We start from the raw sequence: 55,900 nt of genomic DNA on the forward strand, positions 1-55,900 counted from the left end.
ACAAGAAGCTCGCTCTGCGCCAAGCCGCATGACCAGCCTCGTGGCCGCCCCTTTTGCAGAACTTGACGCACACAACCAGGCGCCGATTGCTACGATAGCTCAGTGGTAGAGCACTCCCTTGAGTATTCATGACCTAAAACCGGCATTTTTCGTCACGATTCGAACCGCTTGGCTGACTTCCTCCAGATGAATGGTGTAAGCTCTCGACACCATTTCGGCGCGGAATGGTTACAAGCCAGCCGGCCTTCTTTCGAGGGGACTTCTTCCCGAACACTTGTCGATCATCTTCGACCCGGAATCGCCGTGCGCGTGGTGGGTCATGAGGACCTGGGTTGAGTTCCACCGGCCCTTCTTGGTCGCCAAGTCTATCCTGTGTGGACGGCCATCTCGGTAGCGAAGCTATGCCGGCCCGGCTGATGGGTCGCAAGGTGGTATGCCGGCGGCGTCGGTGATCGCGGGACCGGAAGGGGCAGGTCACCCCAACGCACGCGCCAAGCGATTGTCTCCTCGGCCGTGGTCCAGACCGCTAAGACTAAATTCAAGCTCCGGCGTTGCCCGAGAGCGCTCGCGATGCTAGCAGACTATCAAACTCTAGAAGACCAAGCTCTCTGAGAGTGAACATGCCCTCCAGCACGGTAGTTCCCATGCCCGCGTCGCGGAACAAACATGAGAACTCGCTAAACGAGATGGAGCTTTGTAGACTTGCGAGAATGGTCGCCCAAGTGGGATTGACGGCAAAAACGTCAACTTGGACACCGTCCCGCTCCTTTGTTCGAACAAGCCAGTCGGAAAGTTCTCCATAGCTCTCTTTTGGAACACAAGCACTAGCCAGAGCTTCCGCGACCTTGACCGGGTTGTGACAGGCTCTCAACAACGCAACGCCCTCGGGTAAAGCAACTGGGCTCTGCAGGGGCACTTCACTAAGAAACACTTGTTCTCGGCGCTTTCGCAACATGGTTATCCCCACGGAGTTTAGACGGAAAGCACTCAACAGAACATCACGCTCTCCGAACCTGCATCTGATAAATTCGATCAAATCAGTCTCAGATACTGAGTTCCAATCCAATCGATCGCTCCCCCATAGGACAAACTCCTCCACTAACTTGCTCAGACGGCCGTCAAACCGACCTAGCGCCATCCTAGCGACGCCGCTGCCCAGTTGGCCCAGAAGGAAAACAACCTGAACCGCCGCCTTTGCGCGTTCGCGAGAGCCAACCGATGGATAGTAATAGTAAGTGCAAAAAATATCAGGATTATGCGACACGATAGACTCGTCATCGTCCTCAAGAAGTACTGCGTTAAAGTCCGTTTGGAACCAATCCCTCCTAACATCCCCGCCCATCAACCTATATAGTTCCGTTCCCGGCTCCGGCGTCAGCATGTGTAACTGAACTGTTACGTCGTCACCAAAGCACAAAATACACTCGCCTATAAGGTCGATCGTGGCGTTCTGACCTTCATCCTCCTCCTCAGGAAAGCCTATAATAAACGAGGCAGTTGGGGATATGCCGAGGCGTATCGATTCCGCAAGCGTGGGCATGAGAAGATGGAGGTCGAGCCTTTTCTTGGATGTACGCTGCACTACGTCCGCGCCAGTCTCAATACCATAGTAGATCATGTCGCATCCGGCAGTAGCCATCTCTTTGAGAAGATCAGCATCGACGCAATCGATACGTGCCGAGCATCCCCACTTTACATCGAGATCGCTTACAGCCTCACAGAACGACATGACCTTTTTCCTATTCACCGTAAAAAGATCATGCGTCAATGAAAAACATGAGATATCGTAGGTATCCTTTAGCCGCCTTAGCTCACTAACTAACACCGCGGGTGACTTCAAACGGTACTGCCTACCAAAAAACTCTGCGGTCGAACAGAACGTGCAATTGAACGGGCACCCGCGCCCCGCCTCTACTCTCAAGCGGCGCACACCAGCGTTCACAACCGGGCACAGATCGTATGCAGGACTCGGGAGACTGTCCAATTCGACTACGGACGGCGCACCTTTGTTCGAGACCACGTCTTCGTTCTTCCGCCAAACAACACCGGGCAGGCCGTCGAAGCTTCCCGCTCCTAGGCCATCTATGACTTGGCTTATCACCGCTTCACCCTCGTGGCGAACCACGAGGTCAAATTGTGGGAAGCGCGAGAGAATTTGCTCGCCGAGAATTGTGGCGTGAGGTCCACCGAGAATGATAGGTAGCTTCGGCAATTGGGCCTTGAGGTAATGAGCAACCTTCAATGTAAATATGAAACTGCACCCCAACGACGTAAACCCAACCACATCGGGTTGAAGATCACGAATATATTGTGCCATGTTTTTATAAAGACTGCCATCAAGACGCATTGCCTTAGATTTAACTAAGTACTTAGGATCGACGATAAGTGGCTCGTGCCCATTCTGTCGAACAATTGCAGACAAGGAGATTAGGCCCAGATGAGGCTGTGCGTCAAAAGAGGAAAGGTCTCCGCTGGGTATCAGCAGGTTGTCAACGAACACGACTCGCATGGGATCTCCAATTTCAGTCCCCCGAGGGCTTCCGAGATCGCTTCGTAGCACCTGATCACATCGCGCGCGGCAACAGGCTGCCCGATCTCGCGCGAAAGCGCCGCGGATATACCTTCGACTGACGTCTTCGAGTTCACAAAACTTAACAAGAAGTTGGTAAGTTCGTCCACTTGATAGAGGCTAACGTGGCAAGCGTTTTTCTGCCTTACATAAATATAGCACGTTGACGCGTGGTCAGCGGGTGGAGGTGGTCGACCTTGGTCGACCATCTGCTCAAGTTGCTGCGGGTGCCATCGTAGTAATGTAGAGCAAATTCGTCCGCGAAACACCGGAGAGACAAAGGCATTTAGCTCGTCAAAGTTAATAGTGCTTCGAACCGAAATTAAACACTCCTCGTGAGAGATTACGTCCAACAAAAAAAGGTGTAAGCTGGTTCTTGGCCGTCCATTCAAGTATCGGATGAGGCTGCTGACAAATGCCCTTCTTCTATCTGGCAGTGGAAGGGGGCGCTGCGTTTCCCACAGATTATTAAATTCTGTGGAATAGTAAGTAAAAAAGTCTATTTCAAGGCCTGCGACATGCAGGGCCTGCATGGTGAGTGGAATTATGTCATACAGTTGATTGTGACGCACCTTTGCAATATGCCCAGAAAATTGCTGAATTCGTTTCAAGTTTTCTTCGCCGAATGGGTAGCAGGACAGTTGCAACACTATTGCGTGCCGTCTGTCATTCCAGGAGTCGTTAAGGTAATTCGGATCTCGTAGGAGCGCCGCGAGAAGCGCGTGCGCGTCTCGTTGGCGCATGCCCGTCACGAAACTAACTCACGGACTCGGCGTATCTTCTCCAGAAGAGCGGATTCGCTGAAGTGGGAGTGCCAGTTGAACTCTAAAGTCACTGCCTCGGGAGCCGCCCGTTCAAACAGAGCAGCCAGGAGTGAGTAAACGGGCTCGGGAGCCTCTATACCGTGATTGTCCCAGAACGTCCCATCCTCAACGCTGACCCCTGACACATGAACTTCGACAACCCGGCTCGTGGGGTACTCGTCTAAGAGCGCCATCGGGGACTGCTTGAAGTTACGAGCGGTTATGTAGAGATGAGCTAGATCGAGAAGCAGGCCAACGTCTGTCTGACTGACTAAGCGAGATAAAAATTCGGTTTGGGACATAGTACTTCCCGGAACCACAAAGTACTGCGGCGGATTCTCCAATATAATCCGTCTCTCAAAGTTCTCCTGCAAACCTTTGAACGTTGAAATGCATCTCTCAAGAGACTCCTCACTAAATTGGGGACAAATCGTGTAGTCGGTATTAACTATTTCGTTTCCATCATCATCAAACCGATGCGCTGAGGTGAACGCCAAATGTTCTCCAATCCAAGGCGTGTCAACCTGCTCTGCTAACTCGCGAATGCGATCCAGCGTGCCCCTCGTTGGCGCTACATCTCCGCCCACAGACATGCTGGAGCAGTGTAGAATGATCGGAATCGGTAGAGATTCCGCCAACTGCTCGCTAGCTCGAAGCCGCTCGAATGGCACCTCCACGTAGTCCACCCTATCGGGATCGCGTGAGATAAGGGCACCGATCTGGGGACTCCAGGCTAAGCCCACGCGGGCTCTCATTGGACAGCCGCTACCGTGCTTAGGGCGCATAACTAATCTTGAGTGTCGACAACCATACTGATTGCCTTACCGCCGTTTCCGATCTCGGACTCTCCGACCTTCATAACCTTGATCTTGAGGTCGCCGCCCCTCTGGAGGCATTCTATAAGGGCAGATCGCTCGTCGTGGCCAAGCGACTTGGACGTCGTGAGAATAGTTTTGCCGCGCTCTTTCGAGACCATTTCTTCGCTCCCTAAGTATCCCATCGCAAAGCGACTATAGCACACGCCGATGCTTGGTTAAAGGCGATGTCAGTCAGCTGATGAGTGAGGCATGCCATACCTTCGAGGCCGACCGGCCCGGGCATGTCCGACAACCTCGCCGAAGAAATCATTGCGACAATCTCGGGATCATAGCGACGCTTGAAGCGATCATAGCGCGTGCGGAAGCTGGCGACTAAGAATTGCCGACACGCCACTGGTAGGCGTCAAACGAACATTTTCCTTGAATGCGGAACATTCCGGTGATAAAACTCTTCCCCATTCAGGGAATGGTTTCCTTGAAGGAGCTAAGTGATGAACCATGTCTGCATGAACGAGGAGAGGAATCCTAGTGCAAGTGCTGCGCGCGCTTTGCTGTCGCTGAAGGAGGTCGTGACTCTTGCCGACGTGTCCGAAAAGCGCGTGCGAAAAGATATCGAAAGGGGGGTGATTGTAGAGCCAAGAATTACGCGTCTGACCGACGCTCGCATAGCATTCCCTTGGAGCTATGTTGTTTCCTTTGCGGCGGTATATGGGAATGCCCATCTGGATGTGGAAATGCGAAGGGTGGCGCTGTCTAAGCTTGACCGTCTGATTGATGGGTCTTGGTTTAAGGCCAACCCGGACGTATGCGTGAAGTTCACTCGGAGGGCGGCTGCATCCTGCGATTATATGCACGTCGATATAGACAAATACGTCACGCTGGACATGGGTCGTGTCCTGCATCAAGTCGCGCCACGTCTTAACCTCTATTATTGCGGATTCGACCGCATAGAAGAGCGAGATGATGTTCTCGGGGGGGAAGCCGTATTCAAAGACTCTCGATTGTCCGTGAACCACATCGGAAAGATGGTGGAAAGCGGTGAGCCGGTGAAGAATATCCTGGAGGACTACCCATATTTGAATGAAGATGATGTGAGGTTCGCACATCTTTATTATCGCGCCCATCCGATGACAGGTCGGCCCCGCGCGAGCGATAGCGACGACGAGGCTGACAAGCATGCTGAAATTGATGTTGGATGAAAACATCTCGCCCGCTTTGAGTAAGCCCCTGTGGGAGATGCAGGTCGATACGACCAGCACTCGCGATAGGGGCATGCTCAAAGCTCCCGATCATGAAGTGTGGAAAGTCGCTCAAGACGAGGACCGGTCCGTTGTGACCATCAATCGTGGCGATTTCGAAAGGCTGGCCCGTTTGACGCCACGCCATGCCGGATTGGTCCTTATACCGAGCGGGCGAGGTCGAGACGGCCAACTTGAATTTATCCAGAGCGTGGTTGAAACGGCACGCTCAGAAAACGCAATATTGCCTTCGTTGCGGGGACGTATTTTCAAAATCGCCGAGGATGGCCAGATTTTCATTGAGCAGACGCAAGAGCCGCAACCGGCAAAGGTCGTGCTGCGGGTTGTGAGCTAGGCCGCGCCTCTATAGCGTCCAGCGCCGTGGCCGGCCATCGTGCAGGGTCATGTCCTTGTTGTTCAACAGCGATGCGCTTACAGCGGTGCAGGTCGTCCCGCTCGCTTTAATGCCCTTGGAGCGGAACAAGGCCAGCGCGATCTCTTCCGCGCTCATAGGCGCTGTTGCCGTCCTGAGAACGTCCAGCGCGCCCGGATGACAGCCCGCGAGAAGGCGGTGGCGCCTAGCGGGCTCAGCCTATAGCCTATCGTTCCCTTTTGTCCATTGGCAACGCCCTGCTCGGCCAGTCCAATTGCGAGAAGATGGCCAATCATCGGCTGCGCGAGACCCACCATCGATCCGATCGGATCATAGTCTCCAGCCCTGCGAGCCAATATCCTTTCACCTCGCACGGGGGAAGGCCTTCGGCAATCATCATTGCTTGTCGATCGACCATTGTTCTGGCCGGAGTGGATAGGACTGTTGGATGGACATCAAAGCTTGCCGCGCCGGCCCGGGCTCGGGATGGAGCCCTCCTCGAGAGGCAGCGATCATTCCGGAAATAGCTGATTTGAGCCTTTCGACGGCTTCTCCGTCACCTTTCGTCCGTCGCGGATCAAACTCCAGCGACGATTCTATCCTCTGGACGGAATCCACCGCGACATCGCCTCGTCGAGCGGCGCCGTCATGTGTGAGCCGTTTGCGCAGGCCTTCTGACCTTGCCCCTGTAATCTAATCCGGTTTGAAGTTCGTTCTGGCCCATCGAGAGGACCAGGACATGAAGCGCAGCCGCTTTTCTGAAGAGCAGATCATCGGAATTCTGAAGGAGCATGAGGCCGGACGGTCGCCGGTCTGTGTCGAAAACACGGCGTCAGCGATGCTTCGATCTACAACTGGATGGCCCGCTTCGGCGGGATGGATGTTTCCGAGGCTCGGCGACTGAAGGCGCTGGAGGACGAGAACACGCGGTTGAAGCGGCTTCTGGCCGACGCCATGCTCGACAATGCCGCGTTGAAGGATCTCGTGGGAAAGAAATGGTGACGCCCGCGGCCAAGCGGAAAGCTGTCGCTCACCTGAGGGAAGGCTTCGGGATGAGCGAACGGCGGGCGTGTAAAGCCATCGGCTGTTGCCGCATGACGGTTCGCTACGAGACCAGCAGGCCGGACGACCGCGAGGTTCGCGAGCGGATGAAGGCGATCGCGCAGGAGCGTCGCCGGTTCGGCTACCGGCGTCTTCTTGTGATGCTGAGGCGGGAGGGCCTGGTCGTGAACCACAAGAAGCTGTTCCGGCTCTATCGGGAGGAGAAGCTCGCCGTTCGTCGCCGTGGCGGCCGCAAGCGGGCGATCGGGACCAGGGCGCCGATGCTGGTGCCGCTGCGGCCCGACGAGCGCTGGTCGCTCGACTTCGTATCGGACCAGCTCACCGACGGGCGCCGCTTCCGCATCCTGGCCGTCGTCGACGACTGCACGAGAGAGTGCCTGGCACTCATCGTTGATACGTCTCTCTCGGGCATGCGGGTTACCCGCGAACTGGACCGGCTCATCACCCAGCGCGGCCGGCCGAGGATGATCGTCAGCGACAATGGCAGCGAATTCACCTCCAACGCCATCCTCGCCTGGGCGGATCAGAACCGCGTCGAATGGCATTACATTGCGCCCGGCAAGCCGATGCAGAATGGCTTCATCGAGAGCTTCAACGGCCGACTGCGCGATGAACTGCTCAACGAGACGCTGTTTACCTCGCTGGCTCAGACGCGCGTAGCCATCGCCCTGTGGCGCGCCGACTACAACACCGCGCGGCCGCACTCCCAAATCGCCTGGCAGACACCGGCCGAGTTCGCCACCACCTTCAATCCGCGACGGTCGATCGCGCTGCGCTATGCCAAAGGCTCCGCGCCAGTGACCGTCGCTTCACCCGCCCAGCAGGGCACAACCCACGCCGGAAACGAACTCAAAACTGGATAGAAACTGGGGGCAACGTCAGCGGACTTAAGCCAGGTAAACGACTGCGGAAAATTCGGGTCGGTGCCGAGGCCAGTGAGATAAGCTCGCCCAACCGCGTATTGGGATGCCGCGTTGTTCTTGCGGGCTGCCTCGAGATAATTGACAAACGCACTGGTGGGATCTTTGTCGGTTCCGAGGCCCAATTCGTATGCTGCTCCCAGCCGAAGCTGGGCATCTGCGTTTCCGGAGGCCGCCGCCGCTCTAAGTAGTGCGATACCGTTTGCTTCACATCGGGCGGGGTAGCTCCAAAGACCAGGTGGTCGATGCTCTGAGGACTACGTCCATTCGCATCGGGCATTGGAGAGGGATTCGTGTTAGTGGAGTCGGGCTCATGGAACCCTGACAGCTTGTCGAAAACCGATGATGGAAGTGCCGTCGGCTGCTCACTCCAACCTTCCAAGGACCGTGACGGCACGGCTGTCGTCTGAACCTGTGCCTGCACTCCAAGGGAGATTGAGGTTGAGATCAATATGATTGCAAGGCCCAGCAGGCGCATCGACCCCTCCCCGGAGTTTTCAACGGCCGAGTTTATTTGACTGGAGCAAGATGTCGAGGGATTTCAAGATGTGCGTGATTTGATCGTTAGTGAAGGAAGAAGCACGTAATGGAGTTTGCGCGTTCGAGGCCGCCAGTTGGTAGCACTAGCTGTATTCAGGCGCAGGCCGCGGCTAGTTCCATGGGAGCTTTTGGATTTCAATTCGCACTAGCCCGCCGCGGTTCAATCGCGGCGTAACTGAGCACGATGACGACTAGGCCCTTGAGCGGCTGCAGTGGGTACCCCAGTGTAAAATACTCATTTCACACTGAAGCAGGTTGGTGGCTGGTTCTGACCAATTCAAATGGATGGCTTGCATCGCCGCCGCTTGCCGGCGACCGCTATGTTCGCTGGCTCTTTTGGTCGTCATGACATTCCGATGCGAACGCCAGCTTCCCCATCATCTTCCAAAGGTCGCGCGCATGCTCGCGTTCATGGCTCTGCAGCTTGACGGCGATCCAGAGCAGGGCGCCGTAGATGATGGCGCGATCGTCATTGGTCAGCTCAACGATACCTGCCTTGACGACGAGACCGCCGAGTTCGATCAGATGTCGGGTGCGCTTGCGGCGCTCGAGCTGCCAGGTGCGCATGTCATTGCGAGCCATTGCCGCTTGCTGGCGATTGTGTGTTGCCCGGATGCGCTGGAGCGCCGCGAAGGTTGCGCTGAGATGCCAGAGCAGTTCGCCGGGACCTTCTGTCGAAAAACGTCACCCCACGCTTGGCCCATGCCTCGAGCTTTGCGGCGTCTTTCGTTTCGGCGATCGCGACCAAGGCGCCGGCCAGTTCGTCGGTGCTGAGCTGATCGGCCCCGGTGGCGATCACCAGTTCGCCGAGCTGCTGTACCTTTCGCGTTTTGAGTTCGCGCGCCTTGTCTTCCAGTGCTTTCAGTTCCGCGTCGAAGTCGCGTGGTTTCCGCATGTGCTGTCTCCTATCGATTGTCGATGCGGCGGATGATAGGGGAGCATCTGCCTGAAGGCTTCAGGGTTGCCGAGACAGCCCGGGACGGGCTGGTCCATCCCGAGATTTTTTCGAGGGAGGGCGCGCTTATACGTCGTGCCGACGTGCGCTTTGCCGTGCAAATGATCTGGTCGCGATGGCGATCTATCATCTTCACGTCAAGGTCATTGGCCGCAAGGCTGGCTCGAGCGCTGTGGCGTCTGCCGCCTATCGCTCGGCGTCGCGGCTGCGCGACGAGCGGATCGAACGCACGCATGACTTCTCGGCCAAGCGCGACGTCGTCCATTCCGAGGTGATGCTGCCGGAGAATGCGCCGCAAGTATGGAGCGACCGCGAACGGCTATGGAATGATGCTGAAGCTGTCGAGATGCGCAAGGACGCGCAGTTGGCCCGCGAGGTGGAGTTCGCCCTGCCGCGTGAACTCAGCCGGGCGCAGGGCATCGAACTGGCGCGGGACTTCGTTCAGGCGGAGTTTGTCAGCCAAGGCATGGTCGCCGATCTCAACGTGCATTGGGACAGGGCGAAGGATGGCAGTCCAAAACCGCATGCCCATGTCATGCTCACCATGCGGTCGGTCGATGAGAACGGTTTCGGGGCGAAGGTTCGGGACTGGAACGCTACCCAAATGGTCGAGCGCTGGCGCGAGCGGTGGGCGGAGCTTGCCAATGAGCGCCTTGCCGAACTCGACATCGACGCCCGCATCGATCATCGCAGTTTGGAAGCGCAGGGCATCGCGTTGGAGCCGCAGACCCAGATTGGTGCACCGGCGCAACGCATCGAGGGCAGCGGCCTTGACGCTGCCGGCATTGAAGCCGATCGCGCCGAGCTGCATCGCGAGATCGCGCGCAACAACGGCGCGCGGGTCGTAGCCGATCCATCCGTGGCGCTGGATGCCATCACGCACCAGCAATCAACCTTTACCCGAAAGGACATCGCGAAGTTCGCGCATCGTCACAGCGACGGGCTCGAGCAGTTCAACCGCGTGATAGGCGCGATCAGCAAAGCGCCGGATCTGGTTGAACTGGGCAAGGACGGACGCGGCGAAGACCGGTTCACCACCCGGCAGATGATCGAGACCGAACAGCGCCTGCATCGCGCTGCAGAATTGATGGCCGGGGAAGAGCGTCATGCGGTGAGTGGCGCACATCGCGAGGCTGCTCTAGCGAATGCCAAGCAGCTCGGTCTTGTCCTTTCTGGCGAGCAGACTGATGCACTGGATCATATCACCGACGGCCGCGGTCTTGGTGTCGTCGTCGGTTTTGCCGGAACGGGCAAGAGCGCGATGCTGGGTGTTGCGCGGCAGGCATGGGCTGCAGCGGGCTATGAGGTTCGAGGCGCGGCACTTTCCGGCATTGCCGCCGAGAATCTGGAAGGCGGATCAGGCATCCCGTCACGCACCATCGCCAGCTTGGAACATGGCTGGGGACAGGGCAGGGATCTGCTTACCGCGCGTGATGTCCTGGTGATCGATGAAGCCGGCATGGTCGGCACGCGCCAGTTGGAGCGCGTGCTCTCCCATGCCGCCAACGTTGGCGCGAAGGTCGTGCTGATCGGCGATCCGCAGCAGTTGCAGGCGATCGAGGCCGGCGCTGCATTCCGTTCGATCCACGAGCGTCATGGCGGCGTCGAAATCGAGAACGTGCGCCGGCAGCGACAGGACTGGCAGCGTGAGGCCACGCGCGATCTTGCAACCGGCAGGATCGGTGCTGCGATCGGCGCCTATGACGCGCAAGGCATGGTGCACCCTGCCACGACGCGCGACGAGGCGCGCAGCGATCTGGTCGAGCGCTGGGATCGCGACCGGCGGACAGAACCAGAGGCGAGCCGGATCATTCTCACCCACACAAACGACGAGGTGCGCGCGCTCAACAAGGCAGCGCGCGAGCACATGCGCGCTGCCGGAGATCTCGGCGACGAAGTTCACGTGGATGTGGAACGCGGTGCAAGGAATTTTGCACGCGGCGACCGGATCATGTTCCTTCGTAACGAGCGTGGGCTGGGCGTCAAGAACGGAACGCTCGGCATCGTGGAGGAAGTCGGCAGACAGAGCATGGCCGTGCGGATCGACGACGGCAGATCGGTGCGCTTCGATCTGAAAGACTATGCCCAAATCGACCACGGCTATGCCGCGACCATTCACAAGGCCCAGGGCATGACAGTCGACCGCACGCATGTGCTCGCGACGTCAGGCATGGACGCGCATGGCACCTACGTTGCCCTGTCGCGGCATCGCGACAGGATGGAACTGCATTACGGCAGCGATGACTTCGCAAGCCGCGAACGGCTTGTCCGAACGCTGTCACGCGACCGCGCAAAGGACATGGCGTCAGACTACGAGCAGATCGACCCGGCGCAGACCTATGCCGAGCGGCGCGGTATCACCTTCCGCGAGCGTGTGGTCGAGATCGTGCGCCGGATCGTCCCGGAGAAACTGCGCGACAGGGTCGGCGGGCTGCTGGACGGGTGGCGCTCGCCCGGAGACGTCGAGTCCGGGCTGGAAGGTGCTCGCAGGCCGGGAAGGGAGAATGTTGGAGCGCAGATCGGAGATGCCGGTCCCACGTCTGGAAGAGAAGCTCTCGATAGGGGAGCGCGGCGCGATGCGGATGCGCCGGGGGACGCGGAAGCGGCGTTGCGCAGGGAACGTACCAACGCGCTCTTGCGTCACGCGCGCGCGATCGACGCGATCTTCACCAGCGGAAGTGAGGACGGGCAGGGCAGTCCCGAGCAGATGCGAGAATTGAGGGATGCCCGAACCTCTTTCGAGAAGGTTCGGCCGCATGGCTGGCGCGATGCCGAAACGGCCTACGTCAAGAACCCTGAGCTGGTTCGTGAAGCGGCCGCCGGCAGGGTCAACCGCATCGTGCTTGCCCTCCAGCTCGAAACCGAAATCCGCACCGATCCAGGCCGCCGGGCCGAACGTTTCGTGGAAGACTGGCAAAAGCTGAAAAGGACAAGCGAGCGCCAATACGAGGCCGGCGATATGTCCGCCTACAAGTCAACGCGCTCGGCCATGTCCGACATGGCCAAGCGCCTCGAACGCGATCCGCAACTGGAATCCCTACTCGCCAATCACAAGAAGGCGCTCGGCATTCAGGTCGAATCCGGCCGGCGCCTCGGTGTGGAACTGATGTTCAATCATGGCATCAGCATCGGACGGGGCATCGGGCTGTGACACTCGGCCAATCCGCCGCCGTTTATACGCCACCGGCAGATGATACGACGAACCTGATTGCGCCCTGCATCGGTTCGTCCTGTCTGTCTCAGCGGATACCAGCAACAACCAGTGAGGAGCAGGGGAGCAATGTCCGAGCCGGATCGCATTGTACGCATCAGAACTGTCCTTGATCGGACCGGCCTGTCCCGCTCGACCCTCTATCGCAAGATTACCGAAGGCACGTTCCCGGCTCAAATCAGGATAAGCATCAACGGGGCGGGCTGGCGGGAGTCCGATGTCAATCGATGGATCGCCGATCCTGTTGCATGGCGAAAAGAGCGTCACTTCTGATTGCCAGACAGACGAACGCCAGGGCCGCCGCCATTCTCCGGGATAAATTCAATGCCGGCGCTTTCGAACGCGCTTCTTATCAGATCCACAGTCGATTGCTTCAACGCCTCGCCTCTTTCGAAGCGAACAATCGTCTGGGTCGATATTTTGGCTTCTTTTGAGAGGTCTAAAACACCCCATCCTAATGCAGCCCGAGCCATACGGCACTGCACCGGATTCATAAAATCACCATTTTATGGTGATTTTTGTTGCTTAGATAATGCACTATGTGTAGTCTCGGTTTCACTTGGCGGCCGGATGGGTGATGCAACACCAATCCGGCCTGGCCACGCCAAAGCTGTTGAGGAGCTCGGATCATGGCTGATTCCGACAATAGCACGACTTTGCCTTGCGTCACGCATGGGCAAGGGCAACGGCAGAGGGCGCACGCGGAAGACCGTTTCGACGATTCGGACCCGGCACTGGCGCTGCTCCAAGGCTGGTTGCGAGCACAGCATGTCTCGCAGGTCCTTTGCCGACTTCAACAACGCCTAGAGAGGCGCGTTCTCGATGCTACGGCCTCTGACGCGATGGATAGGATGGTCAGCTATTCGATCGCCTGCCAGGCAGAAGTCGAGGCCACGACCGCTGCCTTGAAGCTTCAAGACAAACTTCCCCACACACAGGCGCAGTCGCTTCTTGGCGTCGTCGCCAAGCTTGAAATCATCGCTGGCGCAGATCGTGACATCGACGATCCTACAGAGTTTCCTTGGCCGCATATCGCTTCGGTACTTGATGACTTGAAGAAAATCGCCGGGAGCCTCCCGCTGGAAAGAACTGAGCGATCCGTCGTTCAGGCGGATTGTAGGCGATATCAAGCGATGGCAGCTGATCTGGTCGGTCTCAACCTGGACTTGGGGCGGGAACCTTTACGTGGCATCAATTCCGCTTAGAAAAAGAGGGCTAGGCTTACGATTCGGTTATTTGGCGCTGAAGCGAATTGGGCGGCGCTTACCCCAATGTAGACGTGGTGTAGGTGTCGATCCGTTTCTGCCGCTTGGACAGAATACCGTTCATGAAGTCGCTTAGTGGATCCTTTTCTTCGGTAATAACTGCGTCTGCCTAACCTCTGGTTGCGGGGTTTCTTAGACCGCTCACCGGGCACTACCCCTGCCGTCAAGAGTGCAACCTCCGCGCGCAACTACCGGCGACCGCTCCTCTTCTTTTTTGCCGTCCTGCTACCGACCGACGCGGCGACTGGTACCGGTGTGAGCGTCGCCGTGGCCGGCCAAACTGCGCCTGCCTTATTGGACGCACATCGGAACGTCTCGATCGGCCATCTTCGGAGGTCCGGCGCGCACATTTCATGCATGGACTGCTTCTTCGCGTCGCCCCATAGCCACGGGTTGGCTCGGAAGCTGTATCGGCCCTCACCATGCTTTTCCTCAAAGATAGGGCGTATTGCGCACTGATTTGGTGGCACCCAGCGGGTATCCCACGATAGAATGACGTCAGAGCGGGTGTAGCGGTCCGGCAGATAGTGGTAGTGCCAACCTACGCTATGATTGTCTCTATCGAGATAGTCCTCGCCGCCGGGGAGCCCTATTAGAAATAGTGCTACCAGCTCCGGCAAGTCATCGACGAATGCGAAACGTCGGAACGGCTCCAGATAACCGCGATGAATTTTACGAATGGCCGCACGCTGCCGAATAACGCCAAACTTCCACGGCCCGCAGTCTGGCTGGAACGCCGGCCGCAGATCTGGCCGCCAATTCGAATCCTTGAGTTTTTGCGCAATATCCTCGACGAGCTGGATAGCCCGATCTTTAGTCGGTCCAATGACAGGCGTCTCTTCCGGAAGGGGACTCCATTCGCCTTCATAAAGTACGATTGGCGGCTCCGTATACCCTTCTGGATGCGGCGCGGTTTCGAAGAGGAAACGGGCAAGAACTTCAGGATTCATTGTTCTGTCTTTGGATTCGGTTTCTCAGTCTTGAGTTACGCTTGCTCGAATTAATGCGGAATATCTTAAAAACTTTGTGCTTCCATCACAGTTTTTCGAACGGCGATGGAGCGTCGACGCGGAGCAACGAGGTCATAGAGCCCTTATCGAGCAGGACGTTCGGTCGATCAATGCTAGTTCATCTCATCAATCTCGATAGAAGCGCCAAGCGGCTGGCTGACTTCCGTACACTGAACGGCCACTTATCCGAGGTTTTGCGGTTTTCGGCGATCGATGGACAACGGCTAAATGTTCCGAAACTGGTTCGTGCTGGCGTGGCCGAGGGGGATATTCTAACCTCATACACTCTCGGCGCCGTTGGGGCAGCGATGTCACATATTGCGCTCTGGGAGATAGCCGTCTCAACAGGCGCACTTGTAACCATTTGGAGGACGATGCGATATTCAATTTTTCTTTCGATGTCCAGGCCCGCACCCTACTCGATAGCCTTCCGCCGAATTGGGATTTTGTATTATGGGGTTGGAACTTTGATGCTTCACTTTGTTTTGAATTCTTGCCCGGAGTGTCCTCCACATTGGGACGGTTCGAGCAAAATAAATTGCGAGAAAATAGCCGAAAATTCCAACAACTGTCCTTGACCACTCGGCCATATCGCCTCAAGTCATTTTTCGGTCTAACTTGCTATAGCGTCAGCCCAAAGGGAGCCGCAGCGATCAAGGCAGCTTGTCTTCCATTGAAACCGCGCGTCCCATGCCCTTCGGTGTTCGAGCTTGAGCCGCCCAATGGTAAATATGCCGACAGTATCGGTATTGATACGGCGGTGAACAGTGTCGTGAGCCAAATTAATTCTTACGTGTGCTTCCCGCCTTTAGTGGTTACGAAGAACGAGCTCGAGTGTTCGACAATCCAGCGAGGTACTTAACCGCAGTTCAGAGCTCCCCAGCTTCCGGTAAGCGCAAGTGGGTACCTGAGAGTTGTCTTTAGGCCGGCGTTATCATTGGTTTGTGTGATGATGCCTATTGCAGCGCGTTCGACGCATTATCCCGATCGGGCCTGCGAAGCTCGCCTGGCCGGCCTTGTCCGACATCAGACACCACCCGGTTCGAGGCCTATAGTGAACAACAATTCCTATGCTGGAATCCGTCAGTTCTTCACGCGACTGTTCTGTGTTTATAGAATTTATTTGACCGCGCCACCTTTAGGTGCCTATCTTGGCAGGTCCATTCTTGATGCACGGGGTCCTAAAATGGAAGACGGTCGCGTAACATCACATAACGCTAACTCCCCAGCTGCCGCAGAGTCGAAACCTGCCGCCGAGGATGTAAAGTCGAAGATCCTCGATCGCATCTCTAAAGAGGTCGAAAAAACTAAGGGTGACAGAAGCGGCCAATTTCAGATCGTAACCGGGGACCCGAAGGCCGGCGAAACCCCGGTATTGGCGACGTACTACAAGGGCGGAAGTTACGTCAAAACCAGCTGACAAATCCGCATCGTCCGAAGCCCATCCTGCTTGAATCCGGCCGCAGGGGCCGCCCTTCAGTAGATGGGCTGCAGTTGCTTGGAATGAGGGCGCCCGCCGTGGATGACAAGTCAGCCAGCTGCTACAACGGCTTTGCCGGGCCGTTTTGGGGTTTGGACAACAGTTATCTTAGCGCGATTGTTTCTACATACTATCAAGAATACTTCCGGCTTTTTGTAAGTCGGTATGATGCTAAACTTACGGGTTCTGCGCAGGGCCTCGTCGAGTTGATCAACCATGCGGCCACCCGTTTGACGACATTTGAGACGGCTTGGCACTTCGCTTGCGCGGGGATTAGGGAGGCGGTAGCAAACAACGTTTCTGACGATGACGCCTTGGACGCTGCGGTGTCTTTGGCATTCCATGCACTTGCGTCAGGTGTGTCGAGCGAATTTCATGCGTCCTCCGAGCGCAATTTCCGCCCTATGTGGCGCGGTTGCCTTATCCAACCGACCAAGTCCATCCACGTTTGGCGACGTGGCAGCAAAGCCGCAATCGCGAAAGATGGTTCAGTCACGTCACTTCCGCCGGATAGCTGCGTTGAGGGGCATAACTGTCTTCCCACAATAGGGTCTGAAAATATTCACTTAACACTGCTCTCGCAGGAGGCCGCCAATAGAATTGGTTGTCCGACTCCACCATCTTTGGCTCCGAACGATATCTTGCTCGCGACGCAAAACGTCTCTGCCGCTTTAGACATATTGGAGCGGCACGCGCCAATCTTTGCGCGCTGGGTAGGAAGAGTGATGGCGTTCATCGTGCCAGCCGATGGGCCGCACGGACTGATGCAAAGTAGTAGCAGTAGGCAATGGCCAGGTGTGGCTGTAATCTCATTTCGCTGCGATGCTGTCGCCATAGCTGAAATGCTTGTGCATGAAGCAACTCATCAATACTTCAATATCCTTTTGATGATTGATCCTGTGACAGATGGGACCGATGGACGTCTTTACTATTCTCCGATGCGTAAATGCGAAAGGCCGATCGAGATGATACTGCTCGCGTATCATGCCTTCGCAAACGTGTTAATGTTCTACCGTGAGTGCCGGCGCAGCGGTCTCATGGACGCTGGCTATTGCGAGCGTAACGAGCAGGAACTCGTACCCGACCTACGAAAGTTGGAGGACGCGTTGATGAAAACAAATTCATTGACTGAAGTGGGTGAAGCCCTTTGGCGCCCGTTTCGCCCGCACGTCGCTCAGCCGGTGTGACAAATGATCCATCAGGTTATTCTGAAGATCGCAAGCCGGTGTAACCTTAACTGTTCGTATTGCTATCTGTACAATCATCAAGATTCCTCCTGGAAGGAACAACCCAAGTTCATCACTGATCACGTTTTCGACCGTACCCTAGAAGTGATTCGCGACTATTGTCGGCGCCGGACCGCACACCAGGTTGCTCTGGTCTTCCACGGCGGGGAACCGACCCTCGTGGGACCAGGGCGGTTAGCTTCCCTTAGCGCCCGAGCTAAGCTTGTGCTAGGCAGGTCGCTCGCTTCAATTACCTTGCAGACTAATGGAACGCGGCTCAATGAAGAAATGGTCGATGTAATCGCGCGGGCGGGCATCAGCGTTGGCTTTAGTCTTGACGGACCTGCCCATATTCATGACGCGACCCGCGTCACACACGCCAATCTCGGCTCTTATAGCAATGCTATTCTCGGCCTAGAGCGGCTTCGACACGCTGGTATTGAACCTGCCGTGCTCTGCGTTGTGAATCCGTATGTGTCAGGCGAAGAAATTTACCGGCATTTTCGTGATATCGGGCTGAGAAATATCACCTTTCTTCTGCCCGATGTGTCGCACGATCACAAACTATCCTGGTATTCTAGTGCGTCAAGCACTCCAGTTGCTGACTATCTTACCCCAGTGTTCGATAGTTGGTTCCGCGACGACGATCCGGATGTGGTCGTGCGGCCATTCACGGATCTGATCGCTTCCATGATGGGTGGAAACGGCGAAGGGGACATTTTCGGAAACCCGCTCCAGACCTACGTGATGGTTGAGACGGACGGATCGATCGAGGCGCTGGATACGTTGCGTGTCTGTTATTCGGGAATTACAAAGACAAAGTTAAATGTAGTTGAGCACACCTTCGATAATATTCAGGAATTAAATCCTATGTTGCATCGCATGATCAATGTCGGGTTTCCGCTCTGTGTTAAATGCGAGCAGTGCCACGAGCGAGCTATATGCGGAGGCGGATACTTGCCCCATCGCTACTCACGGGCACGGGAGTTCGACAATCCGTCGGTATGGTGCGAGGACATTAAATCGTTGCTTCAGCACATGCGATCAGCAATCGGCTTGATGGCGACATGAGAGCAAATCGTCCTTCACTCGTATTCTTAAATGGGATCGGCGATCACTTCATCAACCTGCCCGCGATCCGTGCTGTGGCCAATCTGTTTCCAAGACAATTGTCAATCATCTGTAGAGCTGGCGCAGCGGAACTATTCTGCAATCTGCCCACGCGATCGGTGCATGAAATTAACTGGGGGCTTGATCAGCGTGATCAAGTCCTAGCATCCGATTATGTTGTCGATCTCCTAACTTCATGCGACCTTCTGATATCTCTCAATCCGTGGCACACCGATGCCGTCGATAGAATGCTCGCTCGAGTCAATCCACCCATGTCCGTTGGGTTCTTTGCCGCTTTTTCAGAGCATGTTCAACTTGATTTCGAGAAGCACTCGGCTGAACTCGCCTATGACATACCCCGTGCACTTGGATCGCTAGATCTAATCGCGCAACACTCCGGTCCGCCGGCATTGCCAAATTGGGCAGAATCTGCGGCGAATAATTTGTTTAGATCATTGCCATCGGGTTCACGTGTCTTGGCAATCCATCCAGAGACGCTTGCAGAAAAAATGTGGTGCCTGGACAAGTTAGGCGTTTTGATCGACGCATTCTTTGATTGTCATCCGAATTACTATGCTTTTGTAATAGGAGTTTCCAATCTTTCGCTCGACAGGGGCCGACATGCTGCGAGGGTGATTCCGTGCAATGGGCTGCCGTTTTATGCCTCTGCAGCGCTTGTAGCTAACGCAGACCTGTTTCTCGGTGTCGATTCCTGCATGCTTCATGTGGCGGACATCTTTCGAGTGCCAAGTGTCGGCCTCTTCGGACCAACTAATCCGTTCGAATTCGGATTTCGTCTTACGGAAGTGCATTGCCACGTTACGGGCGATGGCACGATGAGCTCTATTGAAGTGCCGCAAGTTCTCATGGCTATGGAGTGTGTGGAGCGGCGGGCGAGCCAAGTCAGTTCGTCGAGGCGTGTTTTGTTGCAAGAAGCACCTTATTGATGGCAGCACTCTCCAACATTCGGTTGAAGTCAGTTTCGCGGCCAGCGATTTTGTATAGTGACGGAATTGGTGACACGCTGTTGTCTCTACCGACGCTCCGGGCACTCTCACAACTGCTTAGTGGCAGGGCAGTTTTCATTGGTTCACAGTGCTCGTTGAACATCATTGACGCTGAGGGAATTGCATCGGAACTCATTGTTCGCTTACAAGATCCGCGCGAAACGGCCGGGCTTTTGAAAGAGTGTGACCTTCTTATTTCTGTGGACCCTGGCGAACCGGCGGACTACGCGGGCGAGATGATGAATGTCCTTCAGCCCGCTTGGACCGTTGGCTGGCCGTCGAATCATAAGGTTGCGTTGGCCAACAACGATCGGCTGCACTTCGTCGATGAGGTGTTTCTAGCCGCGGCATTTTTCGATCGCTCGCTCAGAGTTGAGACATTCGCAGGGCCGCCTAGGTTTGGGGTGTGTGAGCTAGATTTCGCTATCGCACTCGCGCGAGGGTGGAAAGGCTACCGCTCTTTCGTGGTTCATTGCGAAACTAGTGTTGTGAAGATGTGGCCAATTGAGTCGTTTCGCGGCCTAATTGAGACCGTATTGTCCTATTTCAGTGACGTGATCGTGCTGATTGTAGGCGAAGGCTCGCACCGTTTTGATGATATTCCACACGGAGACCGAGTGATATCATGCGAAGGATTGCCTCTTGCGAAGTCTATGGCACTCGTCGCTTGTGCCGATGCATTCATTGGCGTCGACTCTAGCATGCTCCACGTCGCCGACTTGTTCCTGGTGCCAGCAATAGGACTATTTGGGCCAACCGATCCTGAGCGATGGGGTTGCAGGTTTACTGTACACGAGCACATTTGTGCTCGCGGAGGATCTCTCGATGCGCTTAGCGGGGAAGAGGTTGTCGCACGGGTGATAGCTTTTCTTAGCGAAATTGGCTTTCGCCAATGACCTCTGGGCCTCGGTCGGTTTGACGAACGATAACGACGACCGCCTGTAGACGCGTCGTTGCAGGCGGCCACCACCTGCACTTATTCCGCCCAAAATGGACCCTGTGGCACAGGGAGGGCCAAATATCTTTGGTCGATACTAAGCAATAGCTTGTGCTCGACCAATACAGTCAAAACGCGCTCAACACCTGACTGACCACCCATTCGCACATGAAGCGCAGGAAGGTGGGTTCGAATGCGCCGAAGGATTTCGTCATGACCAATCGGTTTTTCGGCACATGACAACACCGCCGCTTCTTCCGCTGTCAATCGATCGATTGTTCCTCGGTTCAAGCGCGTATCGAAAACTATTGCAGAGCCATCCGGCTTTGGTAGTACCCGTAGTTGGACTGACTTATTCCGCCACTCATGTGTGGCGTCGTCCAACCTTGCTCCGATCTCATCCACGTATTCTTGACCTTGGAATGTGAAGTCTAGTTCATAACCAATGTCCGTGAGCTCGACGTCTGGTAAATTCCAGACGTAGCGAGCCGCCGGCATCGGACCCGTAACCGTTATCCCATACCTATCGGGGTGATCGAAGTACGGACTAAATCTCTGAAGACTAAAACGGGTTGGTTCAGGCACCGCCAAATGGTGAATCGATGGAAACAAACCAATCATATCACGATACCAATCTTTGTCCTCGCCAGGTAATCCGTAGAGCAAATTCCAGTAGGCGTTGATGCGAAACTCCAGGGCGCGTCTAAGGAAACATATGTTCAAACTGGCTGAAGTGCCTTTGTTCATAAGCTTGAGCGCAGCAGTCGAGAGGCTTTCAATTCCGACTTGTACACTTCTAATCCCGGCTTCCGCCAGTGCCTGCATTCTCCGGCGGGACATGGCAGCGCCCACCTCGAAGAACACAGGCGTGTTGACATCGACCAGAGCTGACGGAAGCTCTCGCAGGTGACGTTGCGAGATGATGTTGTCGGTGCATATGAAGAGCGCGGGCTCATGTCGTTGGGCCAGCGTTCTCACTTCGTGGATCACAGCCTCCGTTGGCCTGTCACGCTGCAGCATAGTTGTCCCATTCAGGCCGCAAAACGCGCAGTGATGACGCTCGCCCCACCAACACCCTCGGGACGCTTCGAACGGAAGGCGCACATCGTGCAAATTGGGGTTTCCAACGGCCTTAGATTGTTCAAAGTAGTCAGTGTAGTCTGGAACTGGATAAGAACTCAGGTCGACCACTGCGCTCGGCGCGGTAAAGCTTACAGATCCAACTTGATCCCTCCAATGCAAACCTGGAATCGATAGCGGGCTGTTTCCTTCAAGAAGGGCGCGAACGACTGGCGCTACGATATTATCAGCGTCCCCATCTACGACGCCGTCGACAAACCAGAAGTTCCGGTGCATCGCACTTCCCATCGCGCCCTGACATCCGGCGCCGCCCATCAAAATCTTGAGGTGGGGATGAGCAGTTTTCAACAACTTCGCAAGCGCAAGCGCTGGCAGTGGCTGGAGCATCGTCGTTGTGAAACCAACGACCTGCACATCCTTCCAAGCTACCGCAGACAAGCACTCATGGAGGCATGTCTCGACTATCGACTTCATATCACAGAGCTTTTGGAACCCTGCAGCATCATTTCCGTACAGAGCGGCAAACCCGGCAAAGTCCGCAGGGCCATGGGGCACACTAGGCGTGAATGGGCCAAACACAGCTTCCGAGAACAGCCAGTCAGCCGCGTGGTTGTGGAACCCACAGAACTCCTCGTAGCGCGACCATTCTAGCGCAGATGCAAAGCTGAGATTTGCATAAAGCGTGCGCGCCGAAATGCCAGCTTGATTAAGCAACGCGCAAATAAGGCCAGCTTGAACAGACGGTTGATTAGTCAATGCCCAAGGCATTACGACCATAACAAAATCCGCAGATGAGACGGTGGCGGCGCGTTTCATATCGGTGCCTATTAACCTAAAACCACAAATGCTGACGCTATCGAGTTGATACTCGATGTGGTCATCATTTGCAGTGTTGCAGTCACTTTGACAGTTCGTCAACGGCGCTGGTCAAAGGCAACCGGTTGGGTTCGTATTCGAAGCCTCTAGCTCGTAGCTGCTGTTCGTGTACCATTGCAAAAGAACTGTCTCCAGAGTTTCTGCGAGAGGACGCCGTGAGACACAGCGATGAATCTGAGATCGTCGGCTTTTACAAAGGCAGGGATTCCAACAGAAAACCCAAGTTAAAAATTGATATATCTGACTATACTTTAACAAATTTACCAACCGGTCTAGGCGACACGATGATTTTGACGGACTTGCCTAGAGCGGGAGCACAGGCCGGTCGGTCCGTAAGCGTCTTTCACAATAGCGCGTCATTTCCTATCGTTATGCGCTACAACCCATTCTATCGCGGTGACGTGCACCCGTTTTGGGTGTCCGCGTGTTCGATCTGCCAGGAATACGATCTTGGTAACGGCCACTTTATTCAACGACTCCGCCGTGCTTACGGATTCACGCCCGAGTTGAGGCCACGTCCTTGCCTGGAAGTCCCCGTCAAGGAGCGACAACCGGGCGGGGTGATTTTACACCTTGAGCCTGGTTCATGGGTTGAGTGGCAACGGAAAAACATCCATCCCCGAGCGCGGGAAATCTATCCGACCACCTTCCGGGCGTTGCAAAGATTCATTTTCTATCGCCGCGACCTTGTATTCGCAGAGATCGGTGCCCGTCGCTCAGGCCTTTTAGGCGTGCTGGACTTGACCGGCCTCGCTCTAGAAACGACCATTCACCGGATGGCAGGCTACGAATACTTCCTAGGAATAACCTCTGGACCACTGCATATCGCTGCAGCTCTCGGATTGAAAATTGTAAATATTGTCAACTTTCCCTCCGCGACCGAAATCTGCCTTCCGGTGCTGAAGGATGTTGGTATGATTGAGGCGGAATGGCTGTACCCTGATAGCGTTGTCCTCCATCAAGACGACAGCGGGAATTTCGTCAAAAAGTTAGACTTTCGAACTCTGCAACAAGCATTCGATGGGGAACTTTATCCATATTTTTCAGATCGGTATCTGCACCTAATAAACGAGACCACAGTCAGTTAGATCCGTAAGGTGCTGGCATTTTGCTCTCCGCTCGCGAAGGTTTCTGGTTGCCAGAATAGCGCAGTGCGTCGAGTTACAACGTGCTTCGCGATCCACGGCTTGAGGTCCGCCGACTAGGAGTGAAGCGGTTCTCCAGGTCGATGCCAATGGTTCGCGCGGATGCGCTCCTATTCACCGCGGGCTGTTTCTTGGCTTCCTATCCGCCACGTGGCGTGCGCGTCCGCGCGGACGGATCCGGCCGCGCCCGTCACGCGACTTTTCTCCAGGCGTCGGCTAGCGAGAAGCGCGCGAACGAACGTGTCCCATATCTTCATGCCAGCCCGTTTCTCGGGCATGTAGTTCCATCGATCGTAGTTCTTGGAGCTGACGTCTTGAAGCGCATGGTTCTGGATGCGGTCACGGATCTCCTTCGAGACGCCGGCCTTGCCGGCGAGGGTCTTGAACGTGCGGCGTAGATCGCGGTTCGTTGCATAGGGGATGACCCCGCGATCGCGCTGCCGCCAAACGAAGCTGTAAAGCGTACCGTGGCTGACCGGCTTGGACGGATATTTAGCGGACGGGAAATACCAACCGAACTCATTCGGCTTGATGGACTCGATCAGCTCGGCAGCGATCGATGGCACCGGGACGGCGTGCGGCTGTAGATTCTTGGTCTTCGACCAGTCGATGATCTTCTCCGCTGCGTCCCACTGATCGACGTGGAGGCGCGCGATCTCTTCCACCCGCTGACCGGTCAACATGATCAGTTGGACTGCGCGCGGATAGGAAGGATGAACCGGTGTGTCCGGACATTCAAGCCAACGGTAAAGCTGAAAGAATTCGTCTTCGTCCAACCAGCGAGTGCCTTGCACCTTCGGCTCGGTTGGGATGCCCGTCGCGGGATTGAACGGAATTCGAAAGCGGCGCGGAGACGAGTGTCGGTAGTCATGTTCCGATTTCATGCCCCAGCCGTAGGCGGCACGAAGGTAGCTGCGAATGTGATCGGCCATGGAACGCGCGCCGCGCTCGTATATTGGGCGTATCAGTTCGACGATCTCATCGGGTTCAATCTCGCGGGCAGGGCGGTTTCGACCCAACGTCTCCGCGATCTTGTTGAGGCCCTTTTCTGTTTCCCGCCAGGAGGGCTTTCCCGCGGCCTTCAGCGCAGCGACGTAGCCTTCGAACAGGTCGGCCACGGTGCCAGGCCGCGTGTCGCCCGCGATCTTGATGCTTCGACCCCTTTGAATGACATCCGCAAAATCGCGCTTGAAGAGCTCTCGCGCTTTGGCCAGCGATGTCGAGGGATAGGAACCGATCTTTTTTTTGGTTCGCTTCCCGTCGCGCCACTGCTGAGCCATCCAGTCTGCGGTCACGCGCGTTGGCATGAGTTTGAGAACGAGGACGAGGCGGCCGGTCCCGCGCCCTTCGCCATCGGCAAGGTTTTCCTGCTTCCCGTTCAATTCCACCCGCTTCAGAGCTTGACGGATTGCGGTGTCGGTAAGGCTTGCCATAACGGGTCCCTCCTGCTCCGGAACTGGGATCGAAGGGAGAAACCGGGAGCGGCACCCGGGAGCTGGAAGCCGTTCGCTACCCCTTAAACCGCCCCCACTTTGCCAGAGCCGCCCCCAGTGCGCAAGGCAGGAAAAGCGTTGTGTATCAATGTAGTTGTGCGTGATCAAGCGTGATCAAAGAGGTCGTAGTGGGGTGGTTGTGCACCAGGATGACGGCGCTGGCGGAGAGTTCGAGCGCGCGCTTCACCACCTCGCGCGGATAGACCGGCGTGTGGTCGACGGTGCCGGTCTGCTGCACCTCGTCGGCGATCAGCCCGTTCTTCTTGTCGAGGAACAGGATGCGGAACTGCTCGCGGGCCTCGAAGGCCATGGCCGAGCGGCAGTAGTCGAGCAGTTGCGTCCAGTTGGAGAGGACTTCGCGGCCGCGCACCTCGCCGCGCGCCATGCGCTGGGCCGTCGCGGCAACGACCTTGAGATCGGTCGCGACGTTCGGTCCGATGCCTTTGACTTCTTCAAGCAGGGATGCCGGCGCGCCGAGCACCTCGGCCAGCGAGCCGAAGCGGGCGATAAGCGCCTTGGCAATGGGCTTGGTGTCGACGCGCGGAATCAGCCGGAACAGAAGCAGCTCGAGCAATTCATAGTCGGGCAGGGCGTCCGGTCCGCCGGCGGCAAAGCGTTCGCGCAGCCGGTCGCGATGGCCGTGATAATGGGGCTTTTCTGCTGCCGCGGCCTTTTTCAGCGCCGCCTTGGGCGGGCTCGACCCAGCCTTCGGAAAAGAACGCCCGCTCGTCCTCGACTTTGCCCATGCCCGCCGCTCCCCCTCAGGCTTTGGCTGAACCTAAAGCAATTCCAGGAAAAGTGTGAAGCGGTTCTCCGTTCGGAATTGCGTGAAACAAGAGCACAGAGCGACCATCGTTTCCATGAAACGATGGACCGCTCTACCCCGGCAGGCCAGGGCGGTCGAGCTTTTTCGGCGACAGCGTGAAGATCTCGCAGCCGGTGTCGGTGACGCCGATCGTGTGCTCGTACTGTGCCGACAGCGAGCGGTCGCGCGTGACCGCTGTCCAGCCGTCCGACAGCACTTTCACATGCGGCCTGCCGAGATTGATCATCGGCTCGACGGTAAAGATCATTCCAGGCCGCATCTCGACGCCTTCGTTGACGGTGCCGTAATGCAGGATGTTGGGCGCGTCGTGGAAAAGCTGGCCGACGCCGTGGCCGCAGAAGTCGCGCACCACAGAGCAGCGCTCGGCCTCGGCATAGGTCTGGATCGCGGCGCCGATGGCGCCGGTGCGGGCGCCGGGCTTGATCGCGGCAATGCCGCGCATCAGGCACTCGTAAGTCACCTCAAGCAGGCGCTCGGCGGCGCGCTTGATCGTGCCCACCGGATACATGCGCGAGGAATCGCCATGCCAGCCGTCGAGGATGTAGGTGACGTCAATGTTGACAATGTCGCCTTCCTTCAGCGGCTTGTTGTCGGGAATGCCATGGCAGACGACATGGTTGATCGAGGTGCAGGACGATTTGGTGTAGCCGCGATAGTTGAGCGTAGCCGGCAGCGCGCCGTGGTCCATGCCGAATTCGAAGACGAAGCGGTCGATCGCTTCCGTCGTCACGCCGGGCTTCACCATCGGTACAAGCTCGTCGAGGCAGCGCGCGGTGAGATCGCAGGCTTTACGCATGCCGGCAAAGCCGTCCTCGCCATAAAGGCGGATCTGGCCGGTGTTTCGAAGGGGCGCGGTGGAGGCGTCGAGATAGGTAACCATTCTTGTCCGTTTGCCGGCGTGGGCTCCCAGGAGCCGAATGCGAAAATTTGCCCCAGATTTGGCACCGGAAGCCGCAAGGTTCAAGGACGAAGTGCGATTGCGGCCTCCATCGCGGCTTTCCTTCGGCCATTCCATGGGCTAGGTCGGGTCTTGGTACCCGGAGACCGACTTGACGGCGCCTGAACGCGAAAGATCGATGCTGCTGCCGGTCAGGACCGCTTTTGCGGGCCTGATGGCGCTGCTGATGTTCGCGCTGCTGAGCTTTGCTCAGGCCGGAATCTCTGCATCGACGTTCTCGCTCTCAGGCGGCTCCAGCATCAGTGCTGCCCGTCAGGGCGACGCGATCGCGCTACTCAGAACCACCGGCAAGACGCAGGCGCTTGAAGTCCGGGCCAGCCGGCCGCTTCCGACAAAGCTCGTCAACGGCAATCCCGGCGCGCTTGCGCCCGCAGCCGATTTGCAGGTTATCGGCCAGGCGTTGCCGGCCGAGATGGGCGTCACGCCCGCGGCGGGAACGGCGACGCCGGCGCGCACCAACCAGCCACGCGCGCCGCCTGCCGCGTAAAGCCTTAGCCGCAAAGCACGGCGTTCAAATCAAAACATTCTTTCGCGTCGCGACCCGGCGACGGCCGCTGGCCGTCCGCCGGCCGCGTGCGCGTCAATTCGGATTTCTTCAATGCAACGCATCAAGACGTTCAAGACACTCACCCGCGTCGCTGCCGCTGCCTCGTTTCTGGCGGTTCAGGCGGTAATCTGCATCGGCACCGTCTATTGGGCCGTTGCCGCCACGCTGCGCATGGACGGGACGGCGGCGATCGTGCTCGCCGCCATCTTCGCGCTGCCGTCCATCTATCTGCTGATGGTGGTTACCCGCATGGCCTATGACGCGGAGACGGACCCCGCCAACCAGTAGCGGCAAGGGCATGCGGCGATGGGATATCGGAAGCGATCGACTATCGCTGCGCGCAGATGCATGTCGAGATTGGCGAGCGGCTCGTCGAACAGGATTGTCCCGGCGTCGGCAACCAGGCAGCATGCGAGCGCGCATGCTGCCTCCGGCCCGATGCCGATCCGCCGCACCGGCGAACCGATTCTTCATCGCACTGAGGTCACATTTGCGAGTCAGAAGGCCACCAAAAGCAACTTTTCAGAACGAACGGCGTTGCCCCGGCTACGCCAGCTCGGGAGACAGGGAATGGACAGACTGCAATTCGAGGTGCCGGTGCGCATCACGCCCGCGCCAGGCCTGCCGGTCGAGGAAATCTACAGCGTCGAGCAGGCGCTCGATTTCCTGCAGGATTGGCCGAAGCGCCGGCAGGGCAAGGTCTACGAAGCCGCGTTCAACGCCTGCTTCGGCGCGACGGTCGACGTGGCCAGCGCCGAGGAAGCCTGCCGCGCATTCGCGGCCTTCTGCCGCGTCAGCGGATTGCTGGCGAAGGACGCGATGTTCCCCGGCAAGCTTGGCAGCAGGGCAGGGACGTATCGCGAGGCGCGCGCTTAAAGCGTGATCGCAGCTTTCAGCCGCCGAACGAAACGCCCCGATAGCGCATTCCCACCTGCACGCCGCGCACGATCACGCGCGACAGGATTTCCATATCCAGCGGCATTTGCGGACGCCATACGTCGAGCAGGAGAGCGACGCGGGGCTGATCCGAGTTGTTCATCACTTCGTGCTCGAACGTGTCGTCCCAGAGCATGCATTCGCCGTCGGCGATGCGCCTTTCCTCGTGATTGATCATCATGATCGTTGCCGGACGGCCGTCCGGCTGTTTCGGGATGACCAGGCCGAGATGGAACCGCATGATGCCGCGAAAGGGTCCGCGATGCGGCGGGATATGCTTGCGCGGGGCGAGGAACGAGACGGCGGCCGATTTGACCTCGGGGCACTCCGAAAGCAGCCGGCTCAGGACCGGCATCCTTGCGAGGTTCGCCGGGATCGTCATGTCATAGGCCTTGAGCACGAACATGCGCCAGTCGAGACCGTCATTGGCCGAGATATCGGCCTGCTCCGGCATGATGTCGTGGAAGCGCGGCGCCTTGTTCAGCTTCGCCGCCAGCGCCTCGTCACGGATATCTTGCCAGGCGGCGGTGAACTTCGCGGCATTGGGAAAATGCGTGCCGGCATCAAGAATGGCGGGTGCATCTATGCGTTTTTCATAGATACGGCGGACCAGATTGGTTCCGAGATCGTAGGCGCCTGACATCTCATTACCTCAACGACGCTGTTATATAGTGGGATATTGCTTGCGGCCATCGCTCACGGAGATTTGCTCGGGCTGTCAACAAGCGGATAGACATCGTTCGCCCAGTCCGATGGGTGTTCGTCTTACTGGCCCCACGATATCAGGCGCGGCACTGGGCCGCGATTGCCCTCGACTCGTCATGGACATCTTTGTGTACCAATGACGGCCTCGCTCGCTGCATCGTGATAGCGCGAGCGTTGCGGAACGGCGTCGCCGGATGCGAATTTGCCGATCCGATGTTTTGCGAGGATGCCACCATGTGCATAGGCAAGATTGCGTTCTGCGCGGCGGCGATGGTCGTTGCTGCCACACATTTCGCCGACGCTCGGCCCGACACGCGCAAGATGACGTGCGCGCAGACTCAGGCGCTGATCGAGAGCCAGCATGCGGCGGTGCTGAGCACCGGACCGAGCACCTATGATCGTTATGTCCGCCAATTCGGCAATGAGTGCGATGCTCCCTACGTGCCGATGGTCGACTATGTTCCGGCCAGCGATGGCCGGTGCATGGTTCATCGGTGCGAGGAGCCGGCGCCAATGGTTCCGGATTGATCGGCGCTTGCCGCTCTCTGCTGGGTGCCTGTCTTTCTGAGTGTCAACGCGACTTAGCGCGGGTGGCCTGCTGTTCGCGCCACAGCGTATCCACCGCCTCTCACTTGACCTTCTTGATCTCCGGGCCTGCCGGCTGGTCGGTCGTTGGAGCCAGCGTGCAATCCTGCCCCTTGCACTTCAAGGCGGGATCATTCTTCGGCGGCAGGCAATTCTGTCCCTCACAGTGAACGGGCGGCTGCTGTTGCGCTGCGTCGTCGTTTGACTGGACGGGCTGATCCTCGGCGAGGACGGGCTGCAGCCCGGCCAGGCTGGTCATTACCGCGCATAAGAGAGCTGTCCGAAGCAGGTTCATCCGCGCCTCCATGGGGAGGCAGAACTCTACACCGAAAAGGCAAAGTCGTTGAGCACCGATTTGAAGGCGCCCGCCAATGTCTTGGCCAAGCCCTTACGGCGACCTCTACCGTAATCGATCACATCACGGGTTTCGCCCTGGTGGGTGGGCAACATTTTCGGAGGCAACTGGGCTGCTGATAAGTTGTCTTTGGACAGTCGATGGTCCGCTGGCGCTGGTGGCGGGCTATTCTTTGTGCGGAACAATATACCTGACGGAGCTGCCGCCGTGCGTAACCGTAACTGTTGTATAGCCGGCTGGCAGGGAGCCTGTGGCAGCCGGATCGACGACCTGGCATCGGCCGATCATTCTTCCGCTGGGAGCGCCCGCGAGTTCAGCTGTCAACGAGGTACGACATTCGTTGAGGGAGGCGAACACTCGAGGCGCCGTCCTAGCCGGTTTGCAGATGGACGCGTCGCCCGGGCTGCACGAAAGCAAAACCATCACTGCCGCAGTTGCCGGGTCCATCGCCGAAGCTCCTTTGTGGAGCTTTCAACGCGGGCGAAATCGCTTTGTTTCAGATTTTGCTAAAATATGAGGGAAGCATGCCTGCCGGATCGACTCGACGATCGAATTTGACGTACCGATCTTTGTCGCTGTCGCCCCCGCGATCAGTTCCTTGGCGTCGATTCGGATTTCTATTGGCCAGAAAATGGAGAGGTTTGGCCAGAAGCGAGCTAAGTTCTTGAAAGCCTGGTACGCCCAAGGGGAATCGAACCCCTGTTACCGCCGTGAAAGGGCGGTGTCCTAACCGCTAGACGATGGGCGCGCTCAGACGAAGCGGCTTATAATTGCGTTGTTGCCAACCGGCAACCCATTCGCAGCCACATGCGACAACTTTTTTCACAACGCTGTTAAACGCTTGGGTTTGACGAAAAAACGCTTGGGCGGACGAAGGGCAGGCGGGCTCAGCCGTCCTCACCACCGCCGCTGCGGCGACGGCAGCGCCAGTTCCAATCGCGCTCGGGGCCGACGTCGATATGGACGGATTCGGTGTGGCAATAGGTGCCGACGCCGCCGCGGCCGGGCATCGAGCGGACATAGTTCGCCAACTCCCACTTCGACACGCCAGGCACCTGGATGTCGGCGGCGGCGCAGTACATGTGCAGCGAGTTCTTGGCGCCGTTAGCACGGCGGTTGCGCGAGGGATCGCGGTAGCCGGAGGTGACGACCATCTTGCGGCCGAAATGGCCCTCGATCGTCTTCAGCACCCGCACCAGCGAAGGCTTGAGGCAGGCGACGTCGACGCTTTCGTTCTGTTTCAGAAGGCCGTTGGGCGCGAGCCTGGCCATGCCGGCGGCCGACGCCACTTGGTACGAGCCGCCCTCATCCTCGTTGAGGTCGACGTCGCTCTCGTCGTCGATGCCGGACTTGCGCTTGATCTCAAACAGCGCGGTCTGGCGCACGCCGGGCAGGGCATCGGCGCCGGTGATGTGATTGGCCGGATTGTCGATCGACGCGAGCTGCACCGGCTTATCGCCCGATGTCGCCGAGGCCAGCGTCACGATCGGCTTGGCCGGCGGCGGCGTGGTCTTGGCCTGCGCGGCGGACTGCTCGCCCGATCGCGCATTGTTGATCAGGGGAGCGGGTGCTGCCGAAGCCGGCGTGGTGCTGAACAGCGAGGCGAACAGGCTCTTCTTCGGCGCGGCGATCTGCGGCTGCGCGGGCTCGCCCGCGGTTACATAGACGCCGTTGCTCATGGCCTGCGTGGTAGCCTGCGCCTTTGAGGCAATGGCAGCGGCATCGCCGGCGGCGACCTGCTGGGCGACGGTTTGCGTCTGTTCCGCCGTCTGCGCCTGCTGAACCAGCGGTTGCGGCGTGCTGCCGGCAATCGCGGCGGAGTCCGCCGGCACGGCGACGGCCGGGAAGGTGGCTTGCGGCCGCGTCTCCGGCACATAGGCGACCTTCTCGGGCAAAGGCGTATCGCCCTCGCTCATCACGGTCGATGCCGCTTCGGCCGGCGCCGACGCCTGCAGCGACGAATCGGCCGCGGTTGCGGTCTTGGCGCCGGTTGTCGCGCTCATTTCAGTGGCGGTTGAATTGTAAGCGGGCGAAACGACCGACATCGTCGGGTCGCCGGTCGAGGTGCAGGAGGCCAGAAGCACGGAGAAAAGCGCTGCCGCAATGCTGCGGCTTTCTCCTCGTGCGAGACGCCAACCTGCTGATTTCAAAATAAATTCCCCCTCGGCATCCGGTCGGTCCGTCATCGCCGCGCCACTCCAGCACCGCGCCGCGATAACCCTCCTGTTCCCAACCGGAACGGGATATGTGTCGAATCTGCAAGCCTCGGAGTTAATCTGCGTCGGAAGGTGATTTGAGGCCGCCGAACGATTGACGCCACCATTTCGCCCTGTTTTGGCGGTCCGTCAACTCACCAGACATTACAGTCCGTTACACACGCACCTTGACATAGGTGCCCGGCGCATCTCCCAAAGTTTTCATACGCTTGCCGGGTTTGCGGGCGGGTACGCGGATGTTGTCCTGGTTCTCGATCCAGTGCTGCCAGTGCGTCCACCATGAGCCTTGATGCTCGTGCGCGGCCGCAAGCCACGCGTTGAAATCGCCCACCGGCTTGCCGCCGGTCCAGTACTGGTATTTCTTGGCCGCCGGCGGGTTGACCACGCCGGCGATGTGGCCGGAACCCGCCATCACATATTCGACGTCGCCGCCGAAAAACTGCGATCCCCGGAACACCGAAAGCGCCGGCGCTATGTGGTCTTCTTTCGTCGCCAGGTTGTAAACCGGTATCGTAATGTCGGCCAGCGAGACGGTGCGGCCGGCAAGTTCCATCGTGCCGCGCGAAAGATTGTTCTCGAGATAGCAGTTGCGCAGGTAGAAGGAGTGGTTGGCCGCCGCCATGCGCGTGGAATCGGCATTCCAGTAAAGCAGGTCGAAGGGCAGGGGCTCCTTGCCGCGCATGTAGTTGTTGATGACATAGGGCCAGATCAGGTCGCCCGAGCGCAGCATGTTGAAGGCGGTCGCCATCTTGGTGCCTTCAAGATAGCCCTTCTCGCTCATCGAGCGCTCGACGGCGGCGACCTGGTCCTCGTCGACGAACACCTTGAGGTCGCCGGCATAGGTGAAGTCGACCTGGGTGGTGAAGAAGGTCGCCGATTTGATGCGGTGGTCGCCTTCTTGCGCCAACAGCGCCAGCGCAGCCGCCAGAAGCGTGCCGCCGACGCAGTAGCCGATGGCGTTGACCTCTTTTTCGCCGGTCGCCTTCTCCACCATATCGAGGCCGAATTGCAGGCCTTCGCGGATATAGGCCTCCCAGCCCTTGGCGCCGTGGCGCTCGTCGGGGTTGATCCAGGAGATGACGAAGACCGTGTGGCCCTGCTCGATCGCCCAGCGGATGAAGGACTTTTGCGGGTTGAGGTCGAGGATATAGAACTTGTTGATCCATGGCGGGCAGATCAGCAGCGGCCGTTTCAGCACCGTCTCCGTCACCGGATCATATTGGATGATCTCTGCGACATCGCTGCGGCCGATGACCTTGCCGGGCGTGGTGGCGATGTTCTTGCCGATTTCGAAAGGCGTGTAGTCGGCCTGGCGCAGCTTCAGGTCGCCGCGGCCGGCGGCGATGTCCTCGGCCAGCATCTTCATGCCGCGCACCAGGTTTTCGCCGTTCGAGGCGACCGTTTCGCGAAACAGCTCCGGATTGGTCAGGATGAAATTCGACGGCGCGATCGCGTTCGACACCTGCTTGACGTAGAAGCTCGCCTTGTGGCGGGTGTGCTCGTCCAGGCCCTCGGCATGCTCGACCAGCTCGCTCGCCCAGCGCGAGGTGACGAGATAGGCCTGCTTCAAGAAGTCGAAGAAGGCGTTGCGGCCCCATTCGGGGTCCTGGAAGCGCTTGTCGCCGCGCTCGGGCTGAACCGCATCCTGCGGCGCCTCGGCGTTGGGATTGACCTTCTGGATGGCGTTCGCCCAGACCGTCATATAGCCGGCGAAGAGCCGCGTCTGCGCTTCGAGCGCGCGCTGCGGGTCGCCCAGCCAGTACTCCGACAGCTTCGAGAAGGTCTTGACCATGTCGACCACCGGTTCGGCGACATGATCGCGCACCTCACCCTTCTCGCGCGGTTCGGTCCAGGCGGAAGCCGCCTTGCCGGCCTGCTCGATCATGCGCGCCATGTTCAAGGCGAAACGCTCGGGGTCCTTCACCAGATATTGCTCGATGGCCGAAGGTTCGCCATTTTCCGCTTTGTCCGAATCGGGAGCTTTGGACATGGTGCGCGGGGTTCCTCCCGGAGCGTTTTCTTGACATATTACCATGGGACATCTGACCGGGTCCAATTCGCTGTAACCCGGCTGCCAGGAAAACAATATGACGATTAATGTTGGCGGGACTTTTTTTCTCAGGCCGGGTTCGATTTGCCGCATGGCGATGGTGGCGGGGTTGGTAGGTGTGCTGTTGCCCGCCGGCGGCTGCACCAGCACCAGCCCAAACAACGCGGCGCCGACGGCCTTGACCGACGGCCCCAAGGACACCGGCTCCTACCCCAACCTCAACATCCCGCCGCAGGTGGCCGCCAAGCAGCTCACCAAGGAGGAGACCGCAGCGAACCTCGCCCGGCTCAAGGCCGAGCAGCAGGCGCAGCTTGCCAAGGGCGGCAGCGTCAAGGCGCCGGCGAATTCGGCGGCACTCAAGACGCTTGCCAAGACGCATGGCGACGACACGCTGAAGCAGATCGAGGGCAAATGCGACCCGACCCTCGACCCTAACTGCAATTAGGTCTATATCGCGCGCCATAAGCGCCCCCATCGATCGTCTGGAACTGAAATGGAAGAATTTCACAAGGTCCGCCGGCTTCCGCCTTACGTGTTCGAGCAGGTCAACCGGCTGAAGGCCAGCGCCCGCTCGCGCGGCGCTGACATCATCGACCTTGGCATGGGCAATCCGGACCTGCCGACGCCGAAGGCCATCGTCGACAAGTTGTGCGAAGTGGTGCGCGATCCGCGCACACATCGTTATTCCTCCTCGCGCGGCATTCCGGGCCTGCGGCGCGCGCAAGCCAATTACTATGCCCGCCGCTTCGGCGTGAAGCTCAACCCCGACACGCAAGTGGTGGCGACGCTCGGCTCGAAGGAGGGTTTCGCCAACATGGCGCAGGCGATCACCGCGCCCGGCGACGTGGTCTTGTGCCCCAATCCGACCTATCCGATCCATGCCTTCGGCTTCATCATGTCGGGCGGCGTCATCCGCTCGCTGCAGGTCGAGCCCGATGACGGCTTCATCCCGGCGGTGGAGCGGGGCATCCGCCACTCGATTCCGAAACCGCTGGCGCTGATCCTCAACTATCCGTCGAACCCGACGGCGCTGGTCGCCTCGCTCGATTTCTACAAGGACGTGGTCGCCTTCGCGAAGAAGAACGACATCATCATCCTGTCGGATCTCGCCTATTCGGAGATCTATTTCGACGGCAACCCGCCGCCTTCGGTGCTGCAGGTGCCGGGCGCGATGGATGTCTGCGTCGAGTTTACCTCGATGTCGAAGACCTTCTCCATGCCTGGATGGCGCATGGGCTTCGCGGTCGGCAACGAGCGGCTGATTTCGGCGCTGACGCGGGTGAAGTCCTACCTCGACTACGGCGCCTTCACGCCGATCCAGGTGGCGGCGGCGTACGCGCTGAACGGCGACGGCGCCGATATCGAGGAGGTGCGCGAGGTCTACCACAAGCGCCGCGACGTGATGGTCGATTCCTTCAGCCGCGCCGGCTGGACCATTCCCGCGCCGGCCGCCTCGATGTTCGCCTGGGCTCCCATCCCGGAACAGTTCCGCCATCTCGGCTCGCTCGAATTCTCCAAGCTGCTCATCGAACATGCGGATGTCGCGGTGGCGCCGGGCATCGGCTTCGGCGAGCATGGCGACGACTATGTGCGCGTGGCCCTGGTCGAGAACGAGCACCGGATCCGCCAGGCGGCGCGTAACATCAAGAAATTCCTCGCGACCACCGCCAAGCAGCCCAACAATGTGGTGCCTTTAGCCGCTCATCGCTGAGTTTGCCGGACATTTATTGAATTTTTGAGGGGCGTCGCCGGACATGGCTGAAGCGTTGCGTGTTGGAATTGCCGGCCTCGGCACGGTCGGCGCCTCGGTGGCGCGCGTGCTGCGCGACAAGGCGGCTGAGCTCACCCGGCAGTGCGGCCGCGACATCGTCGTGACGGCTGTTTCGGCCCGTGACCCGAAGCGCGACCGCGGCATAGATCTGAGCGCCGCGAAATGGTTCGACGACCCGGTCAAGCTGGCCGAAAAGGCCGATGTCGACGTCTTCGTCGAGCTGATCGGCGGTGATGAGGGGCCGGCGCGGCTCTCGGTGAAGGCGGCGCTCGAGGCGGGCCGGCATGTCGTCACCGCCAACAAGGCACTGCTCGCCAAGCATGGCGTCGCGCTTGCCGAGATCGCCGAGAAGAAGGGCGTGCTGCTCAATTACGAGGCGGCGGTGGCCGGCGGCATCCCGGTCATCAAGACGATGCGCGAGGCAATGGCCGGCAATGCGGTGACGCGTGTCTTCGGCATCCTCAACGGCACCTGCAACTACATCCTGACGCGCATGGAAGCCGAAGGCATCTCCTTCGACGCCTGCCTGAAGGACGCGCAGCGGCTGGGTTACGCCGAGGCAGATCCAACCTTCGACATCGAAGGCCACGACACGGCGCACAAATTGTCGATCCTGACCAGCCTTGCCTTCGGCACGAGGATCGCAGCCAACGACATCTATATGGAAGGCATCTCGAACATCACTCAGGCCGATATCCGCGCGGCGGCCGATCTCGGCTACCGTATCAAGCTGCTCGGCGTCGCCCAGCGCACCGACAGCGGCATCGAGCAGCGCGTGCACCCGACCATGGTGCCGACGGCGTCGGTGATCGCGCAGGTGCATGGCGTGATCAACGCGGTGGCGATCGAGACCGACATTCTGGGCGAGCTGCTGCTTTCCGGTCCTGGCGCCGGCGGCAACGCCACCGCGTCGGCGGTGATCGGCGACATCGCCGATATCGCCAAGAGCCGGCCGGGCTTCCAGCATGCCCCGGTGTTCGGCTGGCCGGCGAGGGAACTGAAGCCTTACAAGAAAGCGCAGATGCGCAGCCATGCCGGCGGCTATTTCATCCGGCTGACCGTGCATGACCGCACCGGCGTCTTCGCGGCCATCGCCAAGCGCATGGCCGACAACGACATCTCGCTGGAATCGATCGTTCAACAGGCGGCCGGCGCGGAAACGCATGCGCAGAAGACGGTGATCCTCGTCACGCACGAGACGACGGAAGCGGCGGTGCGCAAGGCCGTCGAAGGCATCACCAAGGACGGTCATCTGACCGACAAGCCGCAAGTGATCCGCATCGAGCGGGCGGAATAAGCCAAGCCCGATTCCGCCTTCAATCGATTGATTTTGCTGTCATTTCGAAAAGTGATCCAGCAGTCTTGCCGTTGTCATGGAGCTTTGCCAGAAAAAGCGCGCCTCTGGCGGGAGGCGGAGCAATTCCGGCGCTCAAGGGTTCTGGAATTGCTCGAAGCAAACAGACACGAGGAATTCCATCCATGAACATCGCCCAGAACATCGCCGCCGGTCTCGACCGGATCCTTACGATGGAAGTCGTGCGCGTGACCGAGCGGGCGGCGGTCGCGGCCGCCAGGCTGCGCGGGCGCGGCGATGAGAAGGCCGCCGATCAGGTGGCGGTGGACGCGATGCGCCAGGAGCTCAACCGGCTGGCGATCAAGGGCACGGTTGTGATCGGCGAGGGCGAGCGCGACGAGGCACCGATGCTCTATATCGGCGAAGAAGTCGGCACTGGCAAAGGCCCGGCCGTCGACATCGCGCTCGATCCGCTCGAGGGCACGACGATCTGCGCCAAGAACCTGCCCAACGCGCTTGCCGTCATCGCGATTGCGGAAAAGGGCAGCCTGCTGTTCGCGCCCGACGTCTATATGGACAAGATCGCCATCGGCCCCGGCTATCCGGAAGACCTCATCGACATCGACGCCTCGCCGGAGGAAAACCTCGCCAATCTGGCCAAGGCCAAGGGCGTGGCGGTCTCCGACATCACGGCCTGCATCCTCGACCGGCCGCGTCACGCCAGGCTGATCGACGCCGTGCGCGCCACGGGCGCCGCGATTCGGCTGATCGGCGACGGCGATGTCGCGGGCGTCATCCACACCACCGACCCCGACGAGACAGGCATCGACATCTATCTGGGCACCGGCGGCGCGCCGGAGGGCGTGCTGGCGGCGGCTGCACTGCGCTGCACCGGCGGGCAGATGCTGGGCCGGCTGATCCTCGACACGCCGGAAAAAGTGGCGCGGGCGCAGAAGATGGGCATTTCCGATCCGAAGCGGGTCTACCGCGCCCAGGACATGGCGCGCGGCGACGTGCTGTTCGCGGCGACCGGGGTCACCGACGGTAATTTGCTCGACGGCGTGAAGTTCGGCCGCACCTTCATCACCACCCACACCATCGTGTTGCGCTCGTCCTCGCGCACGGTGCGCGAGATCAAGGCGCGTCACCAGGATCTTGATAAGTTTTGATTTCGCCTTGCCCGGGTGCTTTTGCCGCAATCCGAGGAAAAACGTTCCACACCTTTCCCCCGATTGCTAGCTGCCCCGCAATTGCTCCGGCCGCCGCATATTGATATCTGCGCAAGGATGATGTGCAGACGGCGCGTCGCATGACGGGCGAGAAACGGTTCTTCCTCGATGTCAGGCAGTCGGCGACCGGTGTTTCCTGGGAACACCGGCTGACCGAGCGCCAGGATATGGCCGCTTTGGCGATGGCGCAGGGCCATGGCGTGCCCGACATCGTGGCGCGAGTGCTTGCCGGGCGCGGCGTCAGTGTGGAACAGACCGCGCGCTTCCTCGATCCGACCATTCGCGAACTTTTGCCGAACCCAGCGTCGCTGACCGATATGGAGAAAGCGGCGGCAAGGCTGGCCGATGCGATCGTTGCCCACGAAAAAGTGGCGATCTTCGGTGATTACGATGTCGACGGCGCGGCCTCGTCGGCGCTGTTAAAACGCTTTCTCACGCATTTTTCCGTACCGTCCGAAATCTATATCCCGGACCGTATCTTCGAAGGCTACGGGCCCAATCCGGAAGCGATGCGGGACTTGATCTCGCGCGGCGCGAAGCTGATCGTCACCGTCGACTGCGGCACCAACAGCGCGACCTCGATCGAGGCGGCCAGGGAAGCCGGCGCCGACGTCGTGGTGCTCGACCATCACCAGGTCGGCGGCCCGCTGCCGCGAGCGGAGGCCGTGGTCAATCCCAACCGCGAGGACGACCTGTCGGGGCAGGGGCATCTGTGCGCCGCCGGCGTCGTCTTCCTGTGCCTGGTGCAGACGGCCAAGGTGCTGCGCGAGAGGCTGCCGAATGCCGCGCCGGTCGATCTGCTTTCAATGCTCGATCTGGTGGCGCTGGCGACGGTCTGCGATGTGGTGCCGCTCACCGGCGTCAACCGCGCCTTCGTCGTCAAGGGGCTGCAGGTGTTGCGCCAGCAGAAGAATGAGGGGCTGGCGGCGCTGGCGCGGGTCTCGCGCATCGGCGAGCCGATCAACACCTTCCATTTGTCCTTCCTGATTGGCCCGCGCATCAATGCCGGCGGCCGCATCGGCGATGCCGCGCTCGGCAGCCGGCTTTTGGCCACCGACGATCCCGTCGAGGCGGCAAGCATCGCCGAGACGCTGGACCGGCTGAACCAGGAACGGCAGCAGATGGAGCAGGAGATGCTGGCGCAGGCGCGGGCCGAGGCCGATGCGGAGCTTGCCGGCGGCAACGGTCCCGCCGTCGTCGTCACGGCCAGCAACAGCTGGCACCCCGGCATCGTCGGGCTGATCGCCTCGCGGCTCAAGGATTATGCGCGCCGGCCTGCTTTTGCCATCGCCTTCAATTCCACCGGCACCGGCACGGGCTCCGGCCGTTCGGTGACCGGCTTCGACCTCGGCCGGCTGGTGCGCGAGGCGGCTGCTGCCGGACTGATCGTCAAGGGCGGCGGCCATGCGATGGCCGCCGGCATCACCGTCGAGCGTGCGAAGCTCGGCGAGTTGCGCGCCTTCTTCGAGGAGCGCGCCGCGGCCGACGTGTTCCGGCTGCAGAATGAGGAAAGCCTGGCGATCGACGGCGCCCTGGCCGCCGAGGGCGCCACGATCGCGCTGCTCGACGCGCTAGAGAAAGCCGGGCCGTTTGGGGCCGGGCACATCGCGCCGGTGTTCGTGTTGCCGCGCCACCGGCTGACCGATGCGCGCGCGATCGGCACCAATCACATTCGGGTGGACCTGCAGTCGCAAAGCGGCGGCAACATCCAAGCCATAGCGTTCCGTGCCGTCGACACAGCGCTCGGCGAATTCCTGTTTAAGAACAGGGGCAGGACCGTGCATATCGCCGGTTCATTGTCGGGCAATTACTGGAACGGCAACCGCACGGTGCAGTTTCGCATCAGTGATGCGGCCCTGGCTTAAGGTATGTTGATATTCAGGTGAGGCCGGTCTGCAAATGGCGGCTTCCTGCGCTTCCGGTGCTCACGTACGAAAAGTACGCTCCGCTCCGGTTCTCAGAACCGGCCTCACCTGAATCTCAACACAACTTAGAGCGGTGCCCTGTCGGGATCAGACCAGAACGGATTGCAGCCGGGTCAGTTCGCTGATCTGCGCCTTCGTCGCCTGGTAGCCGATGCTGATCGCCTCGTCGGCGCGGTGGAATTCGGTCAGGCCGATATGGCTGAGTTTCGGCTGCAGCGACATGTCCGGCGGGTCGCCGGCCAGCCTGGCGCGCGAAATCCGGTCCTGGATGATGTTGAATGCCTCGACCATCACGCCGGTGATGCCAAGGCGGGTATGATGGGCCTGATGCTCGGGCTGGCCGAGTCTCGGCGCGTCATTCTCCACGACCAGCTCACCGGCGCTGTGCTTTATCACGGCGGCGCGGCCGAACAGGTCGTAGTGCAGGTTGACGGCGACCACGAGCGGCTGCTCATAGGCGCGGCAGACCGACACAGGCACCGGATTGACCAGCGCGCCGTCGACCAGGATGCGGCCGTTGCAGTTCACCGGTTCGAAAACGCCCGGCAGCGCATAGGAGGCGCGCATGGCAGTGATCAGCGAGCCATTCGACAGCCAGATCTCATGGCCGGTGCGAATTTCCGAAGTGACGGCGACAAAGGGCTTCGACAAGTTCTCGAAGCGGACGCCGGCCAGATGCTCGCGCAGCCGCGCGTCGAGCTTCATGCCGCCGAACAGGCCGCTGCCGCGCAGATTGAGATCAAGAAGGCCGAAGATGCGCCGCTTGGTCAGGCTTCTGGCGAACTCCTCCAACTCGTCGAGCTTGCCGGCAAGGTAGCAGCCGCCGACCAGCGCGCCGATCGAGGTGCCGGCGATCATCGATACTTCGATGCCGGCCTCGTCGAGCGCGCGCAGCACACCGATATGGGCCCAGCCCCTGGCACAACCGCCGCCGAGCGCCAGCGAAATGCCGATTTTCTTCTGAGACTCCGGGTCAGATGCGCCGCCGGACGATGCCGGGCCATTGGCCTCCCGAACGTCAGGTCTGCTGCGCAATGACGCCCATTCGAGCATCATGATCTCCCTTGTCCCATATCCCTTCTACCAAAAGGATATTTGAGAATAATGAATCTGAGTGGTTTGTGAATATCGAATGGTTCACACCGGCTTCAGATACGTCTGGTTCGCATCGAACAGCGGCTTGCTGCCATCGCCGGCAAGCACCGCCTTGCCGTCGCTGAGCCCCACCGTCCGATAAAAACAAGAACGCCGTCCGGTGTGGCAGGTTGCGTCGTGGCCCAACACTTTGACGCGCAACCATATCGCGTCTTGGTCACAATCCGTGCGCATCTCGACGACCTGCTGGAAATTGCCCGAGGTCTCGCCCTTCTTCCACAGCGCGTTGCGTGAGCGCGACCAGTAATGGGCAATGCCGGTCTCGAGCGTAAGCGCCAGCGCCTCGGCGTTCATATGCGCGACCATCAACAGCATGCCGTCGCCGGCATCGGTGACGACGACGGTGACGAGGCCTGCGGCATCGAAGCGCGGAGAAAGGACGGAGCCTTCCTCCAACGCTTTCTTGTCGGACGGGACTTTGGGGAATTGCAGTGCCGACATCGCCGGTCGATCTTTCTTTCTAGTGGCCAGCGATGGCCGGCGATCAGCCGCCTGCGCGCACCATGGTGACGAAACGGACCTGCTCCTCGGGCGTATCCTTGAAGACGCCCGTGAAGGTCGAGGTCAGCGTGGTCGAATCCTGCTTGCGGATGCCGCGCATGGCCATGCACATATGCTCGGCCTCGAGCATGACGGCGACGCCGCGCGGGTTGAGCACGTCCTGGATGACGCCGGCGATCTGCGCGGTCATCGCCTCCTGCGTCTGCAGGCGGTGCGCGAAGATGTCGACAACGCGCGCGATCTTCGACAGGCCGACCACCTTGCCGTCCGGCAGATAGCCGACATGCGCCTTGCCGATGATCGGCACCATGTGATGCTCGCAATGCGAATGGAATTTTATGTTCCTGACGATGACGAGGTCGTCATAGCCCGCGACTTCCTCGAAGGTGCGGCCAAGCTCGTCGGCCGGGCACATGTCATAGCCGTTGAACATTTCGCGGAAGGCTTTGGTGACGCGCTTGGGCGTGTCGACCAGACCTTCGCGGTCCGGATTGTCGCCGGTCCAGCGCAAAAGCGTGCGTACGGCGGCTTCGACCTCGGCTTCGCTCGGCCGGTCGGTGACGGGCTTTTCCAAATATTCGGACGGGGGCATGATTTTCTTGATGACGGCATCCATAAAGGCGTCTCCCGTAGTCCCACTCAAAGGTGGAACGAGTTGAACGGACCACGACCTTTTGGGTGAAAATCGCCCATTTCCATCCCGCAAGCGGCGTGAACAGATGAGCAGGGACAACGGCTTTTTCGTCGCCTTGTCGATGCCCGACTGCGATCATTATATATGGTTCGAGCGCCGCGAAAGGAAGACGCGAGAGCGGCAAAGCCTGTTCGCTTGGCGGCGACGGATTGGAAAAATATGATCGACGACGTCTACAATGCGAAAATTCTCGGCTTCGCCGGGAATATAGGGCGGATCGGCCGGCTCGACGATGCCGATGCGACTGCCAGGGCGCATTCCAAATTGTGCGGCTCCACCGTCACCGTCGACCTCAAGATGGAGGGCGATGTGGTGACCGATTTCGCTCATGACGTGAAAGCCTGCGCGCTCGGCCAGGCCTCGTCCTCGATCATGGCCCAGCATGTGGTCGGCGCCAGCGCCGACGAATTGCGCGCCGTGCGCGAAACCATGCTGAAGATGCTGAAGGAGAACGGCGCGCCGCCGGAAGGCCGCTTCGCCGACCTCAAATATCTGGAACCGGTGCGCGACTACAAGGCGCGCCACGCCTCGACCATGCTGACCTTCGACGCGGTGGTCGACGCGATCGGCCAGATCGAGAAGAAGCGCGCCGGAAAGGCGGCTTGAAGATAGGGCTTAGGCCGCTCCCCTGGTCACAGCGAACTCGCTTCGGATCCAGTCGGCGAACGCCCTGGCGGGTTCCGGCAGGTCCGCCATGTTCCTGGCTACCAGCCAGTAGGCGCCGGAAGCGACATCGATGTCGAACGGCTTGATCAAAGTGCCCGACGCGAGCTCTTCGCCGACCTGCAAAAGATCGCCGAGCGCCACGCCATGTCCGAGCAGCGCGGCCTGTTTCGACAGCGACACATCGGCCAGCATCGGGCCGCGTGCAGGCACCGCATCGGCGGGCACGCCGGCGGCCTGGAACCACCGCGCCCAACCCTGGCGGTTTTCCTCATGCAGCAGCGTGTAGTGGCGAAGGTCGATCGGCTTTTCCAGGGGAGGGCCGGAGGCCAGCAGCGCCGGCGACAGAACCGGTGAATCGACGGTCGAGGCCAAGCGCTCGGCCTCGCTGCGCGGCCATGAGGTGGCGTGCGCGCTGAAACGCAGGGCAAGCTCGGGCTGATCGCTGCGGAACTCGATCGGCCGTGGATCGACTTCGAGGGACACATCGATGTCGGGCCGCAACTGGCGAAAGCGATTGAGCCGCGGCAGCAGCCATATAGCGGCAAGGGACGGCTCGACACTGACGCGGACAATCGCCTGCGCCGGCGAGGCCGTGAGCTCCGAAAGCACGCGGTCAATGTCGTCGAAGCTTCTGACCAATCGCTCGAGCAGCAGATGTCCCGCATCCGTCAACTCGACGCGGCGATGGAGTCGCAGAAACAGCGGTCTGCCCAAAAAGGTCTCGAGCTCGCGTATCTGCCGGCTGATCGCGGCCTGCGAGACGTAAAGCTCCTCGGCCGCCCGGCTGAAGCTCAAATGCCGGCCGGCCGTCTCGAAGCTCCTGAGCGCCGTCAGCGGCAGCCGGCCACGCTTCACGTCGCATAACCTCAAGTTATCCGACGCGGAAATTATACTCGTTTGAGAGGGAAGGCCAGCGGCAGTCTAATCCGTTTCAAAGGAGACCTGCCATGAACCAGTTCCTGGCTATTTTCAGCGACGTGATACGGATAGCGACCTTCCAATGGCACGGCGAGGTCGCGCGCGGCGGACATCACCATAACTGTCGCGATCTTCCCCATCACCATCGCCCATGGGACGGCGGCAATCCCGTCCGGCACTCCAGACCTTGAGGGCAAAAGCATTGCGTTTCAGCGCCGAAGCCCACATCTATCGCGCAGTGAAACAGGCTGCGGAGCGATGGGCGACCATTCCGGACATACGCACGGCAGCCGGCCGATCCAATATGGACGCAATTGGCCGGGGCCTTGGCGCAAGACGCCCGGGCGCGTCCTGGGCACGTCGCTCGTGCGCCTCTATCAGCTGACGCTCTCAGGCTTCGTCGGCAACAGCTGCCGGCACCTGCCGACCTGCTCCGAATACGCGCATGAGGCGATCGCCCGCCATGGCCTGTGGGCGGGCGGCTGGATGGGACTGTTCCGGGTGCTGCGATGCGGGCCATTCGGAACGCATGGCATCGACCGCGTGCCGGAGGCGCTCGCGGCGCGCTATGTCTGGTTCATGCCCTGGCGCTACTGGGGGATCGGCAAAAGGCGCAGCGAACCCGAGATCTGATTTGCTTTAGCGTCACGCGCAACTCGGATTTAACGGTCCGGTAGGGTTAACGCGAAGCTGCACAAACACTGCGAATTTGAGACAAAATCGAGACAAGTCGCCTCGCTAAGCCGCTCCCGTAATCTCATACCGGAGTGACTTCGCCATGCGCCAGATGGACCGCTATCCCTTCATTTTCGCCATCGTCCTTTTCCTTCTGGCCTGGATGCTGGGCTTGCCGGTGCGGGCGCAATCGGCACCGCTCAGCGACATCCACTGCACGCTGATCCAGGACCAGCAAAGCGGCGCGACACTTTACCAGGACGGCGTCTGCGACCAGCGCGTCAGCCCGGCTTCGACGTTCAAGGTGCCCCTGGCGCTGATCGGCTACGATGCCGGCATCCTGAGCGACCAGCACACGCCGAGCTGGGAGTACAAGCCGGAGTTCAAGGCGGCGAAGCGCGACCAGAAGACCGTCGATCCGACGATCTGGGAGCGCGATTCCATCGTCTGGTACTCGCGCGAAATCACGCGGAGGCTCGGTGCCGAGAAGTTCGCCGGCTACGTGTCGAAATTCGGCTATGGCAACAAGGATGTCTCGGGCGATGCCGGCAAGGACAACGGGCTGACGCAATCCTGGATCAATTCCTCGCTCGAAATATCGCCGGTCGAACAGACGGCGTTTCTGCGCGAGCTGCTCGCCAGCAAGATGCCGGTGTCGACGAAGGCGCATGAGATGACCAGGGCGATCCTGCCGACCTTCGCGGCAGGGGACTGGACGGTGCAAGGCAAGACGGGCAGCACCAGGCTCGGCCAGGACGGCAAGCGCTCGCTCGGCTGGTTCGTCGGCTGGGCCGAGAAGGACGGCCGTCGCATCGTCTTTGCAAGACTGGTCGTCGATGCCAAGCGTACCGGAGAGCCGAAAGGTCTCGCGACGCGGGCGGCGTTCCTGAAGGATTTGCCACAACTGGTGAAATGATCGGGTTCAGGCGCTGCGGCGAGCGCGCAGGATGTGCGCGCCGGAATTGCTTCGGGTGCTGGGAGACCTGGCGAAATGGGCAGCGATATCGCTGCTCCCGAGATCCTCGATTTCGTCAAAGCCGAGATCGGCGAGCGACTTCGCCAGTTCATCAGGAACGAAGAAACTGATCCAGGGTTCGCCGATCGCGGCGACCCGCGCCGCACGGAAGGCAAGCGCCGCCTGTCCGGCGCTATCGCGGTTCTCGGCTGGCTCGCTGTAGTCGAACACGACTTCGGAGCCTGGAATGCCGGCGATATAGGACAGCGTGGCGAAAATCGCATCGCGCGTAAGGTAAGGCACGACACCGAGCCACATGAAAAAGCTTGGCTCGGCCGTTTTCAAGCCCGCCGCGGCCAGTTCCTTCGCCAGGCGCTGCCGTTCGAAATCGACCGGCACGAAGCTGACGCCCGACGGTTCGGCAAGGCCGGCCTCGGCCATGCGCCGCCGTTTCCAGGCTTGTGTCGCGGGATGATCGACCTCGAACACGGCGAGGTCCGGATAGGGATTGCGCAGCGAAAACGTGTCGAGACCGGCGCCGAGCACGACCAGCTGGCGAACGCCGCGTCGCACTGCCGCCGCCAGCCAATCCTCGGCGAGACGGGCACGCGCCGTCACGAACAGGCGCATGCGACGGCTATGCTCGTCTTCCCGCTCCAGCTCCTGCATGGCGGGCGCGGCTTCGCCCAGGATTGCACTGGCATAGGGATCGCGAAACAGCGCAGCCTGTGGCGAAAACTGATGCAATGCCCGCAAGCGAGCGACGCGGAGAGCGGTTCGGCTGGGGGATGCGTCTTCCATGCCTAATACAAGCTGCGTCGCGCTCCGTTCACAAGCCTTCGTGACGGGCCTGCGGCATCGCTGGCGACATTTCCTGAGGGCCGCTCTTTACCTTGCGCGACACTGCCTCTAAAACCCGCCGCGCCGGACGCCTCCGGCTAACCCTCTGCAAGCCGCAACGCATTCCAGCGACATGCATTTTTCACCACCCGCGCTCGTTTGCGGGACTGGATAGGAGAACCCTGATGCCGAGTTCCGTTTCCCTGACATTTCCTGATGGTTCGATCCGCGACTACGATGCGGCGCTGACCGGCGCCGGTCTTGCCGAATCGATCTCCAAGTCGCTGGCCAAGAAGGCTGTCGCCTATAGCCTCGACGGCATCGTTCGCGATCTTTCCGATCCGCTCGGCATGTCCGGCAAGGTCGAGATCATCACTCGCGAGGATCCGCGCGCGCTGGAGCTCATCCGCCACGATGCGGCGCATGTGCTGGCAGAGGCCGTGCAGGAATTGTGGCCGGGAACGCAGGTGACGATCGGGCCGGTCATCGAGAACGGGTTCTATTACGACTTTGCCAGGAACGAGCCGTTCACGCCGGACGATTTTCCGGTGATCGAAAAGAAGATGCGCGAGATCATTGCGCGCAACAAGCCGTTCACCAAGGAAGTGTGGTCGCGCGAGAAGGCGAAGAAGGTCTTCGCCGAGAAGGGCGAGCGCTACAAGCTCGAGCTGATCGACGCCATTCCGGAAGACCAGGACCTCAAGATCTACGCACAGGGTGACTGGTTCGACCTGTGCCGCGGTCCGCACATGGCTTCGACCGGGCAAATCGGCAATGCCTTCAAGCTGATGAAGGTGGCGGGCGCCTATTGGCGCGGTGACTCGAACAATCCGATGCTGACGCGCATCTACGGCACCGCCTTTGCCGACCAGGCGCAGCTCGATGCTTACCAGACGCTGCTGGAAGAGGCCGAGAAGCGCGACCACCGCAAGCTCGGCCGCGAGATGGACCTGTTCCATTTCCAGGAAGAGGGACCCGGCGTCGTCTTCTGGCACGCCAAGGGCTGGAAGATGGTGCAGAACCTGATCAACTACATGCGCCGCCGCCTCGACGAGCACGGCTATCAGGAAGTCAATGCGCCGCAGGTGCTGGACAAGAGCCTGTGGGAGACGTCGGGACACTGGGGCTGGTATCGTGATGCGATGTTCAAGGTCACGGTCGCCGGCGACGACACCGACGACGACCGCGTCTTCGCGCTGAAGCCGATGAACTGTCCGGGCCATGTGCAGATCTTCAAGCATGGGTTGAAGTCATACCGCGAACTGCCCGTAAAGCTTGCGGAGTTCGGCAATGTGCATCGCTACGAGCCGTCGGGCGCGCTGCACGGGCTGATGCGCGTGCGCGGCTTCACGCAGGACGATGCGCATATTTTCTGCACCGAGGAGCAGCTTGCGGCCGAATGCCTGCGCATCAATGACCTGATCCTGTCCACCTATGCCGATTTCGGCTTCGAGGAGGTCAGCGTGAAGCTGTCGACGCGGCCGGACAAGCGCGTCGGCACCGACGAGGCCTGGGACCATGCCGAGGCGATCATGAGCAATGTGCTGGAGACGATCCGCACGCGCTCCGGCAACCGCATCAAGACCTCGATCAATCCGGGCGAGGGCGCCTTCTACGGGCCGAAATTCGAATATGTGTTGAAAGACGCCATCGGCCGCGAATGGCAGTGCGGCACCACGCAGGTCGACTTCAACCTGCCGGAGCGCTTCGGCGCCTTCTATATCGGCTCGGATTCGGAGAAGAAGCAGCCGGTGATGGTGCATCGCGCGGTGTGCGGCTCGATGGAGCGGTTCCTCGGCATCCTGATCGAGAACTATTCCGGCCATTTCCCGCTGTGGTTCGCGCCGCTGCAGGTGGTGGTGGCGACGATCACCTCCGATGCGGACGAATACGCCATGAAGGTGGTCGCGCGGCTGAAGGCCGCGGGACTGCTCGCCGAGACCGACCTGCGCAACGAGAAGATCAACTACAAGGTGCGTGAGCATTCCCTGGCCAAGGTGCCAGTCATCCTCGTCTGCGGCAAGCGCGAGGCCGAGGAGGAAACCGTCAATGTCCGCCGGCTGGGCTCCCGCGACCAGGAATCGCTCAAGCTCGAGGATGCCGTGAAGCAGCTTTCCGACGAGGCGGTCTCGCCCGACCGCAAGCGTCGCGCCGCCTGACCTACCCGCACGTCTTGAAATGGCGGTGGCGTGTCCACCGCCATTTTCATATGCCTGTCACGCCAGCCTTGTAACGAGCCGCCATGCTCAAGTTGAAACTGCGGGAAAGACGGTTTCCCGAGCTCTCCTATGCCAATCCGCATCAACCGGTGCTGACGCGCTGGTTCATCCATTCGGTCGAGGGCCTATCGGGTCGCGACCGCTTCGCCGTGCTCTACGATTTTTGGCGCCGCCAGGTGGTGCCGACCGGCGACCGGGTGTTCAGCCGCATGCTGGAATTGATCGACGTCAAGGTCCGCAACGCCGTGCAATGGCCGCCGGCTGAACTGCCGGACACGCCGCTGGTCATCGTCGCCAACCATCCTTTCGGCATCGGCGACGGCATTGCGGTGCTGTCGCTGGTCGAGCAACTGGGCCGGCCGTTCCGGGTCATGATCCACAAGGATCTGCTCAGGATCCGCGAGATGGAGCCATATTCGCTGCCGATCGATTTCTCCGAGACCAAGGAAGCGCTGAAGAACAACATGGCGGTGCGCCACGAAGCGGTGCGGCTGTTGAAGGAGGGCGTCACCATCGTCGTGTTCCCGGCCGGCGGCGTCGCCACGGCGCCCAGGGGTTTTGGCCGCGCCATCGACCTGCCGTGGAAGATGTTCCCGGCCAAGCTCGTCCAGGACGCCAGCGCCTCGGTCATCCCGATGCATTTTTCCGGCCAGAACGGCCGCCTGTTCCATCTCGTCAGCGGCCCGATGAATATGGCCGAGCGCGACAATCGCGTGGCGAAGTTCATCGGCAAGGCATCGCTGACATTGCGCACCTCCTTGCTCATCCGCGAGTTCGCCCGCCTGTCGGGCAAGGCGATCGAGGTGCGCATTGGCGACGTGCTGTGCTGGAGCGACCTCGAACCGCTGCGCGACCGCAAGGCGCTGCTCGATCGCCTCTATCGCGCGGTGTTCGATCTGGCGACGCCTTCCGCGCAGCGTGGCCGCGTGCCGTTCCTGCCGAAGCGGATGCGCAAGGCGGCCTGATCAGCCCGATCTAGTCCGCGCCTTCCTCGGGATCGATGGCCGACTGTTCATTGGCCACGACCTCGATTTCCTGATTCTGGCCGGCAACGACCGTGAAATCCTTCTGATAGATGCGGTCGCGGTTCTTGGCGATGATTGTGTACTGGCCCTCGGCCAGCACCATCGAGGCGAAGGCGCCGACCGCTTCCTTGATCGGATCGCCGCTCTCGTTGAGCAATGACCAGGACGTGTCGGCGATGGCCTCGCCGCCGGGCTCGCGCACCAGCTTCATCGTCATCTCGGCGGCCCGGTGCTCGACGGTCGCCTCCGTCAGCTTGCCGGCCTCGACGCGGATGTCGGAGCGGATCACCGCATTGACCGCGCCATAGGTGGAGACGACATGGTAGGTGCCGGCGTTCAGTCGCACCACCGTGTTCGGCGCGACGTCGGGGGCGATCAGCGCCCGGTCGCCATTGGCCGCGGCCTGGCCTTCATAGATCGAAAAGCGCAATTTCTTCGGCGGGATGGGCGCGCCGCCCGACGTCACCGCGTCGAGCTTCAGGCCGCCGGCGTCGAGCACGAGGCTTTCACGCCTTGCCTCCTTGCCGACGGTGATGCGCTTGGTGGCGCCGGCGCGTCCGTAGGAAGCATGGACAAGGTAGCTGCCGGGGTCGAGCTGGAACACGGCCGTGCCGCCATGGGCGGATGCCACCATCGGCAGCTTGCCATCGCTGGCGGGTTGCGGCCTGAAGACCCGCCAGACGATGCCTCGGGTGATGTCGGCGCCCTTGTCGGTCAACTGCGCCGAGAGCGTGATGGCGCCGCCATTGCCGAGCGCCAGCGGTCCCTCCGTCTTCGGCGTCGCATAGCTCGAAATGCCTGGAAGCTTGATGTCGCCGATGTCGTTGGCGTTCTGGGCCAGCGCGAAGGAAGCCGGCACCGCGAACAACGCAGCGACGAGTGCGATCACGAAAAGGCGCAGGGTCCCCTCAAACATGCCTTGCGTTGAAGCCCAAGGCGGTGGCAATTTCAAGGCCTAGAAGCGCGCCGCGCTGCGCGGCGGCTTCTTATCCGGCGCAAAACGCCACCGCCCGAGCCGCCCGACCTCCCGATGGCGTGCTTCAGCTCAAAATCGAATGTCTTCAGGAGACTTGCGCCCATGGTGTCGCCGATCATCGACTTCCTGCTCACCCGCAATTCCGCGCCGATCCCGGACCTCAAGGAACCGGCGCCGAGCGATGCCGAGATCGCGACGATGATCGCGGCGGCCTCGCGCGTCCCCGACCACGGCCGGCTCGAGCCCTGGCGCTTCGTCCTCTATCGCGGCGAGGCGCGCGTCGAGATCGGCAAGAAGCTGGCGGCACTTGCCGAGCAGCGCGAGGGGCCGCTGCCGGAAGGCAGGCGCAACCAGGAACTGGCGCGCTTCTCGCGCGCTCCGCTGGTGATCGGCGTGGTGTCGGTACCGAGGGAGAACCCGAAGATCCCGCAATGGGAGATGTTCCTGTCGGGCGGCATGGCGGCCATGAATCTGATGATCTCGGCGAACGCGCTGGGCTATGGCACCAACATGATCAGCAACTGGTATTCCGACGTGCCGGAGGGCAGGGCGATCCTCGGGCTCTCGCCGCAGGAGCGCGTCATCGGCTTCGTCCACATCGGTTCCTATCAAGGGCCGGCGCCGGAGCGGCCCCGGCCCGATCCGGCGAAGCTCTATGCCGATTACGCCGGTCCCTGGGCCGGTTAGGACCGTTTGCGGATTTTCGGAGGAACGGCGCGGCGGGCGGCAGGGCCGGCGCGGCGGGCGGTCATGACGGCGCGCACATAGCCCGGCTCGCCGATGCGTATGCTGCCGTCGGGAAGTCCCAGAATACGGTCGAGCGCGATCTCGTAAAGCCTCACGCGCTTCTCCAGGGCTTCTATGGCCATGTCCATATCCGCATTGCTGCCGCCGACAATCGCTTTGGCGACAACGTCATGGGTGGCCATGCCGAACTGCATGACGATGTCGGCGACGCCTTCCGGATCGAAGGTGCGGAAGGTTCCGTCCGCCACACCCTGCTTGATGATTTCGACCAGCAAGGGCGAAAAGGCCGCGCCGGCCGCCAGGTTGATGCGGTGGAACAGCACCAGGTTTTCCGGCCGGAACATTGTCTCGAACAGCGCCCAGGCTTCCGCCGCGGTCTCGACCTTGGCCTGGCGTGACTTCGCGAGCAGGGCGTTGAGGCGTCCAAGCGGATCGAGCGCTGGATCGCCGAGCACATCCTGAACGCCGGCCAGCGCCTGTCTGGCGAAACGCGCCGCCAATGCCTCCAGCAAGGCCTCCTTGGAGGCGAAGTAGTGATAGAAGGCGCCCTTGGAGACACCGGCGGTGGCGATGACGTCGTTGAGGCTCGCTTTGTCGTAGCCATGCGTCAGGAACAGCGCCTGGGCATGGTCCAGCAGCTCTTCTCGCCTGAGCTCCGGGTGCTTGATGATACGTGGCATGACGAAACCTTGTGCACGCGGCGGCCGTTTCCGTCCAGATGGCTCGCGCTGATTGCGCTTGAGAGTAGACCATCGGTCGGTATAATAGACCAGTGGTCGTATTCCGCCAATAACGGCGGCATGGAAGGTTGATCATGATCTCGAAATTGGTTTTCCAGACATTCGTATGGTTCGGCGTCATGGGCGCGCTGCTGTTTCTGTCGGCAGGCACGCTGCACTGGACCGGAGCCTGGGTGTACATGGTCGTGATGGTCGCACTGAGTCTTACTATGGGCGTGGCGCTCGCCCGGCGCGATCCGGGCCTGATGAACGAGCGTCTCAGCCCGCCGATCCAGAAGACCCAGACAGCGGCCGACAAGATCTTGCTGAGCATATTGCTGCTCGGCATCTTCGGCTGGCTGGCCCTGATGGGTCTCGACTTCCGTTTCGGCTGGTCGGCAGCTCCCGTCTGGGTGCGGGTGGTCGGCGTGCTGGTCCTGCTCGTCGGTATCTGGATCTGCTATCTCACGATGCTGGAAAACAGCTTCGCTGCGCCTGTCGTGAAGATCCAGGACGAGCGTGGACAGAAGGTGATCACGACGGGCCCCTACGGTTACGTCCGCCATCCGATGTATGCCGGCGCCATACTCTACTTCGCCGGCACGGCGCTGCTGCTCGGCTCCTGGTGGGGGCTGGCCTCGGTCCTCGCCTTCATCGTCCTGCTCGGCATCCGCACCTTCATCGAGGAAAAGATGTTGCGGAGCGGCCTGCAGGGCTATGACGATTATGCCGCGCGCGTGCGCTACAAGCTGATCCCTATGGTCTGGTAACGATCAGGCAAGGCTGCCCGCCGCCCTGGCGCGAGCCAACAAACGCTCGGCCAGACGCAAATGCGGCCGGTCGTACATCTTGCCGTCGATGCCGACGACGCCCGGATTCCCCGCCGCCGCAAAAGCATCGACGATCGCCCGCGATCGCGCGACCGCTTCGGCGGACGGCGTGAAGGCGGCATTGATGACCGGCACTTGCGTCGGATGGATCGCCATCTTGCCGGTGAAGCCGTCGCGCTCGCCCTCGCGGCATTCGGCCTCGAAGGCGGCCATGTCGCGGAAATCGGGAAAGACGGTGTCGATGGCGGCGACTTCGGCCGCGCCGGCCGCCAGAATGGTCATGCTGCGCGCCAGGCGAAACACGTCGGTGTAGCGACCGCTCCCGTCGCGGGTCGTCCGCGCGCCGATCGCCGCGGACAGATCCTCCGCGCCCCAAGTCAGGCCGGAAAGCCGCGCGCTCGTTCCGGCATAGCTCGCCGCCGCCAGCACGCCCGCCGCGGTCTCGGTGATGATCGGCAGGATTCTAATGGCGCCGTCCGGCAGCCCGTTTTCAGCCTCATGCACGCGCAGCTTTGCCGCCAGTTGCTGGACGTCCTGCCCGCTGTTCGACTTCGGCAGCATGATGCCGTCGGGCTTGGCCGGGACAAGAGCCGCAAGATCGTCGTCTGTCAGGCCGGTGGAAAGATCGTTGACCCGCACATAGATGGCCGAACCCGTCCGGTGCCTTTGGCTGGAGATGAAACCGGCCGCGGTCGCGCGCGCCGCCGCCTTGCCGGCAGCGGCAACGGAATCCTCGAGATCGACGATGACCACGTCGGCGCCGGCCTCGAGTCCCTTTTCCAGCTTGCGCTCGGAATCGCCGGGCACGAACAGCAGCGAGCGCATCAGGCCGCCTTCCTCAGCATCATTGCCTGCCTGGTGCATTTGGCGACAAGAACGTCATTCTGATTATAGGCGCGGTGCTCGAACTCGACGATGCCGCGATCGGGTTTCGACTTGGAGTCGCGCACGGAGACGACCGTCGTCTCGACCCGGATGGTGTCGCCGTGAAAGACGGGGTGCGGAAACACCGTTTCCTTCATGCCGAGATTGGCGACCGTGGTGCCGAGGGTGATGTCGTTCACCGAGATGCCGATCATCAGGCCGAGCGTGAACAGCGAATTCACCAGCGGCTTGCCCCACTCGGTTTTCGCGGCAAAGTCGAAATCGATGTGCAAAGGCTGCGGGTTGAGCGTCATCACCGAAAACAGCATGTTGTCGCTCTCGGTCACGGTCTTGCGCAGCGTGTGGTGGAAGACATGGCCGACGACAAACTCTTCCAGATAAAGTCCGGCCATCGCTCGATCTCCTCCAATGTCCTAGCTTGATAGGCGTTGGCTGCGCCCCCATCAAGCCGGTTAAGAAACATGGTGAACCGTTCGTAAACCATTTCCAGCCTACCGTTCACGACGGGGCCGGGATCTTTCCGGCGAGGGCGTAGCTGGTCAGTATGATTGTTTCGCACTTTCTAAAATGGGTTGATACGGCAAGGGTTTCCGAGCGCGCCGCCGCCGCGAGCGCGTTGGCGCGCGCCTATATCAATTCCGATCTGCCGTTCGAGGATCGCTGCGCCGCAGAGGCGGCGCTGACGCTGCTTCTGGACGACGCTTCCTCCAAAGTGCGCCTGGCGCTTGCCGAGGCGCTGTCGATGAGCCATCACGCGCCGCCGCAGGTGATCAGCGCTCTGGCCGCCGACCAGCCGGAAGTGGCGGCGCTGGTGCTCGCGCGTTCGCCGCTGCTTACCGATGCCGACCTGGTCGAGCGCGTCGCCTGCGGCCATAAGGCGACGCAGAAGCTAATCGCCAACCGTCCGGTCGTCTCGATGTCGCTGGCGGCGGCGATCGCCGAGATCGGCGAAGCGGAAGCCTGCGCCGCGCTGATCGGCAACAGTGGCGCCGAGATCGCTTCGCTGAGCTTCCGCCGCATGGCCGAGCGGCACGGCCACCTGCCGCTGGTGCGCGAGGCGCTGATCGCCGATCGACGCCTGCCGGCCGACTGCCGGCACATGTTGCTGGTCAAGCTCGGCGAGACCTTGAAAGGTTCGCCGCTGGTGCTGGCGATGATGGGGGCGGCGCGCGCCGATCGCGTCATGCGCGATGCCTGCGTGAAAGCCTCGGTCACGCTGATCGAGGGAACGCGCATGGAAGAGCATGCCGCACTGATCGAGCATCTGCGGCTGCGCGGAGATCTCACCGCCGGTTTCATCATCCGCACCATCGCGCATGGCAAGGTGGACTTCTTCGGCTCGACCCTGGTGGCTCTAGCCCGACAATCCGAGCAACGGGTGACGGCACTTCTCGCCGGCGGGCACGACGTTGCGCTGCAGGCGCTGTTCCGCAGCGCCGGGCTTGCGCCGGCCACGCATCGCATCATCCTGAGGGCGCTGAAAGTCTGGCGCGAGGTGGCCAACGGCCGGCGTGTGGCCGGCGTTCAGGAAGTGAGCTGGCTGATGCTGAAGGAGCTCGGCGGCCAAGCGGCCGAGGGCG

General features: G+C 60.3%; 53 protein-coding genes, 1 tRNA gene and 2 pseudogenes (1 of these 56 cut by a window edge). 30 read left to right on the forward strand and 26 right to left on the reverse strand.

The window, feature by feature from the left end; genetic code table 11:
* Positions 1-538: 538 nt before the first annotated feature.
* Both LB565_RS18630 and LB565_RS18635 read right to left on the reverse strand, forming a co-directional pair.
* Complete coding sequence (locus tag LB565_RS18630) at positions 539-2,509, reverse strand: B12-binding domain-containing radical SAM protein (protein WP_224586502.1); 1,971 nt, start codon at positions 2,507-2,509, stop codon at positions 539-541.
* Between the two features lie 808 nt (positions 2,510-3,317).
* Positions 3,318-4,157, reverse strand: a complete 840-nt coding sequence (locus LB565_RS18635; RefSeq protein ID WP_318012172.1) for a DUF692 family multinuclear iron-containing protein — start codon at positions 4,155-4,157, stop codon at positions 3,318-3,320.
* 524 nt (positions 4,158-4,681) lie between these two features.
* On the opposite strand from LB565_RS18635, the gene LB565_RS18640 reads away from it, so the two are divergent.
* Together LB565_RS18640 and LB565_RS18645 are read left to right on the forward strand one after the other, a co-directional pair.
* Positions 4,682-5,389 carry a DUF433 domain-containing protein gene (locus LB565_RS18640; RefSeq protein ID WP_224586506.1) on the forward strand — a complete coding sequence of 236 codons (708 nt, stop codon included), beginning with the start codon at positions 4,682-4,684 and terminating at the stop codon, positions 5,387-5,389.
* Complete coding sequence (locus tag LB565_RS18645) at positions 5,367-5,783, forward strand: DUF5615 family PIN-like protein (protein WP_224586508.1); 417 nt, start codon at positions 5,367-5,369, stop codon at positions 5,781-5,783. The genes LB565_RS18640 and LB565_RS18645 overlap by 23 nt, the downstream gene beginning before the upstream one ends.
* Positions 5,784-5,792: 9 nt before the next feature.
* On the opposite strand, the gene LB565_RS18650 is transcribed toward LB565_RS18645, so the two are convergent.
* Positions 5,793-5,939 (reverse strand): hypothetical protein, encoded by a 147-nt coding sequence (locus tag LB565_RS18650; protein WP_224586521.1) that lies wholly within the window; start codon positions 5,937-5,939, stop codon positions 5,793-5,795.
* 601 nt (positions 5,940-6,540) lie between these two features.
* On the opposite strand from LB565_RS18650, the pseudogene LB565_RS18655 reads away from it, so the two are divergent.
* A pseudogene (locus LB565_RS18655) lies at positions 6,541-7,726 on the forward strand (IS3 family transposase).
* On the opposite strand, the gene LB565_RS18660 reads toward LB565_RS18655, so the two are convergent.
* From LB565_RS18660 to LB565_RS18670, 3 genes are all read right to left on the reverse strand, one after another.
* Positions 7,639-7,908: a hypothetical protein gene (locus tag LB565_RS18660; RefSeq protein WP_263488544.1), complete on the reverse strand. Its 270-nt coding sequence runs from the start codon at positions 7,906-7,908 to the stop codon at positions 7,639-7,641. The pseudogene LB565_RS18655 and the gene LB565_RS18660 overlap by 88 nt on opposite strands.
* A 733-nt stretch (positions 7,909-8,641) precedes the next feature.
* Entirely contained in the window at positions 8,642-8,890 is a 249-nt protein-coding gene (locus tag LB565_RS18665; RefSeq protein ID WP_224586692.1) for a conjugal transfer protein TraD, read from the reverse strand.
* Position 8,891: 1 nt separating this feature from the next.
* Positions 8,892-9,218, reverse strand: a complete 327-nt coding sequence (locus LB565_RS18670) for a conjugal transfer protein TraD (RefSeq protein WP_224586522.1) — start codon at positions 9,216-9,218, stop codon at positions 8,892-8,894.
* Between the two features lie 175 nt (positions 9,219-9,393).
* On the opposite strand from LB565_RS18670, the gene traA reads away from it, so the two are divergent.
* Both traA and LB565_RS18680 read left to right on the forward strand, forming a co-directional pair.
* Complete coding sequence (traA, locus tag LB565_RS18675) at positions 9,394-12,429, forward strand: Ti-type conjugative transfer relaxase TraA (protein WP_224586524.1); 3,036 nt, start codon at positions 9,394-9,396, stop codon at positions 12,427-12,429.
* A 129-nt stretch (positions 12,430-12,558) separates the two neighbouring features.
* Positions 12,559-12,762 carry a helix-turn-helix transcriptional regulator gene (locus LB565_RS18680; RefSeq protein WP_224586526.1) on the forward strand — a complete coding sequence of 68 codons (204 nt, stop codon included), beginning with the start codon at positions 12,559-12,561 and terminating at the stop codon, positions 12,760-12,762.
* On the opposite strand, the gene LB565_RS18685 is transcribed toward LB565_RS18680, so the two are convergent.
* Positions 12,753-12,983 carry a transcriptional regulator gene (locus LB565_RS18685; RefSeq protein ID WP_224586528.1) on the reverse strand — a complete coding sequence of 77 codons (231 nt, stop codon included), beginning with the start codon at positions 12,981-12,983 and terminating at the stop codon, positions 12,753-12,755. The two genes, LB565_RS18680 and LB565_RS18685, sit on opposite strands and share 10 nt — an antisense overlap.
* 135 nt (positions 12,984-13,118) lie before the next feature.
* Between LB565_RS18685 and LB565_RS18690 the strand changes: the two genes are divergently transcribed.
* Positions 13,119-13,694, forward strand: coding sequence for a hypothetical protein (locus tag LB565_RS18690; RefSeq protein WP_224586530.1), 576 nt, complete (start codon positions 13,119-13,121; stop codon positions 13,692-13,694).
* 248 nt (positions 13,695-13,942) lie between these two features.
* Here the strand turns inward: LB565_RS18690 and LB565_RS18695 are convergent, their stop codons facing one another.
* Positions 13,943-14,704: a hypothetical protein gene (locus tag LB565_RS18695; protein WP_224586532.1), complete on the reverse strand. Its 762-nt coding sequence runs from the start codon at positions 14,702-14,704 to the stop codon at positions 13,943-13,945.
* A 1,114-nt stretch (positions 14,705-15,818) separates the two neighbouring features.
* On the opposite strand from LB565_RS18695, the gene LB565_RS18700 reads away from it, so the two are divergent.
* From LB565_RS18700 to LB565_RS18720, 5 genes are all read left to right on the forward strand, one after another.
* On the forward strand, positions 15,819-16,184 hold the full coding sequence (locus LB565_RS18700) for a hypothetical protein (protein WP_224586535.1): 366 nt from the start codon (positions 15,819-15,821) through the stop codon (positions 16,182-16,184).
* Positions 16,185-16,282: 98 nt separating this feature from the next.
* The gene (locus tag LB565_RS18705) at positions 16,283-17,431 is read left to right on the forward strand and encodes an aKG-HExxH-type peptide beta-hydroxylase (protein WP_224586537.1); all 1,149 of its coding nucleotides are present in this window, start codon (positions 16,283-16,285) and stop codon (positions 17,429-17,431) included.
* Between the two features lie 3 nt (positions 17,432-17,434).
* On the forward strand, positions 17,435-18,541 hold the full coding sequence (locus tag LB565_RS18710) for a radical SAM protein (protein WP_224586538.1): 1,107 nt from the start codon (positions 17,435-17,437) through the stop codon (positions 18,539-18,541).
* A complete protein-coding gene (locus tag LB565_RS18715; RefSeq protein WP_224586541.1) occupies positions 18,538-19,527 on the forward strand; it encodes a glycosyltransferase family 9 protein in 990 nt (329 codons plus the stop codon). Before LB565_RS18710 ends, LB565_RS18715 begins: the two co-directional genes overlap by 4 nt.
* Entirely contained in the window at positions 19,527-20,483 is a 957-nt protein-coding gene (locus LB565_RS18720) for a glycosyltransferase family 9 protein (RefSeq protein WP_224586542.1), read from the forward strand. The genes LB565_RS18715 and LB565_RS18720 overlap by 1 nt, the downstream gene beginning before the upstream one ends.
* A gap of 80 nt (positions 20,484-20,563) precedes the next feature.
* Here LB565_RS18720 and LB565_RS18725 read toward each other — a convergent pair whose 3' ends face one another.
* The gene (locus LB565_RS18725) at positions 20,564-22,420 is read right to left on the reverse strand and encodes a RiPP maturation radical SAM C-methyltransferase (protein ID WP_224586544.1); all 1,857 of its coding nucleotides are present in this window, start codon (positions 22,418-22,420) and stop codon (positions 20,564-20,566) included.
* Between the two features lie 215 nt (positions 22,421-22,635).
* Here LB565_RS18725 and LB565_RS18730 point away from each other — a divergent pair, with 215 nt between their 5' ends.
* A complete protein-coding gene (locus tag LB565_RS18730) occupies positions 22,636-23,568 on the forward strand; it encodes a hypothetical protein (protein WP_224586546.1) in 933 nt (310 codons plus the stop codon).
* Between the two features lie 167 nt (positions 23,569-23,735).
* Here the strand turns inward: LB565_RS18730 and LB565_RS18735 are convergent, their stop codons facing one another.
* From LB565_RS18735 to map, 3 genes and pseudogenes are all read right to left on the reverse strand, one after another.
* On the reverse strand, positions 23,736-25,058 hold the full coding sequence (locus LB565_RS18735; protein ID WP_224586548.1) for a tyrosine-type recombinase/integrase: 1,323 nt from the start codon (positions 25,056-25,058) through the stop codon (positions 23,736-23,738).
* Between the two features lie 187 nt (positions 25,059-25,245).
* A pseudogene (locus LB565_RS18740) lies at positions 25,246-25,797 on the reverse strand (JAB domain-containing protein); the annotation flags it as partial.
* Between the two features lie 199 nt (positions 25,798-25,996).
* Complete coding sequence (map, locus tag LB565_RS18745) at positions 25,997-26,824, reverse strand: type I methionyl aminopeptidase (protein WP_224586550.1); 828 nt, start codon at positions 26,822-26,824, stop codon at positions 25,997-25,999.
* Positions 26,825-27,020: 196 nt separating this feature from the next.
* Here map and LB565_RS18750 point away from each other — a divergent pair, with 196 nt between their 5' ends.
* From LB565_RS18750 to LB565_RS18760, 3 genes are all read left to right on the forward strand, one after another.
* Positions 27,021-27,389, forward strand: coding sequence for a hypothetical protein (locus LB565_RS18750; protein ID WP_224586552.1), 369 nt, complete (start codon positions 27,021-27,023; stop codon positions 27,387-27,389).
* A gap of 111 nt (positions 27,390-27,500) precedes the next feature.
* Positions 27,501-27,737, forward strand: coding sequence for a hypothetical protein (locus LB565_RS18755; RefSeq protein ID WP_224586554.1), 237 nt, complete (start codon positions 27,501-27,503; stop codon positions 27,735-27,737).
* A gap of 282 nt (positions 27,738-28,019) precedes the next feature.
* Positions 28,020-28,325 (forward strand): DUF982 domain-containing protein, encoded by a 306-nt coding sequence (locus tag LB565_RS18760; RefSeq protein ID WP_224586556.1) that lies wholly within the window; start codon positions 28,020-28,022, stop codon positions 28,323-28,325.
* Positions 28,326-28,341: 16 nt separating this feature from the next.
* On the opposite strand, the gene LB565_RS18765 is transcribed toward LB565_RS18760, so the two are convergent.
* Positions 28,342-29,028, reverse strand: coding sequence for an aspartyl/asparaginyl beta-hydroxylase domain-containing protein (locus LB565_RS18765; protein WP_224586558.1), 687 nt, complete (start codon positions 29,026-29,028; stop codon positions 28,342-28,344).
* 236 nt (positions 29,029-29,264) lie between these two features.
* On the opposite strand from LB565_RS18765, the gene LB565_RS18770 reads away from it, so the two are divergent.
* Complete coding sequence (locus LB565_RS18770) at positions 29,265-29,618, forward strand: hypothetical protein (RefSeq protein ID WP_318012173.1); 354 nt, start codon at positions 29,265-29,267, stop codon at positions 29,616-29,618.
* A gap of 100 nt (positions 29,619-29,718) precedes the next feature.
* Here LB565_RS18770 and LB565_RS18775 read toward each other — a convergent pair whose 3' ends face one another.
* The 4 genes from LB565_RS18775 to phaC all read right to left on the reverse strand — a co-directional run bounded on the left by LB565_RS18775 (position 29,719) and on the right by phaC (position 34,236).
* Positions 29,719-29,970: a hypothetical protein gene (locus LB565_RS18775; protein WP_224586560.1), complete on the reverse strand. Its 252-nt coding sequence runs from the start codon at positions 29,968-29,970 to the stop codon at positions 29,719-29,721.
* Between the two features lie 733 nt (positions 29,971-30,703).
* A tRNA-Glu gene (locus tag LB565_RS18780) sits at positions 30,704-30,778 on the reverse strand.
* Between the two features lie 139 nt (positions 30,779-30,917).
* Positions 30,918-32,075 (reverse strand): YcbK family protein, encoded by a 1,158-nt coding sequence (locus LB565_RS18785; protein ID WP_224586694.1) that lies wholly within the window; start codon positions 32,073-32,075, stop codon positions 30,918-30,920.
* Between the two features lie 325 nt (positions 32,076-32,400).
* Entirely contained in the window at positions 32,401-34,236 is a 1,836-nt protein-coding gene (phaC, locus tag LB565_RS18790) for a class I poly(R)-hydroxyalkanoic acid synthase (protein WP_224586563.1), read from the reverse strand.
* A 97-nt stretch (positions 34,237-34,333) separates the two neighbouring features.
* Here phaC and LB565_RS18795 point away from each other — a divergent pair, with 97 nt between their 5' ends.
* The 5 genes from LB565_RS18795 to recJ all read left to right on the forward strand — a co-directional run bounded on the left by LB565_RS18795 (position 34,334) and on the right by recJ (position 40,455).
* Entirely contained in the window at positions 34,334-34,741 is a 408-nt protein-coding gene (locus LB565_RS18795) for a hypothetical protein (protein WP_224586565.1), read from the forward strand.
* A 48-nt stretch (positions 34,742-34,789) separates the two neighbouring features.
* A complete protein-coding gene (locus LB565_RS18800) occupies positions 34,790-36,007 on the forward strand; it encodes an LL-diaminopimelate aminotransferase (protein ID WP_224586567.1) in 1,218 nt (405 codons plus the stop codon).
* A 43-nt stretch (positions 36,008-36,050) separates the two neighbouring features.
* A complete protein-coding gene (locus tag LB565_RS18805; protein WP_224586569.1) occupies positions 36,051-37,364 on the forward strand; it encodes a homoserine dehydrogenase in 1,314 nt (437 codons plus the stop codon).
* Positions 37,365-37,546: 182 nt separating this feature from the next.
* Positions 37,547-38,530, forward strand: a complete 984-nt coding sequence (glpX, locus tag LB565_RS18810; protein WP_224586571.1) for a class II fructose-bisphosphatase — start codon at positions 37,547-37,549, stop codon at positions 38,528-38,530.
* Between the two features lie 140 nt (positions 38,531-38,670).
* Positions 38,671-40,455: a single-stranded-DNA-specific exonuclease RecJ gene (gene recJ / locus LB565_RS18815; RefSeq protein ID WP_224586573.1), complete on the forward strand. Its 1,785-nt coding sequence runs from the start codon at positions 38,671-38,673 to the stop codon at positions 40,453-40,455.
* Positions 40,456-40,602: 147 nt separating this feature from the next.
* Here recJ and LB565_RS18820 read toward each other — a convergent pair whose 3' ends face one another.
* The 3 genes from LB565_RS18820 to folE form a co-directional block, all read right to left on the reverse strand.
* On the reverse strand, positions 40,603-41,568 hold the full coding sequence (locus LB565_RS18820; protein ID WP_224586695.1) for a patatin family protein: 966 nt from the start codon (positions 41,566-41,568) through the stop codon (positions 40,603-40,605).
* Between the two features lie 84 nt (positions 41,569-41,652).
* Positions 41,653-42,111, reverse strand: coding sequence for a phosphoribosyl-AMP cyclohydrolase (gene hisI / locus LB565_RS18825; protein WP_224586575.1), 459 nt, complete (start codon positions 42,109-42,111; stop codon positions 41,653-41,655).
* 43 nt (positions 42,112-42,154) lie between these two features.
* A complete protein-coding gene (gene folE / locus LB565_RS18830; protein WP_224511395.1) occupies positions 42,155-42,787 on the reverse strand; it encodes a GTP cyclohydrolase I FolE in 633 nt (210 codons plus the stop codon).
* Positions 42,788-43,024: 237 nt separating this feature from the next.
* Between folE and LB565_RS18835 the strand changes: the two genes are divergently transcribed.
* Positions 43,025-43,471, forward strand: coding sequence for an iron-sulfur cluster assembly scaffold protein (locus LB565_RS18835; RefSeq protein ID WP_224586577.1), 447 nt, complete (start codon positions 43,025-43,027; stop codon positions 43,469-43,471).
* A gap of 9 nt (positions 43,472-43,480) precedes the next feature.
* On the opposite strand, the gene LB565_RS18840 is transcribed toward LB565_RS18835, so the two are convergent.
* Positions 43,481-44,386 (reverse strand): LysR substrate-binding domain-containing protein, encoded by a 906-nt coding sequence (locus LB565_RS18840; protein ID WP_224586579.1) that lies wholly within the window; start codon positions 44,384-44,386, stop codon positions 43,481-43,483.
* Positions 44,387-44,478: 92 nt separating this feature from the next.
* Between LB565_RS18840 and LB565_RS18845 the strand changes: the two genes are divergently transcribed.
* The 3 genes from LB565_RS18845 (at position 44,479) to blaOXA (ending at position 46,040) form a co-directional block, all read left to right on the forward strand.
* On the forward strand, positions 44,479-44,640 hold the full coding sequence (locus tag LB565_RS18845) for a hypothetical protein (RefSeq protein WP_224586581.1): 162 nt from the start codon (positions 44,479-44,481) through the stop codon (positions 44,638-44,640).
* Positions 44,641-44,707: 67 nt separating this feature from the next.
* A complete protein-coding gene (gene yidD, locus LB565_RS18850) occupies positions 44,708-45,082 on the forward strand; it encodes a membrane protein insertion efficiency factor YidD (protein ID WP_224586583.1) in 375 nt (124 codons plus the stop codon).
* Positions 45,083-45,227: 145 nt separating this feature from the next.
* Entirely contained in the window at positions 45,228-46,040 is an 813-nt protein-coding gene (gene blaOXA / locus LB565_RS18855; RefSeq protein WP_224586585.1) for a class D beta-lactamase, read from the forward strand.
* Positions 46,041-46,046: 6 nt separating this feature from the next.
* On the opposite strand, the gene LB565_RS18860 is transcribed toward blaOXA, so the two are convergent.
* Positions 46,047-46,880, reverse strand: coding sequence for an SAM-dependent methyltransferase (locus LB565_RS18860; protein ID WP_224586587.1), 834 nt, complete (start codon positions 46,878-46,880; stop codon positions 46,047-46,049).
* A 224-nt stretch (positions 46,881-47,104) separates the two neighbouring features.
* On the opposite strand from LB565_RS18860, the gene thrS reads away from it, so the two are divergent.
* Together thrS and LB565_RS18870 are read left to right on the forward strand one after the other, a co-directional pair.
* The gene (gene thrS, locus LB565_RS18865) at positions 47,105-49,078 is read left to right on the forward strand and encodes a threonine--tRNA ligase (RefSeq protein WP_224586589.1); all 1,974 of its coding nucleotides are present in this window, start codon (positions 47,105-47,107) and stop codon (positions 49,076-49,078) included.
* Between the two features lie 83 nt (positions 49,079-49,161).
* The gene (locus LB565_RS18870; protein ID WP_224586591.1) at positions 49,162-50,103 is read left to right on the forward strand and encodes a lysophospholipid acyltransferase family protein; all 942 of its coding nucleotides are present in this window, start codon (positions 49,162-49,164) and stop codon (positions 50,101-50,103) included.
* Between the two features lie 10 nt (positions 50,104-50,113).
* Here LB565_RS18870 and LB565_RS18875 read toward each other — a convergent pair whose 3' ends face one another.
* Positions 50,114-51,079, reverse strand: a complete 966-nt coding sequence (locus LB565_RS18875; RefSeq protein ID WP_224586592.1) for a hypothetical protein — start codon at positions 51,077-51,079, stop codon at positions 50,114-50,116.
* Between the two features lie 162 nt (positions 51,080-51,241).
* Between LB565_RS18875 and LB565_RS18880 the strand changes: the two genes are divergently transcribed.
* The gene (locus tag LB565_RS18880) at positions 51,242-51,826 is read left to right on the forward strand and encodes a nitroreductase (RefSeq protein ID WP_224586594.1); all 585 of its coding nucleotides are present in this window, start codon (positions 51,242-51,244) and stop codon (positions 51,824-51,826) included.
* Here the strand turns inward: LB565_RS18880 and LB565_RS18885 are convergent.
* Positions 51,823-52,566 (reverse strand): TetR/AcrR family transcriptional regulator, encoded by a 744-nt coding sequence (locus LB565_RS18885; protein ID WP_224586597.1) that lies wholly within the window; start codon positions 52,564-52,566, stop codon positions 51,823-51,825. The two genes, LB565_RS18880 and LB565_RS18885, sit on opposite strands and share 4 nt — an antisense overlap.
* 134 nt (positions 52,567-52,700) lie before the next feature.
* On the opposite strand from LB565_RS18885, the gene LB565_RS18890 reads away from it, so the two are divergent.
* Positions 52,701-53,375 carry a methyltransferase family protein gene (locus LB565_RS18890; protein WP_224586599.1) on the forward strand — a complete coding sequence of 225 codons (675 nt, stop codon included), beginning with the start codon at positions 52,701-52,703 and terminating at the stop codon, positions 53,373-53,375.
* 3 nt (positions 53,376-53,378) lie between these two features.
* On the opposite strand, the gene LB565_RS18895 is transcribed toward LB565_RS18890, so the two are convergent.
* Both LB565_RS18895 and LB565_RS18900 read right to left on the reverse strand, forming a co-directional pair.
* Positions 53,379-54,260 carry an HpcH/HpaI aldolase/citrate lyase family protein gene (locus LB565_RS18895; RefSeq protein WP_224586601.1) on the reverse strand — a complete coding sequence of 294 codons (882 nt, stop codon included), beginning with the start codon at positions 54,258-54,260 and terminating at the stop codon, positions 53,379-53,381.
* On the reverse strand, positions 54,260-54,712 hold the full coding sequence (locus tag LB565_RS18900) for a MaoC family dehydratase (protein WP_224586603.1): 453 nt from the start codon (positions 54,710-54,712) through the stop codon (positions 54,260-54,262). Before LB565_RS18900 ends, LB565_RS18895 begins: the two co-directional genes overlap by 1 nt.
* A 152-nt stretch (positions 54,713-54,864) precedes the next feature.
* Here LB565_RS18900 and LB565_RS18905 point away from each other — a divergent pair, with 152 nt between their 5' ends.
* Positions 54,865-55,900 carry the 5' portion of a DUF2336 domain-containing protein gene (locus LB565_RS18905; RefSeq protein ID WP_224586605.1) on the forward strand. Its footprint extends 86 nt past the window's final position, so 1,036 of the gene's 1,122 nt are visible here — the first part of the coding sequence; the start codon lies at positions 54,865-54,867; its stop codon lies off the right edge, out of view.

The organism is Mesorhizobium sp. CA14, from assembly GCF_020165195.1.
GTDB lineage: Bacteria > Pseudomonadota > Alphaproteobacteria > Rhizobiales > Rhizobiaceae > Mesorhizobium.

Excerpts from the sequence above, each read along its gene's own strand:
- folE (WP_224511395.1), bottom strand. The coding sequence starts at position 42,787 with ATGGATGCCGTCATCAAGAAAATCATGCCCCCGTCCGAATATTTGGAA.
- LB565_RS18760 (WP_224586556.1), top strand. The coding sequence starts at position 28,020 with ATGGACAGACTGCAATTCGAGGTGCCGGTGCGCATCACGCCCGCGCCA.
- recJ (WP_224586573.1), top strand. The coding sequence starts at position 38,671 with ATGACGGGCGAGAAACGGTTCTTCCTCGATGTCAGGCAGTCGGCGACC.
- LB565_RS18640 (WP_224586506.1), top strand. The coding sequence starts at position 4,682 with ATGAACCATGTCTGCATGAACGAGGAGAGGAATCCTAGTGCAAGTGCT.
- thrS (WP_224586589.1), top strand. The coding sequence starts at position 47,105 with ATGCCGAGTTCCGTTTCCCTGACATTTCCTGATGGTTCGATCCGCGAC.
- LB565_RS18650 (WP_224586521.1), bottom strand. The coding sequence starts at position 5,939 with ATGAGCGCGGAAGAGATCGCGCTGGCCTTGTTCCGCTCCAAGGGCATT.
- LB565_RS18735 (WP_224586548.1), bottom strand. The coding sequence starts at position 25,058 with ATGGCAAGCCTTACCGACACCGCAATCCGTCAAGCTCTGAAGCGGGTG.
- LB565_RS18695 (WP_224586532.1), bottom strand. The coding sequence starts at position 14,704 with ATGAATCCTGAAGTTCTTGCCCGTTTCCTCTTCGAAACCGCGCCGCAT.
- LB565_RS18680 (WP_224586526.1), top strand. The coding sequence starts at position 12,559 with ATGTCCGAGCCGGATCGCATTGTACGCATCAGAACTGTCCTTGATCGG.
- map (WP_224586550.1), bottom strand. The coding sequence starts at position 26,824 with ATGGTTACCTATCTCGACGCCTCCACCGCGCCCCTTCGAAACACCGGC.
- LB565_RS18670 (WP_224586522.1), bottom strand. The coding sequence starts at position 9,218 with ATGCGGAAACCACGCGACTTCGACGCGGAACTGAAAGCACTGGAAGAC.
- LB565_RS18800 (WP_224586567.1), top strand. The coding sequence starts at position 34,790 with ATGGAAGAATTTCACAAGGTCCGCCGGCTTCCGCCTTACGTGTTCGAG.
- LB565_RS18895 (WP_224586601.1), bottom strand. The coding sequence starts at position 54,260 with ATGCGCTCGCTGCTGTTCGTGCCCGGCGATTCCGAGCGCAAGCTGGAA.
- glpX (WP_224586571.1), top strand. The coding sequence starts at position 37,547 with ATGAACATCGCCCAGAACATCGCCGCCGGTCTCGACCGGATCCTTACG.
- LB565_RS18860 (WP_224586587.1), bottom strand. The coding sequence starts at position 46,880 with ATGGAAGACGCATCCCCCAGCCGAACCGCTCTCCGCGTCGCTCGCTTG.
- LB565_RS18890 (WP_224586599.1), top strand. The coding sequence starts at position 52,701 with ATGATCTCGAAATTGGTTTTCCAGACATTCGTATGGTTCGGCGTCATG.
- LB565_RS18715 (WP_224586541.1), top strand. The coding sequence starts at position 18,538 with ATGAGAGCAAATCGTCCTTCACTCGTATTCTTAAATGGGATCGGCGAT.
- LB565_RS18820 (WP_224586695.1), bottom strand. The coding sequence starts at position 41,568 with ATGCTCGAATGGGCGTCATTGCGCAGCAGACCTGACGTTCGGGAGGCC.
- LB565_RS18795 (WP_224586565.1), top strand. The coding sequence starts at position 34,334 with ATGACGATTAATGTTGGCGGGACTTTTTTTCTCAGGCCGGGTTCGATT.
- LB565_RS18630 (WP_224586502.1), bottom strand. The coding sequence starts at position 2,509 with ATGCGAGTCGTGTTCGTTGACAACCTGCTGATACCCAGCGGAGACCTT.
- LB565_RS18870 (WP_224586591.1), top strand. The coding sequence starts at position 49,162 with ATGCTCAAGTTGAAACTGCGGGAAAGACGGTTTCCCGAGCTCTCCTAT.
- LB565_RS18685 (WP_224586528.1), bottom strand. The coding sequence starts at position 12,983 with ATGAATCCGGTGCAGTGCCGTATGGCTCGGGCTGCATTAGGATGGGGT.
- LB565_RS18845 (WP_224586581.1), top strand. The coding sequence starts at position 44,479 with ATGAACCAGTTCCTGGCTATTTTCAGCGACGTGATACGGATAGCGACC.
- LB565_RS18645 (WP_224586508.1), top strand. The coding sequence starts at position 5,367 with ATGCTGAAATTGATGTTGGATGAAAACATCTCGCCCGCTTTGAGTAAG.
- yidD (WP_224586583.1), top strand. The coding sequence starts at position 44,708 with ATGGGCGACCATTCCGGACATACGCACGGCAGCCGGCCGATCCAATAT.
- LB565_RS18900 (WP_224586603.1), bottom strand. The coding sequence starts at position 54,712 with ATGGCCGGACTTTATCTGGAAGAGTTTGTCGTCGGCCATGTCTTCCAC.
- LB565_RS18710 (WP_224586538.1), top strand. The coding sequence starts at position 17,435 with ATGATCCATCAGGTTATTCTGAAGATCGCAAGCCGGTGTAACCTTAAC.
- LB565_RS18635 (WP_318012172.1), bottom strand. The coding sequence starts at position 4,157 with ATGCGCCCTAAGCACGGTAGCGGCTGTCCAATGAGAGCCCGCGTGGGC.
- LB565_RS18785 (WP_224586694.1), bottom strand. The coding sequence starts at position 32,075 with ATGTCGGTCGTTTCGCCCGCTTACAATTCAACCGCCACTGAAATGAGC.
- LB565_RS18750 (WP_224586552.1), top strand. The coding sequence starts at position 27,021 with ATGCTGCTGCCGGTCAGGACCGCTTTTGCGGGCCTGATGGCGCTGCTG.
- blaOXA (WP_224586585.1), top strand. The coding sequence starts at position 45,228 with ATGCGCCAGATGGACCGCTATCCCTTCATTTTCGCCATCGTCCTTTTC.
- LB565_RS18720 (WP_224586542.1), top strand. The coding sequence starts at position 19,527 with ATGGCAGCACTCTCCAACATTCGGTTGAAGTCAGTTTCGCGGCCAGCG.
- LB565_RS18805 (WP_224586569.1), top strand. The coding sequence starts at position 36,051 with ATGGCTGAAGCGTTGCGTGTTGGAATTGCCGGCCTCGGCACGGTCGGC.
- hisI (WP_224586575.1), bottom strand. The coding sequence starts at position 42,111 with ATGTCGGCACTGCAATTCCCCAAAGTCCCGTCCGACAAGAAAGCGTTG.
- LB565_RS18880 (WP_224586594.1), top strand. The coding sequence starts at position 51,242 with ATGGTGTCGCCGATCATCGACTTCCTGCTCACCCGCAATTCCGCGCCG.
- LB565_RS18665 (WP_224586692.1), bottom strand. The coding sequence starts at position 8,890 with ATGCGCACCTGGCAGCTCGAGCGCCGCAAGCGCACCCGACATCTGATC.
- LB565_RS18725 (WP_224586544.1), bottom strand. The coding sequence starts at position 22,420 with ATGAAACGCGCCGCCACCGTCTCATCTGCGGATTTTGTTATGGTCGTA.
- phaC (WP_224586563.1), bottom strand. The coding sequence starts at position 34,236 with ATGTCCAAAGCTCCCGATTCGGACAAAGCGGAAAATGGCGAACCTTCG.
- traA (WP_224586524.1), top strand. The coding sequence starts at position 9,394 with ATGGCGATCTATCATCTTCACGTCAAGGTCATTGGCCGCAAGGCTGGC.
- LB565_RS18835 (WP_224586577.1), top strand. The coding sequence starts at position 43,025 with ATGATCGACGACGTCTACAATGCGAAAATTCTCGGCTTCGCCGGGAAT.
- LB565_RS18765 (WP_224586558.1), bottom strand. The coding sequence starts at position 29,028 with ATGTCAGGCGCCTACGATCTCGGAACCAATCTGGTCCGCCGTATCTAT.
- LB565_RS18885 (WP_224586597.1), bottom strand. The coding sequence starts at position 52,566 with ATGCCACGTATCATCAAGCACCCGGAGCTCAGGCGAGAAGAGCTGCTG.
- LB565_RS18755 (WP_224586554.1), top strand. The coding sequence starts at position 27,501 with ATGCAACGCATCAAGACGTTCAAGACACTCACCCGCGTCGCTGCCGCT.
- LB565_RS18775 (WP_224586560.1), bottom strand. The coding sequence starts at position 29,970 with ATGAACCTGCTTCGGACAGCTCTCTTATGCGCGGTAATGACCAGCCTG.
- LB565_RS18690 (WP_224586530.1), top strand. The coding sequence starts at position 13,119 with ATGGCTGATTCCGACAATAGCACGACTTTGCCTTGCGTCACGCATGGG.
- LB565_RS18875 (WP_224586592.1), bottom strand. The coding sequence starts at position 51,079 with ATGTTTGAGGGGACCCTGCGCCTTTTCGTGATCGCACTCGTCGCTGCG.